Raw genomic sequence first — 57,671 nt, forward strand, 5'->3', positions numbered from 1 at the left:
GATGTTCCGAACGGCAATCGAGAAGCATGGGGATTACGTGTTGTCTATCCCAATGATCTGGTGAACTGCACTGCGGGCACCAACCATTACGGAGAAGGATTCGATCCGCTCCTGAGTTTTCTGCCGCGCCCTCAGACCCACCAGACCGACGCTTCCTGCGCCTATCGTCCGCGCCCTTCACCAACTGGCCCCTTCAGCGCGATTCGCCAAGCATCCTACGAACTCTATTACAAACGCATTACCGACACCTCAGGAAACCTCCAGTCTCAATTGTTTTCGTTCCGGCCATTGAATGTCACGACAAACTCCGGGGATAACTTTGCGATCCTGGCATTCGCCGATCACGAAACTCTCACCACGCCCTTTGCAATTGTTCCCTCGGTCACGTATCCAGTGGGATCGTATGACTTTGAGCGCTACGGAGCTGTGCTCAATACAAGCCCACAACGGAAAATTCAGTTCTCTAACGTCTCAACCGTCGGCGGATACTACAACGGGCACTTATACCACCAGACGAACTCACTGAACTGGACACCTTTCCACGGAAAGGTCGAGGCCGGCGTGACTGCCGACAATTACTTTGCCCACACGCCGCAAGGAAGCTTTGTCGAAAAGCTATGGCAATTCAAGGGCGCTTTGTCGTGGAGCCCCGATCTCTCTCTAAGCACCTTCGTGCAATACGACAATGTCTCGTTCGACCTGAGCAGCAACACCCGGCTGCGCTGGACGTTCCGCCCCGGAGACGATTTTTACGTCATCTGGGATCGAACCTGGGTACGCAACACCTTGCAGCCCGGAACCAGCTTCGATCCCGATGCGGAATCGGTCACAGCTAAGATTCGCTGGACATTCCGGCCATAGTATCCACAATGGAAGCCAAGCCCAGGGCTTCGTCGACGAGGTCAGGAATGACCGCCGCGAAATCCGGGCCGCACCCATAAAAACCCTACTTCCCTTCTTCGCCAAACCCCTTTTGCAGAAAATCGACGATGCGTTGCCGCCCGTCAAAGCCGTGCCATGGCTCCGAAACCGGGTAACCGAATATACCGCGCGCCAACGGCCCATGATCTTCGCGCGGGTATGTGACCAGTTCAACCGGGACTCCGGCCTGCCTAAGCGCTCGGTACATCTCCTCCGCCTGCCCTACCGGATCGGTGACATCCGCTTCACCTTGTAACAGCAGGAATGGCGTCTTGGCCTTGCTTGCGCCGGAGAGCGGGCTTTGCCGCCATGCATCCTCGACATGCTCCCACGGCTTGCCGAAGTACCAGCGGTCATACCACGAGCCGTGTTCCGTGCCGTATTCACTGAACTGATTAATGACCGGAGCGCCGCTGATGATTGCCTTGAACCGGTCCGTCTTGCCCTCCGCGAAACCGGCCATTTCTCCACCATAGCTGTAGCCCATCAACGCCAGCTTGTCCGGGTCGATCGGGTATTGCTTGAGAACCGCATCGACGCCAGCCATCACATCGCGAAAATCTCCGCCGCCAAGATCATTCTTGTTTGCCGCGGCAAATTTCACGCCGTAAGCGCTCGATCCGCGCGGATTGGGGCGCAGAATTGCCCATCCGTGGCCGACGAGGAACCCCGTCCACTCGCCATAGCGGTCCTCCCAGGCACCCAGCGGCCCGCCATGCACATCGACAATCAGCGGAACCTTCTTATTAGCAACCTCCGGCGGCAGATAAAGCAGTCCCTCAATTGTCAGGCCATCGCTCTGCCACTGCACGAGTTGGGATTTCACGCTGCTAAAGTGCCGCGTCGTCAGCTCCGGAGTCGCAAGCGTCTTGCATTCTCCACCGAGCGACGCCGCATAGCAAAGCGAATCCGGATGGTCGCTTCCCGACGCAAGCCAGACCCAGCCCGTTTGCTTCCGGTTGGTGCTCAGGCCAATGACGACCGGAGTCTCTTGAGCGATAGATTCCGGCACGCTCTTGCCATCGAGAGCGAGGCGCACTGCGGTCATCCTCGTTCCCTCCGTCGCAGCCGCCAAAACATTGCCGTCCGGCAGATACACCGGCTCTCCGAAGCCAAGTCCGCCCTTGAAATCCGCCATCAGACGCCGAGCCTCCGGCTGCTCGGATGAATCCGCGCCAGGCAGTGCAATGGCGAACAACTCTTCTACCCCTGGAGGCGCATCTTCCGAAGTCTGCGCGGCAAACACAATCTCGCTGCCGTCCGGCTTCCACCCGATGCCGTCGCGAACGGTCGCCGGAACGCCCTTCAATGACATAGGTTTGTCCAGCGCATCCGTGCTCACCAGCCACGCCGTTGCTGCCGGACCCAGGTCGCTGGCGTCATTCGGCAACTCCGTGATCACCACGATTCGATTGCTCTGCGGTGACCAGGAGACAGCGTGAACATCCGGCGCGAGGGTGACCGGCTTCAACGCGCCGTCAAGATTCCCATCGGACTTTAGGGCAGCCAGATAAAGCCTCTCACCGTGGCGCTCGTGATTGACCCACACCGCATCAGCTTTCGCGTCCTTGGCCTTCTTCTCGCCGGGTGTCTCCGGATCGCTCGCCCATACCGCCAGCCAATGGCTATCCGGCGAAACGGCGAAGCCGCTCACATTGATCGCGATAGCTTCGGGCTTCGCATCGTCCTTCTTGGCTCCATCCTTATCCGAATCGGGAGCGCCGCTCTTCGCCGGAGGAACGAATCCCGGCTCTTTGGAGTCATCCACGACTGGCAATACCTTAAGCTCGTACGGCATCGCCTCTCCGCCTGAAAGAGGAAGTCGAAAGAGCTGCGTCGTCTCTCCTCGTTTCGCCAAAAACAGGATTGCACTGCCATCCGGAGCCCACGCCGCATTGTGCTCTCCCCGCTTGTCTGTCGAAGGCGAGTAAGTCAGTTGGCGTGACACGCCGCCCGCCACGGAAGCCAGCAAAAGATGACTCTTTGCCCCATCCGCAGTTGCGTCCGTCATCGTAAACAGGACATCTCGGCCATCGGGAGAAAGCTGTGGCGACGCAATCGCCTTCACATGACGAAGATCCTCGGAGTTGGGAAAGCGAAGTTCTTGTCCTGAAGCAGCCGTACCAACCATGGGCAACGAAAAGGACGTGAGCAGGCACAAACGCCAAAGAATGAAAGTTGTCTGTTTCATCTCGCCAGAATACAGGCGCGAATTCGCCAAAGGCCGTTTCGCGTAAGCGAAACGGCCTTAATCATCTGACTTTTATGGGAGTCATGCGAGTTGGCTTATGCCTGTGGTGAGTTCGCTGCCGGAGCCTTCGCCACTGGAGTCTGGGTTAGCGCGGCAGTGGGCTTGGGCTTCGCCGGCTCCGCCTTCTTGGATGGTGCGATGATGGCGTGCAGGATAGTCCCTTCCATGCGCGGCATAAATTCAACGATACCGGCCTCTCCAATGTCCTGAATGAGGCGATTGATGATGTTGTAGCCGAGTTCGCGGTGCGCCATCTGACGGCCACGGAAGCGAAGGCTGGCCTTGACCTTGTCGCCGTCGTTGAGGAAGCGGACTGCCTGATTTTTTTTTGTCTGGTAGTCATGCTCGTCAACGGTCACAGAGAATTTGACCTCTTTGACAACGATGACCTTTTGCTTCTTGCGCGCGGCGCTTTCGCTCTTGTCCTTTTCGTAAAGGAAGCGCCCGTAATCCTGGATTCGACAAACAGGAGGGATCGCATTGGGTGAGACTTCCACAAGATCAAGCCCACGCTCGCGGGCGATCTTCAGTGCCTCGAAGGGAGGCAAAATGCCCATCTGCTCCCCATTTTCATCAATAACGCGGATCTCCCGCGCGCGGATTCTTTCGTTGATGCGAATAAACTGCTTTGCTGAACGCTTGTCGAGTGCGATGGTTCCCCTCCGTGATTCAATACCCGTGCTGCAGCATCCTCCTTGGACGCAAGCTCGCGCTCCGAGTATATCATTGGTTGGATGCGGCCTGCATCGCCGAAGGATGTGGCTGTCCCACACTTCTTAGCTTTTGCGCCGATTCGGTACAAATCCCCATTTAGGGGCAACCGGCATCCCCTAGGAGAAAATCACCATGCACATCGCCCTCTACGGAGCCACCGGCCAATCCGGCAGCCGCATTCTTACGGAACTCTTGGCGCGTGGCCATCAGGTGACCACAGTCGTCCGTAACCCCGCCAAACTTTCAGCGCGACGGGGCCTCACTGTCGTGCAAGGCGACGTCTCCACTGTCGACACCATCGCGGAGAAGATCAAAGGGGCGGATGCCGTGGTGAGCGCCTACGCTCCGCCCGCCGACGAGACCGATCAACTCATCCCGGTCACTGGCCGTTTCATTGAGGCAGTCAAGCAGGCCGGCGTGCCGCGCCTCATCATCGTCGGTGGCGCAGGCAGCCTGGAAGTCGCGCCAGGTGTAACCGTAATCGAGAGCGGCCACCTGCCTGCCCAATGGCTGCCTATCGCCATTTCGCATCAAAAAACGCTCGATCTGATCAGGAAGTCCGAGATCAACTGGACCTACTTCAGCCCCGCCGGATTCTTCGTTCCCGGCGAACGGACAGGCAAATTCCGTCTGGGCACCGACCAACTCATCGCCAACGAGCAGGGCGACAGCAGAATCTCCCTGGAAGACTATGCGATTGCGCTGGTCGACGAACTCGAGTCTCCAAAGCGCGAGCGCCAGCGCTTCACCATCGGCTACTGAAGAGATAGCTCGGAACGCGGCGGCAGGGAACGATTCGCAATCTGCCGCCCTGACCCTATTTCTGACCCTACATATTCTTTAGCAACATAGTCAGGCGCTTCATCCCCTCTTCCCGCGCCTTCTTATTCTCCGGGCTCGCATCGGGAGCCTCCCCGGCACGCATGAAGCCGTGGCCAGCACCTTCATAGCTCACCGGCTCGTACTTTTTCCCTGCCGCTTTCATCGCCTCTGTCGTCGCTGGCACTGTCGCTCCGATACGCCCGTCGTTGCCCGCGTAAAAGGCATACACCGGAGCCTGGATCGACTTGATCGCCTCAGCATCGGGGCCGGGACCGTAAAACACGAAAGCCGCGTTCAGATCATGGCGATGCGTCGCATAAGCAAACGACTTGCCGCCACCCCAGCAAAAACCGACCACGGCCAGCTTGCCGTTTGAAGCGGGCAGCTTCTTCGCAAAGTCCGCCGTCGCGTCCAGATCCGCCGTAACAGTCTCCGGATTCAGCCCCGAAACTGCCTTCACGGCAGCATCCTGATCGGGAAATGCGCTGCTGCCGCCGCCATTCGGCCCAAAACCAGAAAGCAAATCCGGCGCAATCACAATATATCCAGCAGCGGCGAGATCGTCCGCCATGCTGCGCGCCCAGTCGCTGAGCCCAAAGATCTCGTGGATCAGGACCACAACCGGCGCCTTTCCCTTGACTTCCGGGTAAACAACAAAGGCCTGCACCGAGCGGTCGCCGTGCTTGACCGTCACCCACTCGCGATGGCGCGGCGACTTGTCTAGCTTCTGCTTGGCCCAATCCTGGGCAATGAGCCCGGTCGTCGCCGTGGCCAGAAATCCAAACGCTGCGAGAAGCAGAAGCGCACGTCGAAGGGAGGAGAAAGACCGCTGTGTTCTCATGGCGACGATTCTATTGCACGGCTCCCGCCCGAGCAACCCGGACGACGTCCAGCCTGTGTCATAAATCGGTACGCTGCAGTATGGCCTCGTCGATCCCCGTCAGCTTGATCCGCACCAGCCGGTTCGCCGGCTCGACCCCGCTCATCTCGACCGGAAGGTAGTTGTCCGTGAGCAAGGAAGTCCGCCCTCGGGCCGCGACTTCGGCTGCGGTATGCAGCGTAATTGCGGGCAAGGTGCATCCGATTAACCCTGCTCGGAAGCGGCGACCTTTCTCAGCGGCAAGATCGCGCAAGGTCGCCATGCGTTCGCTCACCGCTTGCGAAGCAACCGGACTCTCGCGATGCAGTTCCCAGCCTCGAGTTCCCGGTCGCGGTGAAAACGGAAACAGATGGAGATAGGTAAACGGCAGCCTCGCGATCATGTCGGAGGTTTCGCGAAATTCCGCATCCGTCTCGCCGGGAAAGCCAACCATGACATCGGCACCGACGGCCAACTCCTGCCCTGCGGCATCGACCAGCGCTGCCACCTTCTGCTCGTAATGCCACGGACGATAACGGCGATGCATTCGTCGCAATACAGCGTCCGAGCCGGATTGGAGCGGCAAGTGGGCGTGACGCGCCAGTCTGCCGGCGCCAAATTCCCGCATCAACCCGATCAGCTCCGGAGTCCAGTCCATCGGCTCAATCGAACTCAGGCGCAAACGCGGCAATCCAGTTTCCGTCAGAATCTCCCGCACTAACCCCGCCAGCGAGTAACCCTCCGACAGATCGCGACCCCAGCGCCCGAGATTGATGCCCGAGATTACAAGTTCCTTGCCATCGGCGGCGACAAAGCCCCGCACCTGATCCAGCACTTTCGCGCGCGAAAGGCTGCGCGATGCCCCGCGCGTGGTCGGAATAATGCAGAACGTGCAGCGGTTGCCGCAGCCCTCCTGGATCTTGAGGTTAGGCCGCGTCTGCAAGCCCGGAACCACCTGAGCTCCCTCAATATAAGAGTGCGCAAATCGATCATCCGCCCAGACCTGCGCCGAGGAGGGACTCAATAGCAGATCCGAAGGAGAAATCAACGCCGCATTCGCCTGCGCATCTTCTTCACGAAGCAACCCATGCACAATCTCCGGCACCATGCCCTTGTGGCTATTGCCGACCACGGCGCTGACTCCGTCCAGCGCGGCGATCTCATCGGGCGCGCGCTGTGCGTAGCAGCCAGTGACAACGATCTTCGCTTCCGGATTGAGCCGCCGCGTCTTGCGCACAAAGGCGCGTGCATCGCGATCTGCCTCGGCGGTCACGCTGCATGTATTGAGGATCACAACGTCCGCTTCCGGCAGGGTGAGTTCAAACAGCCCCTCAGCGCGCAGACGCGAGCTTACCGCCTCGCCATCCGCGCGAGCCGCCCGGCATCCGAAGTTTTCGACGTGAAACCCGGCCATCTATATCAGAATAGCAACGCATCGAATCGCGAATCCTATACTGGATAAGAGTTTCTGTTGAACCAGCCCTTGCATCTCTAAGAAGTTGGAGTTTCGCCCCGGCCGCAACCGAGGCCACAGGACTAAAACTGGACTAGCTATGACCACCGCCAGCGTTTCTCAGTACTCCCAGCGGGAACTGACGGCGCGCATTCTTCCCTATGTTTTCTTCACCTTTGCCTGCTACCTCGCCATTGGCGTACAACTGGCGATTCTGCCGTCCTATGTTCATCTGAATCTCGGGTACAACACCGTCCTCGCCGGACTAATCATCAGCATTGAATATGCCGCGACCGTTGTGACTCGCCCGCAGGCTGGCCGCATGGTCGACCGCCTCGGAGCCAAGCGCACCGTGCTTTACGGGCTCGCAATCGGCGGAGTAAGCGGCGTCTGCACACTTCTGGCGGCTTTCTTTCCGCATATCCCATGGCTGGGATTGACGTTTCTTGTTCTTGGACGCCTGCTGCTCGGCGCATGCGAAAGCATGGTTTCGACTGGCGCGACGATCTGGGGCATCCTCACGGTCGGCTCGGAACATACTGCAATTGTCATCAGTTGGAACGGCATCTGCACCTACGGCGCGCTCGCCGTCGGTGCTCCGCTCGGCGTCTTTCTGGAACGCATCACCGGATTCTGGTCCATCGGCGCAATGGTAATTCTGCTCGGCTTTGCTCCTATCGCCATGGCCGCACGACTGCCTCGCGTACCGGTCTCACATGGAGAAAAGCTGCCTTTTCACCACGTCTTCGGCAAAGTCGCCCCGTTCGGATTGGGTCTGGCGCTTGGAAGTGTCGGTTTCGGAGTTCTGGCAACCTTCATCACGCTCGATTTCGCGCACCGGCAGTGGAATGGCGCAGCCTTTGCCCTCACGCTGTTCGGCGCGCTCTTTGTCTGCGCCCGGCTGATATTTGCCCATTCGATCAATCGAGTCGGCGGATTCCGTGTAGCGACGGTCTGCTTCAGCGCAGAATTCTTTGGGCTATTGCTGCTCTGGCTTACGCACTCCGAAGCGCTTGCCTTTGTCGGAGCCGCGCTCACCGGCTTCGGATTTTCGCTGGTTTTTCCTGCGCTCGGCGTAGAAGCCGTCCGCCACATCCCGCCGCAGGACAAGGGAACTGCCCTCGGCGCCTACGGCGTTTTCATGGACTTCGCACTGATGGTCATCGGCCCTGCCGCCGGAGCGATCATCGGCGGCTTCGGCTACCCGCCGATCTACCTTTTCGCGGCCTGCTCCGTCCTCCTCGCGCTCGGACTGACGCAATGGCTGTCCAGCCGCGAACGAAAGACAAAGATGATCTAAGTGCAACGGCGTTGAATTAGCTATTAAGATAATTCGATGTGCTTCCAACTATACGCAGCAACCACAAAGCCAATCCCGCGAAGGAAGTGGCAACAAGGCTCTCGGGACTTGCCGGTAGCATCCCTTACTGAGCGCGACGTTGCGGTTAAGGCACATTTCACCAATCCCGAAGTTCAATTTATTGGTTCCACTTCTGGTTGCGGCTGTGATTTCCCTCACGTCGTGTTTCAAGGCGGCGATTGGTATTTCTTTGAGGATTCGGAAATTGATGAAGAGCAGGCTGCCAGCGATCTTCTGAATCGCGAGGGCTTGGTTGGTGTCCTTCAATCAACCAGAGACTCGATGATTGAGTTATATGGAATGTGGGATGGAGACTTTGCTGACGCTCCGAGAATCTTCGAAGATATTTCGCTTGAGACTATTCTGAAATCCGATTTTCGTTTCAAAGAACGAGGATTCTATAGAGTGCATCTCCATTTCTAGCGAGTTGTACCGGATATATCGAATGCAGAAAAGGCCACCCCTCGCGAGGTGGCCTTTGTGCTATTGCTGACTCCAGCTTACCGCCGGAATTTGTCCCAGTTGACCAGATCGCCCAGAGTGGTGGTGGAACCGCTCTGCGATGAGGAGGAAGATCCGTGATCGCGGTCACGGTCGCGGGAAGGCGACTTGTAGCTTTCGACTTCCGCCCGGCTGGCTTCTTCGCCTACGGCGCGGATGCTAAGACCGACCTTCTTTTCTTCCACGTTCATCTTGATGATCTTGAAGTCGTGCTCCTGGCCCTGTTCCAGCGTGAGCGGGTGACCAGATGCATCGACCGCTTCCGAAACATGGCAGAGTCCTTCGACTCCCTCGGCAACTTCGACAAAGGCGCCGAACTGCGCGGTGCGCAGAACCTTGCCGTGAACCACATCGCCGACTCGGTGCTGGGTGAAGAAAGTCTCCCAGACATCGGGCTGCAACTGCTTCACGCCGAGCGAAAGGCGGCGGTTTTCCGGCTCGACACCGAGAACGACAGCCTTGACCTTTTCACCCTTCTTCAGCACTTCCGAAGGATGCTTGACGCGCTTGGTCCAGCTCAGGTTCGAAACGTGCACCAGACCGTCGATGCCGTCTTCGATCTCGATGAAGGCGCCGAAGTCGGTGAGGTTGCGAACGCGGCCTTCGACAATGGCTCCGGTCGGGTAGCGCTCGGAGAGATTCTCCCAGGGATTTTCCTGCAACTGCTTCATCCCGAGAGAGATACGGCGATCAGACGGGTTGACGCTGATGACCACGGTCTCGACTTCGTCGCCTGGCTTGACCAGTTTCGACGGATGCTTCATCCGCTTCGACCATGTCATTTCGGAGACGTGTACGAGGCCTTCGATTCCCTGCTCGAGTTCAACAAACGCGCCGTAATCGGTCACCGAGAGGATGCGGCCCTTAACATGGGCACCTACCGGGTAACGCTCGACGGCGTCGAGCCACGGATCAGGCGTGAGCTGTTTGAAGCCCAGCGAAACGCGCTGCTTATCCTTGTCGAACTTGAGCACCTTGACCTGAATCTCGTCGCTGACGTTGACCAGATCGCGGGGGTGCGTGAGACGGCCCCAGCTCATGTCGGTAATGTGCAGCAGGCCATCGATGCCGCCCAGGTCCACGAACGCACCGTAATCGGTGAGATTCTTGACCGTGCCGGTGAGGACCGCGCCCTCTTCCAGATGTTCAAGAGTCATGGAACGCTTGGCGTTCTGCTCTTCTTCGAGGATCTCTTTGCGGCTGACGACGACATTGCCGCGCTTCTTGTTCAGCTTGATGACGCGAACTTCAATCTGCTGGCCAAGATAGCCGTCGAGATTGCGAACGGGGCGCACTTCGAGCTGAGAACCTGGCAAAAAGGCCTTGAGGCCGATATCGACCGTAAGACCGCCCTTGACGCGGCTGACAACTGTTCCAATCATCGGAGTCTTGTCGTTTGCCGCTTTTTCGATCACGTCCCAGACGCGGAGGCGCTGCGCCTTGTCGTAGCTGACCAGGTAGCCGCCCTCGGGCTCTTCGCGCTCGATGACCACTTCAATCTGGTCGCCGGCTTTGAACTTTGGCTGGCCATTATGATCGTTGACCTGCTCGATGGGGAGCAGTCCTTCGGACTTGAGACCTACGTCGATTACCGCGTGCTTGTCTGTCAGCTTAATGACCGTGCCGGTGACTACGGAATCGCCGTACGCCTCGACAGCCGCGGCTTCGGCCGCCTGCTCGCGCTCAAAGGCTTCGAGCTGGGCAGAGAAATCCTCGCCGCCATCAAAGTCGTGATCGTGCTGGGACGCGACATTGGCGACAACCGGCTTCACAGCCTGGCGCTCGGGCGCTTTGGGAGTTGCGACTGGCGCAGCCGACACGGGGCTGCTTACGGGCGCGGAACTTGCCACTTCCGGCTCGCTGGCAGGCGCAGCTTCGGCTGCCGATTGCGCAACAGGCGCGGCAATCGGAGTTTCGGCTTCCACCGCAACCGAGGAACCCTCGGCCGTTTCGGACGCAACCGTGGCCAGAGCAGACTCAACCGCAGAAGCATCGACGGTTTCAAGCTCTTCAGAGACAACGGGGTTAGACGTGGATTCGAGCGACGGCTCTTGCAGCTCCGTCACGGACTCAAGTTCGGGGGTTTCCAGTTCGGTGTTCAGGGGTGTGCTCTCGGTTTCAAGATTGAGGACGTCTGCCATGACTGCCAGCTCCGGGATTCCAGTTCCCGTGGACAGGGGGTCTAGATTTCCTGTCTCGGTGATCAGCCCCTGCCGGTGCTCATTCATTCGGCAGAAGGTCGCGGTCGTAGCCACGTCTTCCGGCAAGTTCTGCCTCTCAAGGAGTTCCTGCGGAGTGCCGGAGAATCCGACCGAACTAAATGGCCAGAATCTACGTCTATCTACTTGGAAGAGCTTGAGAAGATCCGGTCAGCCAGTGGCAGGCCGCACCCGTATGCTGGAATCCGCGCATAAGGGTACTCCTGAAGTGTAGCAATGCGCTGTTCAGAAGGTCAATGCAAGGATGTGGCAGGGACCACTTTGCAACCACTTATTCAAGAAAGGTGCTCCATCCTTGGTGCATCTTGGCGCAAAACCCTCCTAAAGTCTGAGATTTGTAGGGGTATACTGCCTGCGGCGGGGTGTTCGGCCAGAGTTCCGGCCGCTCCACACACGCCAATCTATACTCGCCAATATGGATCTGCTTTGGACTCCCTGGCGCTATCGCTACGTAACCAACGCTGAAAAGGCTATCCGACCCGGAGTTCCACGCGGCCTGGAGGATTGGCCGGGGGACCTGGGCTGCGTTTTCTGCAACATGCTGGCGGCCGTCGACCACGCGATTGCGAACGGCAAGCCCGTTGACGAGGCTGAAATGGCCGCTGGCCTCATCCATCGCGAAGCAGATTGCTTCATCTGCCTGAATGCCTTTCCCTACACCTCGGGCCACGTCATGGTGATTCCTCATAGGCATGAGGCCAGTCTTGCCGCGTTGCCCGTGGCGACCGCACATGAATTGATGGACCTGGCGCAGAAGACAGAGCGCGTTCTGGCCACTCTTTATTCACCGCACGGGATCAACTTCGGGCTAAATCTAGGGCAGGCTGCGGGCGCAGGAGTCGCGGGCCATCTGCATCTTCATGCGCTGCCGCGATGGATCGGCGACACCAATTTCATGACCACCGTCGCCGAGACCCGCGTGATGCCCGAGGATCTGGACATCACATGGAAACGCATGAGGACGGCATTTGCTGAATTAGCGAGTTAGCTCGCGCTTCGCGCGTTGGCCAGTTGGCAGATTAGCGGATTCTTGAGCTGCGAATTTAGCTCCGATTCAGAGGCAAACTCTTATCTTCCTCGCCGCTCGCTGCCAGCGAAAGCGCGGCCTGTTCTTCGGCATCCAATCCAGCGGCATCGAGAAGCTTCGATGGTAGTTGCTTGCTGGTGCGGATGCCTGCCTTTTTCAGCATCTCGGTTTGCCGGACGAGGTTACCGGAGCCTGTGCTGAGCTTGTTCATCGCGTTCTGATAGCTTTGGTCTGCGCTGCGCAGGCTATCGCCTACTTTGGTGAGATCGGCCACAAAATTGACGAACTTCTCGTACAGCTTCGTGCCGCGCTCGACAATGTCCGCAACGCTGCGAGCCTGCTGCTCCTGTTGCCAGAGGTTATCGACGATGCGAATGACGAAGAGGAGCGTCGTCGGGCCAACCAGCAGGACGTTGCGCTCGTAAGCTTCGCGCCATAAGTCGCCAGCCTCCTGCATGGCGAGGAGAAACGCCGGCTCGACAGGGATGAACATCACAACAAAATCAGGAGAGTCAAGACCGGAAAGCTTGTGATAACTGCGCTTGGCAAGCCCGTCCAGATGCGCCCGGACGCTGACCAGATGCTGCTTCAGGGCAATCTTGCGCGCGTCTTCCGTCACAGCGTTGGCGTAGTCCGTGTAGGCGTTGAGCGAAACCTTGGAATCGACCACCAGATGGCGTCCGCCGGGAAGGTTGATGATGACGTCCGTTCGTGAGGCCTTGCCACGTGCACCATCTTCATCCACAACCGCTCCGAAGCTCTCCTGGAACCGGTATTGTTCGCCTTCGCGCAATCCGGCTTTTTCGAGCAGATCGCGCAGGATGAACTCTCCCCAGTCGCCTTGCGTCTTCGACGATCCGCGCAACGCGGTGGTCAGATTATGAGCCTCGGCGCTGAGCTGCTGGTTCAGCTTCTCCAGCGATTCGAGTTTGCCGCGCAATTCGACACGACCGGCTAGGGACTCCTTCTGTGCGTCCTCGACCTTGCCGCGAAAATCATTGATCTGAACGCGCAGCGGATTCAAGAGCTGGTCGAGATTAGCCTTGTTCTGCTCTGTAAATTTCGTCGATTTTTCATCGAGAATCTTTCCCGCCAGAGCTTCAAACTGGTGCGTCAGCTCGGTCCGTGCTTCGGTGAGCAGCTTCAGCTTCTCCTGAAAACTGGAGCGTTCGCCTCTAAGCTCCGCCTCCAGACGGCTGATTGTCGAACCTTGCTCCTGCTCAATCTTTGCCCGCACCGCGAGAGCCTTTTGCAGCTCCTCCTTCTCGGCGGCGATCAGCCCGATGCTCTTCTCACGCTCTGCCGCCAGAGACTGGAAGCCCGCTCGCGCGGCAACATCGGCCTGCGCCGACACCAGTTCGAGACGCACCGACCCCACTTCTTTGGTAAGTTCCGCATTGCGGTCTTGCAATTGTTTCTTTTCGGCCGCGGCAGATGTGGATCGGAGCCAGTAACCTACCAGTATTCCGGCAAAAGCAGCGACAATTGCGGCAATTAAGGACTGCATCGATATTCCAAGCCTCTTCGCCTAATGTACGCCTTTTGCCTGTGCAATTCCTTCAGAATCTTGACTGCGTTCTATTCCCTGTTCCCTAATCCCTATTCCTGCTCCCCCACTCCTTTACATGGATTCGTGTGCCCCGATAGACTTAGAGATTCGGGGCCGTGTGGCTTTCGTTTCTGCTGGAGAGATGCTCGGGCATGTCGTCAAGTATGGTAGGCTGCGAGTCGAACCTGTAGAAACTTCCGGAGACGGTTTTGCGCGTGTTTTCCGTGTTTTGACAATAATTTTGAGGAGATTTGACACATGGCAGTGGAAGAGAAGGTAAAGCAGATTATCGTCGAGCAGCTTCAGGTCGACGAGGCCGAGGTGACCCCCAACGCCAGCTTCCAGGAAGACCTCGGCGCTGATTCGCTCGACGTTGTCGAGCTGGTAATGCAGTTTGAAGAGGCCTTTGACCTCGAAATTCCCGACGAAGACGCCGAGAAGATCAAGACCGTCAAGGACGCCATCGATTACATCGAAAAGAACGCGAAGGCAGGCAAGTAAACAGTGAGACGCCGCGTCGTCATTACGGGCCTCGGACTGATCTGTGGGGTTGGCAACACCACCCAGGAGGTCTGGGGCCAGTTGCTGGCTGGAGCCAGTGGTGTTGGGCCGATCACGGCCTTTGACACCACAGGTTTCTCCACCACATTCGCCGCCGAAGTGAAGAACTTCGATCCGCTCCAATTCATTGACAAGAAAGAGTCGCGCAAGATGGCCCGCTTCATCCATCTCGCCATCGCCGCGACCCAGGAAGCAATGGAGCAATCGGGTCTGGTTATCACGCCGGAGAATGAAGAGCGCGTCGGGGTCTTTATCGGCTCGGGCATCGGCGGATTCGAGATCATCGAGCGCGAATACAGCAATCTCATTGCCGGTGGACCGCGCAAAATTTCGCCCTTCTTCATTCCGGCGACGATCATCAACATGGCTGCGGGACAGGTGAGCATCCGCTACGGGGCAAAAGGGCCAATCTCGGCGACGGCAACAGCCTGCGCGACCTCGGCCAACTCCATCGGCGATTCGTTCAAGATGATCCAGCACGGCGAGGCGGACGCGATGATCGCTGGCGGCTCCGAAGCTGCAGTAACACAACTTTCCATTGGCGGATTTGCAGCCATGCGCGCGCTTTCCACACGCAACGACGAGCCTCAGTTAGCCAGCCGTCCCTTTGACAAGGATCGCGATGGCTTCGTGCTCGGCGAGGGCGCGGGCATCCTGATTCTCGAGGAACTGGAATTCGCCAAGGCTCGCGGCGCGAAGATTCTGGGCGAAATTATCGGCTACGGCATGAGTTCGGATGCGTATCACATGACCGGCATTGCACCCGAGGGAGCAGGCGCTCAGCGCAGTATGCGCGCAGCTCTGCGCGACGCTGGAATTGCTATCGAAGATGTGGATTACGTCAACGCCCATGCCACTTCGACGCCTGCGGGCGACGGCAATGAATCACGCGCGATCGAGCTGGTCTTTGGAGAAAAGGCGACGAATAAGGTGCTCAAAGTAAGCAGCACCAAATCGATGACCGGCCATCTTCTGGGCGCGGCCGGCGGATTGGAAGCCGGTATCACGGCGCTTGCGCTGATCGACCAGAAGATTCCACCTACCATCAATCTGGACACTCCCGGCGAGGATTGCATCCTGGATTACGTCGCCAACAAGGCAGTCGACGCTAAAATTGACGTGGCCCTATCGAACTCTTTCGGCTTCGGAGGCATCAACGCCTCGCTGATCATGCGCCGATGGACGGAAGATTAATTTTCAAATAGCAAATAAAAGAGGCGCGGACTGCAACAGTCCGCGCCTCTTTTATTTATGTGTGGCTCCCTGCCTAAGAGAAGGCCACTGCGATTCCCACGCTAAAAATTACTGTGACAATCCACCATGCGAAGACAGCGATATAGCCGCTGCTGCGCTTGATTCCCGCAACGATGGAGATGCCGATGGCCGCCAGGACAAGCGTCCAGATCATCGTGATATCGATCGAAGTCGCCAGCGCCATCAGAGCCTTGTTGGTATCCGGTGGCAGGTAATAGCCGATATTTGTCCCCGCAAAGTTTTTGACATTAAAACTCTCCGGGTCCAGACCAGCGAACAGCGCAATCGTCCCGAGGATTACCTTGAACAAACCCGGCAGACCTGCGAACCAGGTGACCGAAAACGCCTGCCAGAAGGTCGCCTTGCCGCCAAAACCGAAGTTGACCGTGGCAAGCAACACGCCCGCGATCACCGCCGTGCCGATCAATGCGAAGATCGGCAGCGCGGCGAAGCTGATCTGCGTGGCGATTACCGTGATCTTCATCCTGCTCGCGCGTTGATCCGGGGGCAGCTTGTCCATTTCCTCGGCTTGCTTCGGGCTCTGCTTAATGCTGTTCTCAGCGACCTGTTCCCATCCGACTCTGGCCTGGATCGCGCCGAACAGGCCGTAGCCGAAGACAATCGTGAGTACAAATGGCAGCCACCAGCTTGTGCTTCGCTTGATATCGGTGAAGGTTTTGGAAGGTGAAGTGAAGGTATAAATTACGCGCTGCACCTGGCTCAGTTGCGGAGCTTCCTGGCCAGCAGCCACCGCAGGAATTTGTACGTTGCTCATGGAATTTCGCCTCTCAAAAGACCGTTTCAACGGCGTACGGCAGACTCTCCGGTCTTTGCCCGCAATTGTACAGTCCCTTTGAGAAAGGATGAGGAGAAATCACGAAGACAGCCCTCACACTTGTGGCCTGGCCGGGAGCTACTTTTCGCTGCTCGGCGGCACAAGACCCTTCAACCGCATATAGAGAGCCAGGGTAGCGTACTGCTCGTTGTCGTGCGAAACATTTCCCCAGGCAAAGCCGATGCGTGCCCGCGTGACCGGCCCAAGCGTGAGCATCTGCAGCATGTTGGTCTCTGTAAGGGCGGCATACGCCTTGTCGCACTCCGCAAAGGAAGCCTGCAGCGCGGCAACGATCGCCGCCTTGTCGGCTGTCTCAGGGGGCACCTTATACAGCGCTTCCGGTGCCGTCTCGTTGAGTGTGCCGCAGCTGCGCAACTGCGCCTCGCTGATATGGTTCACCACGCGCGCAAAGGTCCTGACCTCCGGCGTAGGACGGAAAGAATAGCTTTCCGTCGGCATCTTATCGGCAGCTTTAAGGATGTTGGCTTTCAGACCGTTATAGCTGCGCAGCACATCGGCTGCGGGAGTGAACGTTTGCTTCGGCACAGCGGGGTGATCTGCCGGAGCCGCGGTCTGGCCATGAGCGGCCAGGGCGGTGCTCAAGATTGCAAAGGCTGTAAGGGCTGCAAAGCGTGACAAGGGCGCGTCCTCCGTCGTCATCGTACCAGAGCACCGTCTATTGCGAATACCGTCCGCCGCAGATATTGGAACCGGTTTACCTGCCGTGCCCGGCGAGTATCGAGGCTGAAGCCAGGGGCGCGGCCTTTGCCGGACTTGTCGAGCCGGGAGCCGGCGCCTCATTCGACTCCGTATAGCTCTTGTAAACGGAAATATGGAAGCAGGATTGGCGAAACTCCTCTTCGACATCGATCTTGCCCTGCTGTTCCAGCGGAATCAGCCAGCAGCGCATCCAGCCAATTTCTTTGGAGGAGAGACCCTGCTTGGCGATGTCGATGGTGCCGCCAGTCAGGTGCGGTGACGCGATATCCCCGTCCGCTGCTGCTGCATTGCCGTTGATCATGCGCAGTCTGCGCTGGTACTCGACCGTGCGCACCGCGGAGGTGACCTCAATCACTGAGCCAGCGAAGCGCGCGGAATGGGCGCGGGCCAGATCGGTGAGGAATTTCGCCGTCCACGGGCGGCAGTAGCGCCGGTTTTCGGGCAAATCTGTATTTACATGCAGCGCAGCCGAAACCGGCACCGGAACCAGCGACCCATGGGCGATGCGGTCTTCGAGATCGGCATCATCCAGGATGCGCTCCAGGCCATCGGCTTCGGCCATCTCGTTCTGATGCACCAGGGATTCATGTGAGCCGCGCAGCGGCGGCGGAATGTTCAGTCGCGCCCGCAGGAGAACGGGCTCCGAAGACATGTGACGGCCGTGCCTTCCGGCACTTGAGCGCCGCGATGCTTCGCGCAGACGACTCGCTGGTGCACCCGGCCGATGCAGATGCTGCGCCGGTCGCAATCCAGCGCGGCTCGCGTGTTCTGCGGCCTGTCGTCGTGCGCGAGACTGGACGCCGGCTTTGCCGGTTCTCCGCGAAGTTGCAATGGATCTTGTTTGAGCGCGATGATGCGGATGCGCGGGGACGACTGCCATTGACGGAGCAATGACAGAGAGACTGAAGGCCAAGGCGACCAGAAGCGAAATGAGGTACGAACGTCGCATAGACGGGGGTATTGGCGAGGTTCGCGGAGGCTACCGAGCTTTACCAGTGTACCGTTCCGATCCGCGTATTCGGAGTGGCAAGAGTGGTGCGGGCAGGTCCGATAACTGGCGGTCAAGATGACCTACGCTGAAAAAAGTCGAGAAGAAAATCGCAGTTGTAAAGCGCGACAGGCATCCACAATGGGATGCCTGTCGCGCTTTACAACTCCATCTTCTTTCGGTGAGGCTACTGCAGCAGGGTTCCCTGCTCGTCTTCCTTGATGTCTTCCGGCGGAATGACGACCGCTGCCGCGACCTTATCGTCCGGTTCAAGATTCAGCAGCTTCACGCCCTGCGTCGAACGGCCTGCCTCGCGAATGGTCTTGGTATCGATGCGGATCATCTTGCCGAACTGGCTGATCACCATCAATTCCGATGTCTCATCCACCGGCAGAATGGCCTGGCTCTTGCCGACCTTCGGGGTTGCCTTCAGATTGTTGACGCCCTGCGCACCGCGCGCTGTCAGGCGATATTCGTCGATGTCCGTTCGCTTGCCGAAGCCGTTCTCCGTGACGGTAAGAATCAAGTTCCTGCCTACGCCGAGGCGTTCGTCGAGAGCCTTGAGAGCCTTCCACGCCACTTCTGAGGATTTCTCAGCAGCCTTCTCCGCTGCCTTCAGAACCTCATCGTCGGGATTGCCGTTTCGGCGATCTTCACGCGCCTTCTGCAAGGCTTCTCGTGCTTCCGAGAGTTCGTTGCGCAAAGCTTCCAGCTTGCTGGTCAGGTTCAACTTCGCCGCACACTCATCGCGGTTCCGATCCCGCGTTTCATCGGTGACGGTGATGGCAACGCCAATCACCTCGTCGCCCTTCTTGAGTGAAATGCCCTTATTGCCGGCGGCGTTTCGTCCCATGGGCCGCAATCCGATCCCGCTGCGTTCCGGGTCGTATTCTTCGATGAAACGAATGGCCATGCCCTCGCGCGTGGCGAGGAAGATCGTCTGCTTGCCGTCGGTGATGGCCGCTTCGATCAGGTCATCGCTCTTTTCAATGGCGATGGCGATAATGCCGCGCGCCATGACGTTGCTGAAGTCCTTGAGCGGCGTCTTCTTGACGATGCCATTGCGCGTCGCGAAAAGGATGAATTTACCCTCTTCTTCCAGATTGCGCACAGGGAGGATGGTGACGACTTTTTCACCCGCTTGCAGATTGAGCAGGCTCTGCATCGACTTGCCCTTGCCCGCCGCGCTCACGTCCGGCACTTCGTAGACCTTGACCCAGTAAACGCGGCCCGTATTGGTAAAGCAGAGCAGGTAAGCATGGGTCGAGTCGATAATGAGCTGCGCGACAAAGTCTTCCTCGCGCGTCTTCATGCCGGTGCGTCCGGTGCCGCCGCGGCGCTGCTGGCGATAGATCGAGATCGGCGTCCGCTTCAGATAGCCCTGGTGGCTGACAGTGATGGCCACCTGCTCATCGGCGATCAGGTCTTCCATCTGCAGCTCGGCGGTCTCGTCGACAATGATGGTGCGGCGTGCATCGCCATACTTGTCGCGAACGTCTTCCAGCTCCTTCACGATAACGGCGCGAAGCTTTGGCTCGCTGGCCAGAATCAGCTCATATTCCGCAATGCGCAGCCGGATTTCGCCCAGTTCTTTGAGGATTTCGTCGACCGAAAGCTGCGTAAGACGATAGAGCTGCAATTCGAGAATGGCGTCGATCTGCCGATAGGTCAGGCCGCGCTCTTCGGCGGGAAGCCTCTCGCGATTCAGGTTAACGACGATCTCAACACCCTTGCCCCAGACGTAGAGATTTTCCCTCGCCTCGGCACGCGAAGCCGATCCGCGAATGATGCGGATGACCGAGTCGAGATTGTCGAGGGCGATCTTGTAGCCCTCTAAGACATGCTCGCGCTCGCGGGCCTTGCGCAAAAGATACACTGTCCGGCGACGGACAACTTCCACGCGATGATCGATGAAGCATCGGATGGCTGCAGCCAGTCCAAGCTCTCGCGGCTGGCCGTTGACCACCGCGAGGAAGATCATCGAGAAGCTTTCCTGCATCTGCGTGTGCTTGTAGAGCTGGTTGAGCACAATCTCCGGCTGCGAGCCGCGCTTCAGTTCGATCACGATGCGCATGCCATCGCGGTCGCTCTCGTCACGGACGTCGCTGATCTCGTCGACGATCTTCTCGTTGACCAGTTCGGCAATCCGCTCAATGAGTTTGGATTTGTTGACCTGGTAAGGGATCTCGTTGACGATGATCGCCAGCTTTTCCTTGGTAAGCTGCTCGGTGGCCACCTTGGCGCGCATCAGGAATCGTCCGCGGCCCGTCGTGTAGGCCTGCGCGATGCCGGTCTTCCCGAAGATGAATCCGCCGGTCGGAAAATCCGGCCCCTGAACGTGCTTCAGGACTTCCAGCAACCCGGCCTTCGGATCGTTCACCAGCGCAATCGTGGCGTTCACAATCTCGGTCAGGTTATGCGGAGGAATGTTAGTCGCCATGCCGACGGCGATTCCGTTCGAACCGTTGACAATCAGCGTAGGAATGCGCGTTGGCAGAACGGAAGGCTCGGAGGTCGATTCGTCGTAGTTGGGGACAAAGTCGACCGTCTCCATCTCGATATCGGCCAGCATTTCGCCGGCGATACGCTGCAGGCGGCATTCCGTATAACGCATCGCCGCCGGCGGGTCGCCATCGACTGAGCCAAAGTTTCCCTGGCCGTCGATCAGCGGATAACGCATCGAGAAGGGCTGCGCCAGCCGCACCATCGTGTCGTAAATCGCCGAGTCGCCGTGGGGATGGTAAACACCCATGGTCTGGCCGACAACCTTGGCGCACTTGGTGTACTTCTTATTGTGCTCCAGGCCCATCTCGCTCATCGCATACAGCACGCGGCGATGCACAGGCTTGAGGCCGTCGCGAATGTCAGGCAATGCGCGCCCGATGATGACCGACATCGAGTAGTCGAGATAACTGCGGCGCATCTCGTCTTCGATGTTGATGGAAACCACATTGGAACCGCTGTTCGGCGGGCCGCCAGCTTCAAGAGGGAGTTGCGGATTCTGATCGTCTGCCATAGTTGTGGATGCGAGCGAAGGGGCGGGATGGAAGCGATTTAGGACTAGCCTGAGCTTCGCGAGCTACTATCGTTATTTTAGTTGTTTGGACCCTGAAATAGCAAGGCTTGAACCGGCGAATAAGTCTTTATTTTACTTATACTTACTACTTCTATCCGATTGCCCTACCGAAGCGTATCGAAGATTCCCAGCGAGCGATGAATTTTGAGCGGATTTTGGGGACGTAATCGAGCCTCCGGACAGCTTCCGTACAACTGCTCAGGCACCGTAACCATCTGAAAATGGGGTAGACAAGGAGACTCACGATGGCCACAACAGCTACGGCTAAGAAGGACAACGCAAAGAAATCGTCCGCGCGAAAATACTCCCCAGCCGCCTCAAAGAGCGTGGAAACCGAAATGAAAGCAATGAAGGAAGGAAAGCTCAAAAGCGGACGCAGCGGCAAGAAGGTAACCGACCCGAAACAGGCCATTGCCATCGGGCTCTCCAAGGCTCGGAAAGAAGGCGCAAAAGTTCCGCCGGAAAAATCCTAACCGCCTACAGCAACCCCGGCAAAGTGAGAACGCAGAAAACCGCCTGGAGCACAACAATTGCACCGCACGCCGCGATCGCGACCCTGCCTCGGACCGTCTCATACGAATCGGCGAAGACCCCGGCGATGAAGGTAAGCAAGAATGGCAACGCCCAAAGCAGCGGATTCCCCGGCACGCCCGCCGTAATAACAAAAATCAAAAGCAGCGTCACCAGAAACGGCGTCGTATTTCCGAAATAAAGCGTCTTGCGCAAGGCAAAGTAAAGCAGCAGTGCGGCGCCGGTCGCCACAGTAATCCCGGCATTTGAGATGTTCCAGAAGAAATGCCACGCCGGGCCGAAGGAAAATCCGATCTGCGCCGCGTCCGAGCGAAAGAGATAGCTGAAAGCGTCCGGCGAAAAACCGTAACACGCAAACAGCAAGATGAATGCCGCAATGGTCGACTCAAGCAGCACGGGCATCACCTGGCTCCGGCGTCCTTCCGCGATCCATAACATGAAGAACAGTCCCAATAACACCAGCACCGGCAGCGCCGCGATATGCGAAGCCGCAACCACCGCGAAGCAGACCGTGAGCAACACAATCCTGGGACGCCATTTTCGCCGTGGGCCTTGCATCGCATGCGCCACGCCGATGCACGTGTAGAGGCCGCCAAAGAAGCCCAGCGCCGTAAGAATCTCAGGATTAGGAGCAACCGACGCCCGCAGAACCTCCGGCGAGAAAACATACAGCGCCAACGCCGTATACCCGCCCAGATTGCCAAAGAGCCGCCGCGTCACCCACCACAGCGCCCCGCCCAATCCCACCCCGGAAGCGATAAACGGCAGCCGCAGGAGCAGCAGGACATGCGTCATCTGGTGGCGCAGTTCCCAGGTCGAAGTGGGCGCGTCGAGTGTCTGGACAACCTTGTCTTCCGGCTTGCGAAAGTTGTCCGCCAGCCGCTCATACGCCAGATTGAGCGTCAGCGGCAGCCCTGCCACGCGATACGCCAGTACGCCGTCGTGAATATTCCCGCAGGACGTAAAATATCCAGCCAGAGGCGAAGGCCGTTCCCACATTTCGCGGCCGCAGCGTGCGTACTGGTAGTCGCGCTCGGTAAGGTCCTGGTGAGCGGTGAGCCAGAACGCCTGCGCCAGAAACAGTAGCAACAACCCCGCCGCGATGCGCTGGGGCAGATTGAATCGGAAACGGCGAAGAGTCGCGAAACGAAGGGTCATCCTGACGATACGGGTCCTGACCCAGTTTACCGGAGCCAGGTCAGAACCCGTCTTGCACTGAGAACGACTTCAATTGCGTGTATTCGTAATCGCCGCCGCGCTGGAATCGCCCTGCCCGAGCTTGCGATGAAAGAGATCGAGCGCCAGCGTCATGCACTGCCGCGCCAGTTCCGGATCGTACCGCGCGCCTTCGTCCCGCAAGAATGCGTGCGCTCCGTTTACCTCATGCCAGGTAAATACCGCTCCTACCTCATTGAGCCGATTCAACACGGCCATCCTGCCTTCCAGCGGGATATGCGGGTCCTGCCGTCCCCAGATCATCAGCAACTCGCCTTTGATATCTGAAGCCCGCTGCAGAGAATCGTCGTTCATGCCCTTGCCCAGGCTGTGCTTGTGGATATCCGTCGCATAGAAGCAGACCGTCGCCCGCACATCCGGATTCAGTGCTGTCCGATACGCCAGATGCCCGCCGATGCAAATCCCCATTGCTCCAAGCTGCCCGGTGCAATCCGGACGTGAAGCAAGATGGTCCAGCGCCGCACGCGCATCGGCATCGTAGCTGGCCAGTTCCTTGGTCGTCTTGAGCGTATTCCCGCGGTCGGTACCGGGCTTGTCATACGCGAGCACGGTGCCCGGCGCTTCGAACTCGTGATAAATCTCCGGCATTGCGACGATATACCCGTGTCCGGCCAGCATCGCCGCAATGCGCGCTACCGGCCCTGTGATCTGAAAAATCTCTGAATAAAAGACAACTCCCGGGTACTTTCCCGGCGCTGCAGGATGAACAATGTGGGTCCGCATCGGCCCCCAAGCAGTAGTCAACTCAACCTGTTCTTCAACGACGATCATGCCGCTCCACCTCCGGTTCTATGCCGCGCAATTACTTTATCAGTTGTGCGATTGACGGAATTGTCCACAGCCCCACACAAGACACCGCTCTGCGGCCAACACTTGATAGACTTCCATCAGCATGGCGCCGAAACCTAAAGACGATCCCGAACGCCTCGTAAGCGCCGCGCGCGCCGGCGAAGAAGACAGCTTTGAACTGAAGCTCCGCCCGCGCCGACTGGGCGAGTTCATCGGCCAGGCCAAAGCCAAGGAACAGCTCGCCATCGCCCTCGAAGCCGCCAAATCCCGCGGCGAGGCGCTCGACCACGTGCTCCTCTTCGGACCACCCGGCCTGGGCAAGACCACGCTTGCGACCATCATCGCCAACGAAATGGACGTAGGCTTCCAGCAAACCTCCGGCCCGACCTTACAAATCCAGGGAGATCTGACCGCAATCCTGACCAATCTGCGCGAAAAGCAGGTGCTTTTTCTCGACGAAATCCACCGTTTGCAGGCCGTGCTCGAAGAAAAACTCTACACCGCCCTCGAAGACTACAAGCTGGACATCATTATCGGCCAGGGCCCGGCCGCGCGCACCCATGTGATGGAAATCCGTCCCTTCACCTTCGTCGCCGCGACGACGCGGCCCGGCCTGCTATCCTCACCGCTGCGCTCGCGCTTCGGCATTCTCCTGCGTCTGGAGTTTTACACAGAAGAGGAACTGCGGATCATCGTCGAGCGTTCCGCCGAAGTCATGCAGGTGCCGATAGACACCGACGGGGCGGCGGAGATTGCGCTCCGTTCCCGCGGCACACCCCGCATCGCCAACCGTCTCCTGCGCCGCGTGCGCGACTATGCCCAGGTGCGCGGGACCGGCGAAATCGACCGCGCAACCGCCCACGCCGCGCTCACCATGCTCGAAGTAGACGCGCACGGCTTCGACGAAATCGACCGCCGCCTGCTGATGACGATCATTCAGAAATACGACGGCGGCCCGGTCGGCCTGGGTACGTTGGCCGCGATCCTCTCCGAAGATGAAGACGCACTTGAAGAAGTCTACGAGCCATTCCTGATTCAGATCGGCTTTCTCGATCGCACTCCGCGCGGTCGCATTGCAACCCGTCTCGCCTACGAACACTTCGGCCTTGCTATGCCCCAAAAGCAAGCACCATTGTTCTAAGCAACGCACTTACAAACTTCAACTTATAAATCCATCTACGGAGGAGCCGCCATGGCACGAACAGAATCAACCATGTTATCGCTTGGCACCCTGGCCCCGGATTTCGCACTTACCGACGTCGTAAGCGAACAAACCATCCGGCGCGATGATTTTCGCGGAAAGAAAGCCCTGTTGGTCATGTTCATCTGCACTCATTGCCCGTTCGTCAAACACGTTGAACGCGAGCTGGCCAAAATCGGGCAGGATTACGCCGATAAGTCCATCGGAATTGTCGCCATCGGCAGCAACGACGCCTTGACTTATCCCGACGACGCACCGGCTGGGCTCAAGCAGCAGGCCATCACGATGGATTTTCGATTTCCCTATCTCTACGATGAAACGCAGGAAGTCGCGAAGGCCTTTGACGCAGCCTGCACCCCGGACATCTTCCTCTTCAACGCGGACTTCCGCCTCGTCTATCGCGGCCAACTTGACGGCAGCCGCCCCGGCAACGGGATTCCAGTCACCGGCGAAGATCTGCGCGCAGCAATTGACGCGGTGCTAACCGGCAAACCAGTGTCGGAAGATCAGCTCGCCAGCGTCGGTTGTAACATCAAGTGGAAAGCGTAGGGCGGAGCCAGTTTGTAACTGGCTCCCTTTCAACTTACAGTGGAAGCGTTTTGAGATATTCCCGGAACTTCGGTCCGAGATCCGCTCGATTCAACGCGAATTCGACAGTCGCCTGTAACATCCCGAACTTATCCCCGGCATCAAAGCGCTTGCCCTCAAAGGTGTAGCCATACACCTTCTCTGTCTTGAGCAGCCCAAGGATTCCGTCCGTAAGCTGCAGCTCGCCGCCGGCTCCAAAGCGAGTCTGCTCCAGCAGCCCAAAGACGGCTGGAGTCAGCACATATCGGCCAATAATCGCTTGCTTCGACGGGGCATCCGCAAACTTCGGCTTTTCGACCATCCCGGTGCAGTTGTAGATCCGTTCGTTAGCCGGGTCCTGTGAACCCGCAAGCACTCCATAAGCGCTGATCCCCGGCCCTTCGATGGTCATCGTCGCCAGCACCGATCCCTGACGCTCGTTGTAAACATCGATCATCTGCTTGATGCAAGGAACCTTTGAATCAATGACATCATCCGCCAGAATCACCGCAAACGGCTCGTCGCCGACTAACTGCTTGGCGCTAAGCACGGCATGACCTAAACCCAGCGGCTCCTTCTGCCGAACATAAGAGATACGAGCCAGCGAGGATATCTTCCGCGATATCTCCAGCAACTCTTTCTTGCCCTTCTTTTCGAGGGCCGCATCCAACTCATAGCTGATGTCGAAGTGATCTTCCATCGCGCCCTTGCCCCGTCCGGTAATGAAGATAATGTGCTCGATACCGGATGCGATTGCCTCTTCAACGCCATACTGAATAATTGGCTTGTCGACAAGGGGCAGCATCTCTTTCGGAACAACCTTGGTGGCGGGCAGAAAACGTGTGCCAAGACCACCTGCGGGAAAGACAGCCGTGCGAACTTGATTGCTCATGCGATAGGTTCCTTCCTGAAGAACATAGCTGGACTTTCGGGCAGCCTCTCGAATTATCTCAAAGATAAGTTACCAAAGGAATGTTGGTTGTTAATTACTAAAGATTTGCATCAACTTGCGCTTCCTAGAGCGCCGGAGAATCATTCCCCAGCATTGCCTGCCGCACGATCTTGATGGGAGGGTAGCCCTGACTGAGAAATGCATCGTGGAACTTCTGCAGCGAAAAAGCTGCACCATCTCTCTTCTGCAGATCCTCTCGCAGCTTCATAATTTCCAGCTTACCCAGCGTGTAGTAAAGATAAGTTGGATCGGAGGTACCGCGCTTCGTCTCTACCACCGCCGTCTCATGGGATTGGTATCCTTCCCGTTCGAAAAAGGCGATTGCATCGTCAACACTCATCTCGGCCGTGTGCATCCGGATGCCGACGATAAAGCGGGAGTCCCGCAGCAACGCATCCTGCAACTGCCCCAGGCGCAGGAACTTCGCTTCACGCTCCGTCTTCGCGCCTGAGCCGGGCTGGCCGTAGCCTTCATCCAGCATCATCTGCTCGCAGTAGTGCGCCCAGCCCTCGGCATTCGAATTAGCGCCCAGTATCTTGCGCACACGGCTCGGGGCGCGCGGCACCCAAAGGAATTGCACATAGTGGCCAGGATAAGCCTCATGCACCGCCGTGCTGATCACAGTACCGATGTTAAAGGCGTGCATATATCCCTCGACCTCCGCGGGAGTCATCGAGGACTCCGGCAGAGTTACATTGAAATACGCCTCCGTAGCATGTTTCTCGAACGGCCCGGGCGTATCCATCGAAGCGAATGTCGTGGCCCGCATAAAGGGCGGCGTCTCCTCAAGAATCGGCCGCACATCCGAAGGAATCGGCCGCACATCCGAAGGAATCGTTACAATATTCTTCGCGCGAATGAAAGAAATCAGGCCATTGAAGGTATCTCGAAAACTCTGTAACAACTGATCCGGCGCAGGATGGTTCTGTCCTAACTCCTCCAGCACCGCGCGTGGATCTTTTGCCGGCTCAAGCTCTCTCGCGACGCGATTGAATTCCGCTTTGTTTTTACTGAGATCGGCTTGCCCTATCTCCAGCAGCTTATCCAGTGGCGTATCGACCATCTCGTCATATGCAAGCTTCTTGCGGAAGGTATCCGCACCAATGCGAAACTCTCCCTTGGAGCGCGGCAGCAGTTCTGTCTTCAACCAGGACTGATAGTCATTGAGCGCGGCAATTACAGCCGCATTCGTCGCTGTGAATTCCGCATTCAAAGCCGGATCTTTCACGTCCGCAAACGCAAGCGGCACATCATGCTGAAAGAAACTGATAATGCCGGGAAGCTGCTCGATCGCAATATCGGTGTAAACATGCGGCGGATTCTTGAGGTTCTCCCGCGCGATAACAAACGTCCGCGGCATCAGCTTTTCCCGCGCAATCAGGGATCGCAGCCGCTCTTCGGACGGCGCGAACTTGCGCTCCATCAGCGAAAAAGCTGCATTGGAAATAGCCCCCGAATAACTATCCGGATTCTTCTCCCACGGACGAATCACTTCCAGCGTTAAAAGAGTCGAGCGTATGTTGGAGAGCACCAGTTCGCGATCGCCGCGAGTCGTCTGATCCAGCGAAGCCTCAGGAATGGTCGCGATCCGCCCTTCGAAATCGTGTAGTGCCTCTATCTCAGAATCAATGCTCCTACGCGAGAAATCTTCGAGCTTCGAATCGTATTGATGGTAGCCAGTCAGAGTCCCAAGCGTCGGCTGGTTCGGGAAATACAGTTGATCGAAGTACTCATCCGAAGCAGCGGTAAATGCCGCCTTCGAGTCCTGCGCAAATCCCTGGTTAACAGCTACCGACACGATAAGAGCTCCGAAGATACAGAATGCTGCGGCTTTTTTCATTTGGCTCACTTTGTGCGCGAACACGCGCTAGGCAGGCACAGCTTCCAGTTGAATGGCGTCAAGCAACGCGCGGGCGTCGGCCATGATCTTCATCGGATCGGCTGGCGTCATGGCAGTCAAAGGATACTTCAAGATACCCTGCGGCGTGAACTGCGCGCCCTTGCGCGCGTTCCTGGCCACCAGACGCATGAGCCGTTCGGGATCGACCGCAGCCTTGTCCGTAAACTTCAAATGCAGCAGATCGCGCTTGCGATCCAGTTGCGCCACGCCGACCCGTTCGCAGGCAATGCGCAATCGCGAAGCCTCCAGCAGATGAATCGTATGATCCGGCAGCGGACCGTACCGGTCCTCCAGCTCGGCGCGAACATCTGCTAACACTTCATCCGTCGCAGCTCCAGCTATCTTCTTGTACAGCCGCAACCGTTGATTCTCTTCCGGCACATACGTCTCTTCGATGCGCAGAGCAATTCCAAGGTTGAGCTGTGTGGCCGCGCGATCTTCATCCTTTTCGCCCTTCAACTCGCGCACCGCCTGCTCCAGCATTGTCGTATATAACTCGAATCCGACCGCCTCGATATGCCCACTCTGCTCGCCGCCAAGCATATTACCCGCGCCACGCAGCTCCAGATCAAGCGCGGCAATCTTGAAGCCCGCTCCAAGATCGCTGAACTCCTTGAGAGCCGCCAGTCGTCGTCGCGCAATGTCCGTCAACTCTTGTTCCGGTGGAATCAGCAGATACGCATAAGCGCGGCGATTGGACCGTCCCACGCGACCTCGCAACTGATACAGCTCACTCAACCCATGCCGATCCGCGCGATTGATCAGAATCGTATTCGCCAGTGAAATATCCAGGCCATTCTCAATAATTGAAGTAGCAACGAGCACATCATACTGGCCATGCACAAAGGCCAGCATCACCTTCTCCAACTCGCCTTCGCTCATCTGCCCATGACCAACCGTTACGCGCGCCGCAGGCACAAGCTCATGTATCTTCGCGGCGATTTCGTAAATGCTCTCGACGCGATTATGCACGAAATACACCTGGCCGCCACGCTCCAGCTCCAACTCAATCGCCGAGCGAACCAGCTTCTCATCGAACTTCGCAACGACGGTCTGAATCGCCATGCGATCCTTCGGCGGCGTCTCGATCACGCTCATATCGCGCAGCCCGATAAGCGACATGTGGAGCGTGCGCGGAATAGGCGTGGCGCTCATCGCCAGCACATCGATCGCCCTGCGCATCTGCTTCAGCCGCTCCTTGTGCCGCACGCCGAAGCGCTGCTCTTCATCGACAATCAGCAGTCCAAGATCCTGAAACTTGATGTCCTGCGAAAGCAGCCGGTGCGTGCCTACAAGTATGTCGACCTTGCCCGTCTCCGAGCGCTCCAGAATCACCTTCTGCTCCTTCGGCGTGCGGAAGCGCGAGATCATTTCGACATTGATCGGAAACTGCGAGAAGCGCTTCTTGAAGGTCTCGTAATGCTGAAAGGCGAGAATGGTCGTCGGCGTGAGCACAGCCACCTGCTTGCCGTCCTGCACTGCCTTGAAGGCCGCGCGCATTGCGACTTCTGTCTTGCCGTAACCCACATCGCCGCAGAGCAACCGGTCCATCGGCCGCGCCGATTCCATATCGCGCTTGATATCGGCAATGGCATTCAACTGGTCGTCGGTCTCAGTGAAATCAAATGCCTCTTCGAACTCCAGTTGAAACTCGTTATCCACATTGAATGCATGACCCTTCGCTGCCTCGCGCTCGGCATAGAGCTTGAGCAACTCGTCGGCCATATCGGCCATGGCTTTCTTGACGCGCGCGCGAGTCTTCGTCCATTGCTGCGAACCGAGTTTGTTCAGAACCGGCGTCGGTCCGGCATCGGTCGAACGATACTTCTGGATAAGATCGAGCCGCGTGAGCGGAACATACAACCGCGCTTGCTCCGCAAACTCCAGTACCATGAACTCGACCGTCAGCCCATCCTGCTCAATCTCCTTGAGCCCCACATAACGGCCAATGCCATGCTCGACATGCACCACATAATCGCCGATTGTAAGATCGCGAAAATCGGAGACAAACGCCGCAGTCTTAGACTTGCGTGGTTCCATCCGCGCCGTAACATCGGCCTCATCCGATAGGTCATTTGCGCCAAAGAGAATGAAGTTCTGCTCCGGGCAACTTACTCCCGCGGCTATCTGCGCGCGCACGATCACCGGAACGCGCATATCTCCGGCTAAGTGGCTGGTCTCGTCGTAGAGATTTTCGCTGCCCGCGTGTTGCGTGCGGCTGCCCAGTCGATACGGCAGTTGATACTCGCGCAGCACCGTCGCAAGCCGCTCAACCTCAGGTTGATTCGGCGCGGCGAGCAGAATGCGTTGTTCCTGCGCCACCAGATTGCGAATCTGCTCAATGAACGCAGGAATCGAACCGTGAAAACGCAGCGTCGGCCGCGTGGCGAATTCAATCTCGCCCAGCGTTGTATCTTCGTCGAGCACATCCACCGCGCCAAGCTGATCCAGATCGAGTCCCGGATGGGACCCGAGCATCGCCTGCAGGATCTCCGGCCGCAAATAGATATCTTCCGGCAGAATCAGCGAGCCAATGCCCGAGCGGTCATGGCGCTGCTCGACCTTGTTCCACCAACGCTCAATCTGGTTGCGCACCATCGCAGGCTCTTCGACGAAAAGAGCACAGCGCGGCAGCAGTTTGAGCAGATGCGTGTCGGCCCCCGCGACCGCGGCAAAAAACTCCCACCCCGGAAAAATCGTCACTCCCTGCGCTGTCGCAATCTCCGCTAAAGTATCCTCCGCCGAATCCACATCCTCGCCGGCATCCGCATCCTCCACCCGTTGCTTGCTCAGCCGCGCATGCACCGCGCCGAGCAGCTTTTCGCTTGCCGGAATCTCGGCTAGAGGCAGCAGCAGCGCCTCATCGAGCGGGGTTGAAGAGCGCTGCGTCTCCGGATCGAATTTGCGCATCGATTCGATTTCGTCGCCGAAGAAATCCACGCGAATCGGGCGATCCGCCTCGGGCGAATACACATCCAGAATGCCGCCGCGCCGAGCAAACTGGCCCGGCATTTCGACCAGGTCCACCTGCGAATAACCGACGCCCGTCAGATGATCGATCAACATACCGATATCGACTTCTTCGCCGCGCTCCAGCCTGAGCGCGAGGCCGGTGTAGTAGCTGCGCGGAAAGAGCCTCATCGCGACCGCTTCGACGGGCGCGACAACGATCGACGCCGCGCCGGTCACGAACTTCCAGAGAACGGCAGCGCGCTGCTCCTGAATATCCGGATGCGGCGAGAGATTTTCGAAGGGCAAGACATCGTGCGCAGGCAGGCGCAAAACCCGCTTCGGATCAAAGGCTCCCGTAAGCTCACATCCTGCGCGGAGCGAAAGCTCCAACGCTTCGGCTGCCTTGTTATCGGGAACCACGACGATCACCGGCTCTTTGGCCGCCCGCGCAAACAGCGGAATGTACAAGGCTCGCGCCGTCGAAGTCAGTCCGGAGACACGCCTGCGCCCCGTAGCGAGGCTAAGGTGCCTGCGTACGCGATCGAATGCGGGGGAGTGCTCCAGCTCCGCGAAAATTTCGCGGACAAACGGGAGGATCATCTTGAGTCAAGTCTACCAGCCTGACACAGAAGCGTGGTGAACGCCCGGTCAAAGCTGGCAATTCGGCGCTTGCAATTCAGCACTCGCGATTCGACGAGCCCGAGCCAGTATCTTTAAAGTGAAAGGTTGGCCGCCTGATCGAGTTCCATGCTCGACGGTGGCTCGGAGGCGGTTGATGAAAGCATTGGTGAAGAGCCAGGCGGCAAAAGGGCTTTGGCTCGAAGATATTCCCGAGCCGGCGATTGGTATCAACGACGTGCTGATCCGTGTGCGATACGCAGGCATCTGCGGCACAGATGTGCATATTTTCCAGTGGGACGACTGGGCGCAGAAAACCATCAAAGTCCCGATGGCCATCGGCCACGAATTCGTCGGCGAAGTCGTGCAGGTCGGTTCCAATGTCAATGACTTCTTTCCTGGCGACATCGTCAGCGGCGAGGGCCACGTCGTCTGCGGACGCTGCCGTAATTGCATGGCTGGCCGCCGCCATCTCTGCGCCAACACTCAGGGGGTGGGCGTCAACCGCGCCGGGGCATTCGCCGAATACATCGCGCTGCCCATGGCCAACATCTGGCGTCATCACCCCGGCATTAACCAGGAAGTCGCCGCAATCTTCGATCCCTTCGGCAATGCGGTCCACACCGCACTGTCTTTTCCGGTACTCGGCGAAGATGTCCTGATCACCGGCGCGGGCCCCATCGGCATCATGTCCATCCCTGTCGCCCGTCATGCCGGCGCACGCCACATCGTCATCACGGACATGAATCCCTACCGCCTCGACCTCGCCCGCAAGATGGGCGCCACGCTCGCCATCAATCCGGCGGAGACTTCCCTCGCCGACGTGCAGAAGCAGCTGGGCATGCAGGAGGGCTTCGACGTGGGCCTCGAAATGTCCGGCAATCCCGCCGCGCTCAAAGACATGATCGCGAACATGTGCCACGGCGGAAAGATCGCCATCCTCGGCATCCCAGCGAAGGAAATGCCGATGGACTGGCGTCAGGTCATCTTCAACATGATCACCATCAAGGGCATCTACGGCCGCGAAATGTATGACACCTGGTACAAGATGTCCGTAATGATCGAGTCTGGACTCGACATTTCCCCCGTCATTACGCACCGCTTCGCCTTCGAGGACTTTCAGCAGGGCTTCGACGCCATGATCTCCGGCCAGACCGGAAAAGTTGTGCTTGATCTGACCAACATTCGTTAGGAGACGCCATGTACGGTAAGTTTGAACAGCACTTGCGCAAGAAGATCGAAGACATCGAATCCGCTGGCCTTTACAAGCGTGAGCGCGTCATCACCGGCCCGCAGCAGGCTGAAGTTACCGTCGCATCCGGCACACCAGTTCTCAATCTCTGCGCCAATAACTACCTCGGCCTCGCCAATCACCCGGCAATCGTCGCCGCCGCAAGCGAAGCACTCGACAACTGGGGCTACGGTTTGGCCAGTGTTCGATTTATCTGCGGAACCCAGTCTATCCACAAGCAGTTGGAAGAGCGTCTGAGCAGTTTCCTCGGCATGGATGACACCATCCTCTACGGCTCCTGCTTCGACGCCAACGGCGGCCTCTTCGAGACGCTGCTCGACGGCGAAGACGCCATCATTTCCGACGAGCTCAACCACGCCAGCATCATCGACGGCATCCGCCTCTGCAAGGCCAACAAGTATCGCTATCGCAACGGCGATATGGACGACCTCGAAGCCAAGCTGAAAGAGTCCGCCAACGCCCGTCATCGGCTCATCGCCACCGACGGTGTCTTTTCGATGGACGGCTACATCGCGAAGCTCCGGCAGATCTGCGATCTTGCCGAAAAATATGACGCGCTGGTGATGGTCGACGACTCGCACGCCGTCGGCTTCGTCGGCGAAAACGGTCGTGGCACGCCCGAGTTTTGCGGTGTCGAAGGCCGCATCGACATCCTCACCGGCACGCTCGGCAAGGCCCTCGGCGGCGCCAGCGGCGGCTACACCAGCGGACGCAAAGAAATCATCCAGCTACTCCGCCAGCGCTCGCGCCCCTATCTATTTTCGAACTCTGTCGCCCCGCCAATCGTCGCCGCGTCTCTGAAAGTGTTGGACCTCATCAGCGAATCCGCCGACCTTCGCGAACATCTGCGCGCCAATACCGAGTACTTCCGCGAAGCAATGACCCACGAAGGATTCACCATCCTGCCCGGCGAGCACCCAATCGTCCCCGTCATGTTCGGCGAAGCAACCATCGCCGCCCGCATGGCCGAAATAGTGCTCACAAAAGGGGTCTACGTCGTAGCCTTCTCGTATCCCGTCGTCCCCATGGGCAAAGCGCGTATACGCACCCAGATCTCCGCAGCGCACTCACGCCACGAGCTCGAATTCGCAGTCAAATGCTTTGCCGAGGCAAAGCGGGAACTGGCCTCGGTCTAGCCCCGCTTTGCTTTGCCACTACTTGCCCAGCGCCTTCGTATACGCGTAGAAGAAGTCCAGCGACTTCGCGTACGAGTCCACCGGCAGCCGCTCATCCTGCCCATGCGCCCTCACATCGTTGTGTTCCAGTGCAATGGCTGAGAACCCATAGCATGGAATGCCAACGGCATTGAAGTAGACGCTGTCCGATGCGCCGGTTTCCATCTCCGGAACTACCGGCGTGCCGGGCCAAATCTGATCCACCAGCTTGCGCATCGGCACAAAAACCTCATCGAGCGGTGGTGGTGGCTCCGGTGAGTGCCCTGAAAGAAGGCCGCTCGCAATCGACCCCTTCATCACCGTCTCAACCTTCAGCCCTGGGTCCGCAAAAAGATCGATTAGCTGCTTCTTAATCTCATCCGGCGTGTGTCCCGGCAGGATGCGGCAGTTGATGTTGGCCTCGGCGGTCTGCGGCAGCGCGTTGTTGGCATGACCGCCAGCCAGCCGCGTGGCCACGCATGTCGTATGCAAGACAGAGTTCCAACCCGCATCGGCCGACAGACGGTCGATTGCAGCCTGGTCCGGCGGCGTGGTCAGGATGGCGCGCAAATCCGACGCTGTCTGACTCGACGCAAGTTTCGTCATCTCCGTTGCATAGGCGCGAGTCACTCCGTTCAATTCAAACGGAAATTTGAATGCGGCGAGCTTGCTGAGAGCCGCAGTCAACTCATAGATTGCGTTGTCCGGTCGCGGCAACGAGCTATGCCCGCCGCGGTTCACCGCAGTCACACTGAAATCGGCATATCGCTTCTCCGTGGCCTCCACATCGGCCTCAATTGGCTTGCCGTGGTCGAGGTCGATCCCTCCCGCATCGGGATTGATTACAAATGCCGCGTCCACCAGCTCGCGATGGTTCTGCACCAGCCAGTTTGCGCCATTGAAATCGCCACCTTCCTCATCCGCCGTCAGCGCTAAAATCAGATCCCGCTGCGGCTTGTACCCTTCCCGATGCAACCGCAGGAAAGTCTCCACCAGCGCCGCATCGGAATCTTTCATATCCTGCGTCCCACGCCCGTAGTAATACCCGTCTTTCTCGATGAACTTGAAGGGCTCGGTATGCCAGTCTTTGGGCAGCGCCTCAACTACGTCTATGTGACAGAGAAACAGCACCGGCTTTCCCGTCCCGCTGCCCGCCCCCGAACCTTTGATCCTGACCACCAGGTTCATCTTGCGAGGACTCGGCCCCAGCAGATGCACATCCTCCGCCGAAAAACCCGCATCCAGAAAGCGCTTCTGCATCGCGGTCGCCGCCGTCGTGACGTTGCCTAGCGGCGTATCCGTCGTGTTGATCTCAATTAATTGCTTGAATATCTCAATGGCCGCGTCGCGGTCGGCCGGCGGCGTGGGAGTGATTACCTGAGCCTGCCCCAGCATCGATACAGCGGAAAGCACTGCCCAAACCATGGCAGGCATTGCAATGGTGCGAAACATGAAATTCGGCATGGTGCCATTCTAGTGCCATTGCACATCGAGTGCATCGCCACAGACCAGCCGCCATGTGCAACACGCCCGCATCTCGGGTAAAGGCATTTACTTCAAACGATAATACGAATAGCCTTCCCTCGCGGGAGTTGCATTTGAAGGGTCCAAGGCCCTATCGTGTCTTCGAGTTCCCGGAGGAGCTTTCCATGCGCTTTAGCTTTACGACGCCATATCTTATGCTCGGCTGCTCTGCTCTTGCCGCAACCCTGATGTTGATCCCAGCCACTGCAAGCGCCCAACACCCGCGCCCCAAAATCACCGGCATCTCGCACATCGCCGTCTATACATCGAATCCAGACGCAACTAATCACTACTACACCGAGCAGATCGGCGCCTTTCGCGAACCTGACCCGGAAAACCGGCAGGGCGTACGCTACGGGATCAACGCCACCCAGTTCATAGAAGTCCTGCCGCTGCCTCCCAACTCAGGCGTGAATCGCCTGGACCACATCGGCTTCAACACCGATAACGCCGCGGGCCTGCGCCTGTATCTGGCCGACAAGGGCTGGAAGGTTCCGGCTCAGATCACACATCACGAAGGTGGCAGCAAATCCTTCCGCGTCAATGACCCCGAGGGCAACGTCGTCGAGTTCGTGGAGCCTCCGGCTCGCCCCACACAGTTCACAGAACCCAAACTCATCGGACATCACATCATCCACGTCGGCATGCTCATCCATTCGCGTGCAAACGAAGACAAGTTCTACCGCGAATTGCTCGGTTTTCGCCCCTACTGGTTCGGCGGCATGCAGGAAGGCAAAGTCGACTGGGTTTCGCAGCAGACCCCCGACGGCCACGACTGGCTCGAGTACATGCTCAGCAGCGGGCATCTTGATATGTCCGGCACCGGCATTCCGGCCGGCATGAGCCAACAATCCCTCGGCGTTCTCGACCACGTCTCCATCGGCGTTGTGTCCGTGCCTGACAGCTACAAGAAGCTTGCCGCCGAAAATCGCCTTCCAGCCCATGCTGATAAGGAGCCGAAGGTCGGCAGAGACGGCAAATACCAGCTCAATCTCTACGATCCCGATGGCATTCGCACGGAGCTGATGGAGTTCCACGCCGTCGAAAAACCCTGCTGCTCGCCCTTCACGGCAGAAGATCCAAAGCCGTAGAGCATCGTTTACGTCTCGGAATGGTTTCATTTACCCGCAACAAGGCTCCGTTATAAGATGACCTTCGTCGGTTCGACGCCAACCACCTCTTGGTTGAGCGTCGAAGCCGACCGGAGGTAGGACCCTTGCGAGTCGGCCTGTTTACGCGCGAATATCCCCCCCAGGTTTACGGTGGGGCTGGAGTCCACGTCGATTATCTGAGCCGCGAGCTGGCAAAAGAGATTGAGGTCGAGGTCCACTGCTGGGGTCCGCAAAACTCCGACGCAGCAAACCTTCACGTGCGCGGCGCGGAGCCGTGGAGCGAAATCTCCGAAGGCACCGTCGGCAAATTCAAAGGCGCTCTCGAAGCCTTCAGCCTCAACCTCACCCAGGTCAAAGCGCTCCAGGGCATCGACATCGTCCACACGCATACCTGGTATGTCTCGATGGCTGGCTATCTCGCCAAAAAGCTCTACGGCGTCCCATTCGTGCTGACCACCCACTCTCTCGAACCGCTCCGCGCCTGGAAGGCCGAGCAACTCGGCAGCGGATACGCCATGAGTTCGTGGATGGAACAAACCGCCATTCTTGATGCCGACGCCATCGTCGCCGTCTCGCAGGGCACCAAGGTCGATATCCTGCGCGCTTACCCGCAGGTCGACCCCGCCCGCATCCACGTCATCTACAACGGCATCGACCTCGCCGAATATCAGAAGACCGCCAACACCCAGGCGCTGATCGACTACAGCGTCGACCCGACGGTTCCGTACATCCTCTTCGTCGGCCGCATCACTCGCCAGAAAGGCGTCACCCATCTCGTCGACGCCATTCGCTACCTGCCCGAGGACACGCAGATCGTCCTCTGCGCCGGCGCACCGGACACACCCGAAATCGCCGCCGAACTCCGCGACAAAGTAGAAGCCGCACGCCAGCACCATCCCCGCATCGTCTGGATCGAAAAGATGGTCACCAAGCAGGAAGCGATCCAGCTCTATAGCAACTGCCGTGTCTTCTGCTGCCCCTCGGTCTACGAGCCCTTCGGCATCATCAATCTCGAAGCCATGGCCTGCCGCGCACCCGTAGTCGCCAGCTCCACCGGAGGCATCAAAGAAGTTGTCGTAGAGGGCGAAACCGGGCATCTCATTCCATTCGACCAGGACCCCGTCACCAGCTTCCCAATCGATCCCGAAAAGTTCGCGCGCGATCTCGCCGCCGGCATCCTCGACCTGCTCGCAGACCCCGAAAAGTGCCAGCGATTCGGCGACGCCGGAAGAAAGCGCGTTGAAAACATCTTCAGTTGGACAGCCATCGCGCACCAGACCATCGCTCTCTACGAACAACTGATTGCGCAAATGAAATCCGCCAGCTGACTCCAATACCAGGCCAGCCAACCCGGCCCTGCCAACCCAGATGGGACAAAGAACGACCATGACACTGACAAGAGACGAAGGCCGCAAGCGTGTAATCATCGAAGGCATCTCCCCGGAGATCGACGGCGGCCGCTTCCCCGCCAAGCGCACCCAGGGCGATCAGGTCCGCGTCGAGGCCGATATCTTCACCGACGGACATGACTCCATCGCCGCCTCCCTGCTCGTTCATCGCGAAGGCTCCAGCGACTGGACCGAAATCCCCATGCAGCCACTCGTCAATGACCGCTGGACCACCGCATTCCGCGTCAAAGAGCTCGGCCGTTACGGCTTCAAAGTCCAGGGATGGGTCGATCACTTTGAAACTTGGCGTCGCGACCTGCTCAAGCGCATCAAGGCCGAAACCGACGCTCCCGTCGACTACCTCATTGGCGCCGACCTGGTCGCAGCCACTGCCGGTCGCGCCCTCGGCGCCGACTCGCTCTGGCTCGGCCAGCGAGCCGCGGAACTGCGCTCCGAAAAGGAATCCAAGGAACTGCGCATCATCGCCATCGACGCTCTATTGCACGAGATGGTCCTGCGCTACCCCGACAAGCGATTCGCGACCGAATCCGATCGCGAGCTTAGCATCGTCGTCGATCCCGACCACGCCCGCTTCAGCGCCTGGTACGAATTCTTTCCCCGCTCGACTTCACCCGAACCCGACAAACACGGCACATTTGCCGACTGCGAAAAGCGCCTACCATACGTCGCCGATATGGGTTTCAACGTCGTCTACCTCCCGCCCATCCACCCCATCGGACGCATGTTCCGCAAAGGCCCCAACAACAATCCCCAGTCGCAGCCCGGCGATGAAGGCAGCCCGTGGGCCATCGGCTCCCTCGAAGGCGGCCACAAATCCATCCTTCCCGCTCTCGGAACCATCGAAGGCTTCCGCAGCTTCGTCCAGAAAGCGAAAGATCTCAACCTCTTCGTCGCCATGGATATCGCCTTCCAGTCTGCTCCGGACCACCCATACGTCAAAGAGCACGAAAATTGGTTCAAAAAGCGCCCCGACGGCACCATCCAGTACGCCGAAAACCCTCCCAAGAAATACCAGGACATTTACCCCTTCGACTTTGAAAGCGAAGACTGGGAAGGCATGTGGGAAGAGCTGAAATCCGTCTTCCTGTACTGGGTCGATCAGGGCGTCACCGTCTTCCGCGTGGACAACCCGCACACCAAGGCCTTCCCTTTCTGGGAGTGGTGCATCACAGCGATCAAGTGCGACCACCCCGAAGTTCTTTTCCTCGCCGAAGCCTTCACTCGCCCCAAGATTATGTACCGTCTGGCCAAGCTCGGCTTCAGCCAGTCCTATACGTACTTCCCCTGGCGCAACGCCAAGTACGAAATCACCACATATCTCAGCGAACTGTCCCAGACGCCGGTGCGCGAGTTTTTCCGCCCCAACCAGTGGCCCAACACCCCGGACATCCTCACCGAATACCTCCAGATCGGCGGGCGGCCGGCATTCATGATTCGTCTGCTGCTCGCAGCAACCCTCGGCTCCAACTACGGCGTCTACGGCCCGGCCTTTGAACTGCTAGAACACGTCCCCATCCGCCACGGCAGTGAAGAATACCTCAACTCCGAAAAATACGAAATCCGCCACTGGGATCTGGACCGGAGCGACAGTCTTCGCGCCCTGATGACTACCGTCAACGACATCCGTAACAACAATCTCGCGCTGCAATCCGACTGGTCGCTCCAATTCCATCTCACGGACAACGACCAGATCATCTGCTACAGCAAGGAATCCGAAGACCGCTCCAACCTGATCCTTGTCGTCGTCAACCTCGACCCGCACCACACGCAGTCCGCCTTTCTAAGGCTACCCCTCGACCAGTTGGCCATCCCGCAAGACCGCGCATTCGAAGCCGAAGACCTGCTGACCGGCGCGCGCTACCTCTGGTACGGGCCGCGCAACTACGTCGAACTGAGCCCGGAACGCATACCGGGCCACATCCTCAAAATCCACCGCCAGCTAAAGGTCGAATCCGACTTTGAGTATTTTCTGTAATCCGAAAGAGTGGAACTCATGATCTTCGGCTCTCACGTGATCGTGTACAGCAAGGATGCCGAGGCAGATCGCGCCTTTTTCCGTGATGTCCTCGGCTTTCCGTCCGTCGACGCGGGCCATGGATGGCTGATCTTCGCCCTGCCTCCATCCGAATTGGCAGTCCATCCTTCCGAAGAGAGCGGTAAGCAGGAGCTTTATCTGATGTGCGAAGATCTCAAAGCCGAAATCGCCACACTCCGCGAAAAGGGCGTCTACTGTTCCGAAGTCCACGAAGAACGCTGGGGCTCAGTCACCAAAATTCCGCTTCCTGGTGGAGGCGTAGTCGGCCTCTACCAGCCAAAGCAGCCAACAGCGCTATCCCCTACGCCTGCATAGACCGCATACTTCAGGAAACAAGCTCAAACGCCGCCAACCGTTCAACTGTAACCACCGTGATGTCGTCTGCCTGACCGAAGTTCACGGCTGCCTCAACAACTTCGGATGCTGGCGCAGAAGACATTGCCTTGGCCCGTTCGAAGCCGAACAGTTCGCCGCTCCCGTCCATGGCTTCCACCACGCCGTCGGAATAGAAGACGAGCCGGCTGCCGGGCGCGAGCTCGAATCGGGTGGTTTCAAATTGAGCGCCACTTACAATGCCGAGCGGAAACGCGCCTGGCATCTGGATTTCTTCTCCGTCCAGATACGGTGCGAGGTGTCCGGCATTGGCAATCGTGACCAGCCCGTCGCCAGCGATATAGGCGGCAAGGGCCGTGCAAAAGCCGCCGCGTGTGCGCCCCATCAGCCGGTCGTTCAGCTTGTGCAACATCAGAACCGGGTCGTAGGACTCTTCGGCGACCACCCGAATCGAGCCTACTAGCATCGAAACCAGCATAGCCGCAGGCAGGCCCTTGCCTGCAACATCACCGACCACGACGAGCAGGCCGCCGTTGCTGGCCGGTAGCACCTGAAAGAAATCGCCTCCAACTTGCTGAGCGGGCCGGTAGACCGATTCCACGCGAAACCCCGGAAATACCTCGTCCGCACCCGGAAGAATCACCTCCTGAATCTCCCGGGCCGCAGCCATCTCTCCCTCCAGAACCGCCTTTTCCCTTTGGGACTGCAGGTATCGGCGCCCCTCCACGACGAAGACGTACACGAATCCTGTATAGCCAATGCAGACCGCCCAGGTAATTCCCGCGCCATCAAAGGACATTCTCGCGTGAAGGCGAGTCATTGCATCGGCCAAGGTTTCGGCCCGGGCCGGTACATCGGGAATCCAATGGCTAATGCCAGTCAAGACAGCTGTGTGCAAGACGAACCACGGCACAAGCACCTTCCAGGACTGGGATCGGAGCATAAAACCGCCAACGGCGTAACCGACGGCGAATAGGCCGGACAGCACCACGCCCAGGGCGAACCGCAGTGACGCTTGATTGCCCAGCTCCGTAATGTCGCCGACAAACCCGAAGCTGGCGAACACACAGAAACAAGCCAGCAGAAAAACAATGACCGATTTTCGGGAAGTATCTCGCCACAAACTGTAGACAACCATTGGGTTTTGCTTGTCCTTCCGGGCCTTGCAGCCAGACCTAGTTGCAAGCCCTGCGCGGCGCGATTCTCTTCCCCGCCCGTGAAGCAGAAATGCCATGCCGCGATTTCATGGAAGTCGTGCTTCGTTTGGATTGTATCTTCCTCTTTCCCCGGCGCGGGGGACGAAAATGGCGCTGCGCGCCAGATGCCCCCGCCAAGCCACGCATCGCGCTAAAATTGAGGTTAGCCATGCCTACCGCCGCCGGTCTTTCGCCCGAAATCCTCGCCAAATACGAGCCCGTTATCGGCCTCGAAGTCCATGTACAACTGCTCACCGCGACCAAGGCTTTCTGCGGCTGCGCGAACCACTTCGGCTCCGCCCCGAACACCAACGTCTGCCCGGTCTGCCTCGGTCTGCCGGGAGCGCTGCCGGTGCTCAATCGCAAGGCAGTCGAATTCGCCGTGCTCACCGGGCTGGCCATCAATTGCCAGATTCGCGAACAGTCCATCTTCGCGCGTAAAAACTACTTCTATCCCGACTCACCCAAGGGCTACCAGATTTCGCAGTACGACAAGCCCATCGCCGAGCATGGCTGGATCGATATCCCGACTGCGGACGGAAACACGAAACGAATCGGCGTCACGCGCGCGCACATGGAAGAGGACGCGGGCAAGAGTATCCACGACGGCTTCGCCGACTCCGCGATGCGCACCTACGTCGACCTGAACCGCTGTGGAACACCGCTCATCGAAATCGTCTCTGAGCCCGATCTTCGTACCCCCGACGAGGCCTACGAGTACCTCAGCCGGCTCAAGGAAATCCTCCTCTTCGCGGGCGTCTCCGACTGCAATATGGAAGAAGGCTCACTGCGCTGTGACGCCAATGTCAGCGTCATGCCCCGCGGCTCCAAGACCTTCGGAACCAAGGTCGAAGTCAAGAACGTCAACAGCTTCCGCTACATCCGTTCTGCGCTTGAATACGAAATTGAGCGCCAGATCGAAATCATCGAATCAGGCGGAAGAATCATTCAGGAAACACGCCTCTGGAATCAGGCCGAAGGCCGCACCTACTCCATGCGCTCCAAGGAGCAGGCCCACGACTACCGCTATTTCCCTGAGCCGGACCTTCCGCCACTGATCGTCTCATCCGAATGGCAGGCCGAAATCGCCGCGACCATGCCGGAGCTGCCCGAAGCCCGGCGCAAGCGCATGATTGCTGAGTACGACCTCTCCGAGCAGGACGCGCAGACACTGACGGCAACTCGCGAATTTGCCGACCGCTTTGAAGCCGTCGCGCGCACAGCCAAGAGTCCGCGCCGCGTGGCCAACCTGCTGTTGAGCGAACTCGGCGGACGCCTCAAAGCCGCCGGAATCGAACTCGAAGCCTCGCCGATCTCCCTGCCCGGCCTGGTGATGGCCGCCGATCTGGTCGAGGACGGCAAGATCAGCTCTAAGCAGCTCAAGCAGCTTTTCGACATCTGTTTTGAAATCGGCGAGGATTTCCCCGCCGTTTACGAGCGCGAAAAACCTCAGCAGATCACCGATGCCAGCGCGATTGAAGCGCTGATCGATCAGGTCATTGCCGCCAATCCGGCGCAGGTGGCGCAGTATCGCGGAGGCAAGAAGACGGTCGCCGGGTTCTTCGTTGGTCAGGTGATGCGAGCCTCAAAGGGGCAGGCAAATCCGGCGCTCTTGAATGATCTGGTGGCGAAGAAACTCGACGCTTAACCAGGGATTTGGCAGTGGAACAGGTTTTCGAATTGCGCGCAAGATGCGGATAGTGCATCGCCTGCCAGCCGGGAGAAGATCGTCATCAGGATGGTCAATATGATGATCAATGCAAACACACTCGACGAGGAAACGGTATGGCGGCAGCTCGTTGCCCGCGACCGGAATGCTGAATTCTTCTATGGCGTCTCCACGACCGGCGTCTTCTGCCGTCCGGGTTGCGGCAGCCGTCCTCCGCTGCGGGAGAATACCCGGTTTTTCGGAACTCCGGCCGACGCGCGGGCGGCTGGGTTTCGGGCTTGCAAGCGATGTAAGCCGGAAGAAACGGTGCGCCCGTCGGCAGTGGCACAAATGTGCGCTTATCTGGAACGCCAGATCGACAAGCCTGTGCGACTGGCCACGTTGGGCAAGCTCATTGGGATGAGCCCGTTCACTGCGCAACGGGTCTTCAAGCAGGCGATGGGCGCGACTCCTAGCCAGTACCAGAGGGCGATTCGCGCCAACGCCCTGCGCAACCAGTTGCGGGATGGAGAGACCAACGTGACGACAGCAATTTACGATGCGGGTTATGGTTCGTCCAGCCGGGCCTACGAAAAGACCCCGTTAGGAATGACCCCGGGGCGATTTCTGGCTGGCGGGCGGGGCGAAAAGATTGGATTTGCCACTGCCGAGAGTTCAGACGCGGGCCCACTTGGCTGGATCATCGTGGGTAGTACAGAGCGCGGAGTCTGCTGGCTTGCTCTCGCAGATTCTCCCGAAGCGGCCGAAGCCAGCTTGCGCGAAGAGTTCCCTGCCGCCGAGATCGCATCAGATCCGACTTTGCAGAAGGCCGTCGCCACTGTGCTGGAGCGCATCGCCGGCGGGGGTGGAAAGCAGGCCCAGAATCTTCCGCTCGACCTGCGCGGTACGGCCTTTCAATTGCGCGTCTGGCAGGCGCTCCAAGAGATTCCGGCTGGCGAGACGAAGACTTACAGCCAGCTTGCCGCGGAGATGGGGATGCCGAACTCGACGCGAGCTGTGGCTCGCGCCTGCGCCACCAACCGCGTCTCCGTCCTGGTTCCGTGTCACCGCGTAGTCGGCGTTTCCGGCTCGCTCACCGGCTATCGCTGGGGAGTGGAGCGCAAACGCCAGTTGCTGAAAGCAGAAGGCGCCCGACGCTGATTTCGCGCCGGACGCCTCGTGTTTGTCACTGGCCTTGCGATTACAGCCTGTTGCCGCCAGCCGCCTGGATCGCCTGACCGTTCACCCATCCCGCGTCGTCTGAGGCAAGGAATGCGGCGATGGTTGCGATGTCGCCGGGCTGTCCGATGCGTCCCAGCGGAGTGCGAGTGATTACTTCCTTATGGAAGTCGCTGCCAAGAAATCCAGCGGCGTGGACGCCTTCTGTCTCAACCATTCCGGGATTCAGGGAATTGACGCGAATCTTCTTCGGGCCAAGCTCCTGCGCGAGCGCGTAGGTAACCGAGTCGACCGCGCCCTTAGTGGCACTGTAGACCGCGGCCGCTCCCACTCCCTCAGCTGCCACAGAACCGATGTTGATGATGCTGCCGCCCTTGGGCGAGAACTGCGCGACCGCAGCCTGAGTGGTCAGCAGAAGTCCGAGCACATTCAGGTCGAACTGCTTGTGGAAATGTTCCGGGGTGATTGCTCCCAGCGGAGCAAATTCATAGACTCCCGCGTTGTTGACGAGAATATCGATCGGTCCAAACTGCTTGACTACGGTCTTAATCAGCCCGCCGATGCTGTCCGGATCGGCAACGTTGGCCTGAACGGCGATGGCCTTTCCGCCTGCCGCTTCGATCTCGGCGACCACCTTCTTCGCGCCGTCGGGGCTGCTCGAATAGTTCACTGCAACGGCCGCGCCATTGGCAGCCAGTTCCTTTGCGATGGATGCACCGATTCCCTTGGAAGCTCCCGTTACCAGCGCTACCTTACCATTCAGCTTGCTCATAATGCCTGTCTCCTGACTCGAAAGTCTCTGGGTTCGAAATCGACCAATCATCAGTTCGACATTTCGATAACCGTCTAATTGATGTGGGAGCCGATTGGAAGATTCAGGGAAAAATCGAAATTATTTTTGGATAGTGGAGCTTGTCTGAGCTAAAGCCGTTGCAGATCGGCGAGAAATGCCTGCCAGGTGTCGCGACGAAGGCTCAACCGGGCAAATTTGCCATCGCGCTCAATATGGATGAGGCCAGCCGTCTCCAGTTCCTTGATGTGATGGGAGAGCGTGGCGGCGGAGATGGGCAGGCACTCGCGAAAGTCTGAGCAGGCGACGCAGCCTTCGCATTTGCTCAGTCGTTCGAGGATTTCCATGCGGCGGGGGTCGCCGAGGGCTTTCAGGATCGCGAGCCGCTGGCTAGGGGAAAGGCTGGTTGAAGTTTCGCCAGTGGGTGCCTTCCCGGGTTCTAGCTGATAGGTCGCGTCCACTTCTTAAGTTTCGCATGAATCGTTCGCCACCCGAGGAATTCGGAACATGACGGGCGCCAGTTATACTTCCTCAATGCTCCCCCTAGGCTCTCATCCAGCGTGGCATCCGGCACTGGAAACGCTGGCTTACGCCGCGGGATACGCGGTCTTTCGCCAGCTTCGCGACAGACAAGGAGATACAATCGCCGATCCCCAGCGTTGGACGGTGATTGCGGCAGCGGCAATAGGCGCGCTCGTGGGTAGCCGTGTCCTGGGCCTTGCCGAACAGGGGCCTATCCTGCTGGCTGCATTGCATTCCGGCCATCTGCTTTCGCTTCTCTTCTCTCCGGGCGGAAAGACGATTGTGGGCGGCCTGCTCGGAGCCTGGTTATGCGTCGAAATCGTGAAAAGGGTCAATCGAATTCAGAGCCGCACAGGTGACCTCTTCGCCCTGCCGCTCTGCGTGGGCATCGGAATTGGCCGCGTCGGATGTCTGGTCGCGGGTCTTGCGGACGACACCTATGGAACCCCAACGAATCTTCCCTGGGCGGTTGACTTTGGTGACGGAATCGGCCGGCACCCGGTGCAGATTTATGAGATTCTCTTCCTGATCTTAGTCGGGCTCGTCGTTAGTTCAAATGTGAGGTTGCGCGAAGGGGAGCGCTTTCGCATCTTTCTGGCGTGTTATCTGGCATGGCGAGTTTTGATTGACTTTCTCAAACCGCAGCCGCTCATATTTGGCTTGAACCTCATTCAATGGAGTTGCGTTGCAGGGTTGGGCTTTCTATTCCTGGATTGGATGCGCATGAATCGAGAGGCTCATGAAGCTCTTCGGGTATGAGATCAAAGGCTTCCCTCAGGCGCTTGCGGTTCTCGCGGCGGTGCTGCTGGTATCCTCTGGGCTATGCGGAGTTCAGTGGGTAGTCGTCTCAGCCAGTAACGGGCTGATGGGCGCTGTCGGCGGCCTGATCGCACTTCTGGGCGCGATTGAACTCGCGATGATGCTCTTCTCCGCCATCGGTATCATTGCCGTACTCCTTGCGTGGCCAATTTATGTATACGGTAAGAAACTCTCTGATCGCTCTGCGCAGCCGACGGAGCATATCGAAAACACAGGCGACAAGAATGAGGAATGAAATGGCCTCAGCTAGAGAGTTGGCTAAATGAGCAAGCCACTTGTTGACCGAATTCCCTTCGCTCGAATTGTCACGATCCTTGCGGTTTCAGTGTGCGTTGGATTTGGTCTTTGCGGAATTGGAATGGCCACTTCTGATGGCGGTAATAAGTCGGGATTGGTGGGCAAGCTTTTTGGTTTGATGTTCGTTCTCGGAATCAGTGCATTCTGGCTTTCAATTCTCGGACTTATCCTAACCTGCTTTTCGTGGGTGGTCCTGACGATCCTAAAAAATTTCACGTACAAAAGCGGAACCTAAGATGACCGTTGACGAACGAGTGGCTGACAATGAATTGACGCTTGAGCGCCCTTGAAGTCGTTGGCATGTGACCCGTTTGAGCTTTGCTTACAAGAGGAACGGAATGACTGAAAAACTTCGCCCTTATCTCTTTTATGACGTTGCTATCTCTATCTGCTCCACCTGCTACCGTCGTGTAGACGCGAAGATCGTCTTTGAAGACAACAAGGTCTGGATGCTTAAGCGCTGTCCGCAGCATGGACACGAGCGTGTGCTGGTAGCAGACGACGTGGATTACTACCGGCGTTCGCGCGAAGTATTTGTGAAGACGCCTGAGCAACCGATGGTCTACAACACGCCAGTGAAGTACGGTTGCCCTTATGATTGCGGCCTCTGCCCCGACCACGAGCAGCATAGTTGCCTGACGCTGGTGGAGATTTGCGATGCCTGCAATCTGACTTGTCCAATCTGCTATGCGGGAAGCGGACAGCACCGGACTGAGTTCCGAACGCTGGATCAGATTGCCGCAATGCTCGATTGTGTGGTGCGCAACGAGAAGGAACCGGATGTGGTGCAGATTTCCGGGGGCGAACCAACATTGCATCCTGACTTCTTTCGCGTTCTGGAAATGTGCAAGGAACGACCGATCAAACACCTGATGGTGAATACCAATGGCATCCGGATTGCACAGGAGGAAGAGTTTGTCAGACGGCTGGCAGGCTTCATGCCGCACTTTGAGCTGTATCTGCAATTTGACTCGCTGCAGCGCGAGCCGCTTATGCAGCTTCGCGGGGCTGACTTGCGGAGTATCCGTGAAAGGGCTCTGGAACGTCTCAACCGGCTTTCAGTTTCTACGACGCTGGTGGTCACAGTTGAGCGAGGCGTGAATGACAATGAACTGGGCGCAATTATCGAGTTTGCATTGAAGCAGCCTTGCGTCCGTGGCGTAACGTTTCAACCGGTGCAGCAGGCAGGACGGTTACAAAACTTCGACTCAGGCCAACACCGTCTTACCCTTACTGAAGTACGACGTCGCATTCTCGAACAAACCAGTGTGTTCCGCCCTGAGGATCTTATTCCCGTACCTTGTCATCCAGATGCGCTGGCCATGGCCTATGCGTTGAAGCTGGGTGTCAAGACGATTCCTCTGACCGGGATGGTTCCACCCGAGATCCTAATTGATGGCGCGCGTAACACCATCATTTACGAGCAGGAGGCTGGGCTCCGTGACCATATCTTTAAGCTGTTTGCGACAAATCACTCACCGAGTTCGCAGGCTTCGACGCTCAAGGAACTGTTGTGCTGCTTGCCCAAAGTGCTCATCCCGAAGGATCTCGGATACAAGAACCTATTCCGTGTGCTGATCGTGCAGTTCATCGACGCTGAGGCGTTTGATGTGCGAAGTGTGAAGAAGAGCTGCATCCACATTGCTCATCCTGACGGAAAGCGCCTGATTCCCTTTGATACCTTCAATATGTTCTATCGTGGCGAACTCGAAACGACGCGACTAGAGCCACTTCGACGCGCAGAGATGAAACCAGTTGGCGTTTAAGCTTTTGCTTCTCTGCTAACTTGCTTTATCGCCGACCGCCAGCAGCGTCTGAAACTGCGGAGTCTCTGGTTCTTTGTGCACGACCGAGGTCTGCGCGTGATGAAAGCCAGCCTTTTCCAGCATCGATTCAAGCTCTGACTCGCTGAAGCCGAGCCATTCGTCGGCGTAGAGTTCGCGGGCTTCTTCGAAACGATGTTTTGCCAGGTCGAGGATCACGATGCGACCGCCGGGCTTGAGGATTCGCCACGCTTCCTGCACCGCCCGGTCCGGGTGCAGCGCGTGATGCAGGGATTGCGAGAAGAAGACGAGATCTACGCTTGCATCGTCGATGGGAACCTCTTCCATATCGCCGAGCCGGTATTCGACGTTTTTCACGCCGCTGCGCAGGGCCTGTTCGCGGCCGACTTCAATCATCTTTGCCGAGGTATCGACGGCAATCACTTTGGTTGCCCGCTGGGCGAGCAGGAGCGCAAATGCGCCCTCGCCCGCGCCGAGATCGGCGATGACCATGGGGGGCATCAGGCGCAGGAGTGCTTCGGCCACACCTTTCCAGGACTTGCCGGGAACGTAGTCTTTGCCGAGGCGTCCGGCAACGCTGTCGAAGAAGCTGCGCATCTTGTCCTGGCGCTTCTTGACGACACGCCGCATCGTCGCCTGATCTGCGGCAGCCTCGGGAAGCTCGGCGCACGCCTGTTTCAACAGTCCCTCAAGAACTTGGCCGGAGCCATCCGCGGTAAGCCGGTAAAGGCTGCTCTTGCCGGTGCGGCGATCCTCGACCAGCCCTGCCTGCTTCAACTGCGAAAGATGCGTCGAAATGGTGCTCTGGCCCATGACCAGGATCTCCTGCAATTCGGCGACAGACAGTTCTTCATCGCGCAGAAGCAGGAGGATGCGCAGCCGGTTTGGATCGGCGACAACTTTGAGGATTTTGACAATTGACGGCATAGGCTGAATCTGATACTTATCAAGGTATCATGATGTGACGATATAAGGAGATTCTGGATGGCAACCTCGATATTTGAAACCGCGACCACGGACTACAAAGTCGCCGATCTGTCTCTGGCCGACTGGGGCCGGAAGGAAATCAACATCGCCGAGCATGAGATGCCGGGGCTGGTGTCGATTCGCAACAAGTATGCCGCGCAGAAGCCTCTGGCCGGCGTGCGCATTACCGGCTCGCTGCACATGACGATTCAGACGGCGGTGCTGATTGAGACCCTGGTGCATCTTGGAGCCGATGTTCGCTGGGCGAGCTGCAACATCTTCTCGACACAGGATCACGCTGCCGCGGCTATTGCTGCTTCCGGTGTTCCGGTCTTTGCGTGGAAGGGTGAATCGCTGGAAGAATACTGGTGGTGCACTTATCAGGCGCTCAACCATAAGGGAGGCAAAGGTCCGCAACTGGTGGTGGACGATGGCGGCGACGTGACGCTGCTGATTCATAAGGGCGTCGAGTTGGAAGATGGCGACGACTGGGTTAACGGACCAGCTTCTAGCCACGAAGAGCAGGTGATCAAGGATCTGCTGAAGAAGGTGTATGCAGAAGATCCGCAGCATTGGCACAAGGTTGCCAGCGAGTGGCGCGGCGTTTCCGAAGAGACGACAACCGGCGTGCACCGGCTCTACAAGATGCTGGAACAGGGCAAGCTGCTGGTGCCTGCGATCAATGTCAACGACTCGGTAACCAAGTCGAAGTTCGACAATCTGTACGGCTGCCGCGAGTCGCTGGCCGACGGCATCAAGCGCGCCACGGATGTGATGGTTGCGGGCAAGGTTGCGGTGATCTGCGGATATGGCGATGTGGGCAAGGGCTCGTCGCACTCGCTGCGCGGCATGGGCGCTCGCGTTATCGTCACCGAGGTCGACCCGATCAATGCGCTACAGGCTGCTATGGAGGGATTCGAGGTCACGACGATTGAAGAGACGTTGGGACGCGGCGATATCTATGTCACCTGCACCGGAAATCTGGACATCATTACTCTTGAGCACATGAAGCTGATGAAGGATCAGGCTATCGTTTGCAACATCGGCCACTTCGACAACGAGATCCAGATGGATCTGCTGAATCAAGAACCTGGCGTAACGAAGCTCAACATCAAGCCGCAGGTGGATCAATACACCTTCCCCGATGGTCACAGCATCTTTGTGCTCGCCGAAGGACGGCTAGTGAATCTGGGCTGCGCGACGGGTCATCCGAGCTTCGTGATGAGCAACAGCTTTGCCAACCAGACGCTGGCGCAGCTTGATCTCTGGGCGAACAAGGACACGTACAAGGTCGGTGTTTACGTGCTGCCGAAGAAGCTGGATGAAGAGGTTGCGCGGCTGCATCTGGAGAAGATCGGCGTGAAGCTGACGACGCTCACTGCGAAGCAGGCTGATTATCTGGGCGTGCCGGTCGAAGGGCCGTTCAAGCCGGATCATTACCGCTACTAGATTTCCCTTCGGTGTCCAGGGAAGCTGGCTTCCCTGGACACCGAATTTATTGGCGCTTGCGCCTGACGAACCGCTTGTACGCCCTCCATGTGAAGTTATGCAGCAGGCGGGTTTGTTCTGACTTCAGCGCCTCGTAAGACCGCTTCACATAGCCGTCGAACTCAGGCGGCCAGCCGATAGTCGACCGGCGCTCGCTGAAGTCCCCTTCCGCCCACTTTGCCAATACTGCTTTGTAGCCCACAACGTGCGTCACGAACTCAAGCAGACAGTGCGGCATCTGCTCCTCAATGATCAGATAGGCTTTTTCAATGATGATCTTCTCGCGCACGTCATTGAGCGGCATGAAGATCGTCGTCATCCACAAAACCCACTCCTTCAACTCCTCATCCTGGACGGGGTGAGTCTGAGTCTTGCCTTGTTTCTTCAGCAGCGATTTGCAGGCGATGTGTCCGGCTTGCGAGGCCACATACAGAGGGCCATAAAATTCATTCAGCCGCTTGTTCACCAGGCGCAGCTTATCCCGGCGACGCGCCAACATTCTGGCGCTCATAAATGTCGCCATATAGCCTGCAAACGCGAGAACTACAGTGAGGATTGTCGCGTTTTGCCAGGACCCCGAAACTGAGAACAAAGTTGGATCCATTGCCTGCACCGTCGATGAGTATACGACCCGGGTCGAGGTGCAGGCAGTGATCGCCGTCGCATCAATGGCCGTCGGGAGCCGGGACCATCACAGCGTTCGAGTCTACCTTGGGGATGCCGAAGTGGCCGCTGAGATGAATCAGGTCCAGCGGGCGCAGGTCACCTGCAACCTGGATCACGTTCACGTCGCGCGAGCCACGTGCCAGTACAGCAATGCCGTCGATATCAGCGCCCGTGAAATGCAGCCAGAGATCGGTGGCTGTGCCGTGGTGCTCAGCGGAACCGGGTGGAGGCTCGTGCGCATCGACCAAATGCTTCCAGCCAGCGGCGTGGTACGCCGCGACGAGCGAGGCCATCGCGTCCGGGGCGTAGGTTGCCGGGTGCGGATACCGATAAAGGTCGTAGGAGATGCTGGTGAGCGCGGCGGCAGCACGATCCGGCGGCATTCCACCCGACTGAAGAAGGGCGCGCGCGGCCTGCAGCATCGACCGGTCAAAGACCAGGCCTGTGTGAGATGCGGGCTCGTCCGCGAGATTTCCGACAAACTGCCGGATGTCGGGAGATGTTGCTGCGGGAGACTGGCCGGAAAGCTGGACACCAAGAAACGCGGTCATCAGGACTAGAGCGCCGGGGAAAACGCGCAAAGTCGATCTCATAGAAAACTCCTGCCCGGTTAGACACCGATTTCCGGCAGGAGTTCCTTTCCGGTCTCCGCGACAGAGCAAAATTCTACTTGCCACGTCACTTCCCTTGTCTGAAGGCCGAAAAACCTAGTCGACCGGAATGGCTTTTCCGTTCCGAACGGCCTGATCCAAAACCGACCTGAGCCTGCGCGATGCGGCCTCGGACTCCCTACCCTGCTGCTCGCCGATTCTGCCCATCTCCTCGCCGAGTCGCCCCATGCGCTCGCCGATTTCGCCTTGCTTTTCGCCGAGTTCACCCTGGCGTTCGCCGATGCGGCCTTGAATTTCGCCTATGCAGCCCTGAATGTCCCCGATCCGCTCCTGGAGTTCGGCGAGTTTCTCTTCGGAGAACTCCTTGCTCATGTCTTCGGTGAGCTTCTTGAACTTATCGCTTTGCAATTCAGCGAGCTGAGAATGCAACTTTGACATTTCGGCTTCAAATTCAGGGCCGGGGACTTTGATCTTGGCAAGTTCGGGAGCAAGCTCGGCCATCTCTCTGTTGAGCTTTTCCTGCTCTTCTGGTGGGAATGCCTTGGCCGCAGCTTCTGCGATCTTATCGACTTGGATTTTGGCAAGCTTGCCCTGCAAATTGGCCATTTGAGATTCGATTTCGGCGTTTTGCCTACTGGCGCGATCGATCTCAGGCTGCATCCTGGCCATTTCTTCATTGAGTCTGGCCTGGAGTCGGTCGAGCTCTGCTTTTCGACCTTCCAGACCGGGACTGGTCCTCAGCATGTTTTGCGCCTGGGCGAGGATGGCCGGATCGGTAATCACGTATGACTTGCCGTCGCGTTCAAACCAGAGAAAGTTGCTGTGATATTTGCGCTTCGCCTCCTCCAGCGCCCTTCCTGCATGACCGGACATCGTGACCTGGCCGTTTCCTCGAATGATGGCAAAGGAATTGTCGTCATCATCAGAAAAGGCAAACGAGGAGTCGTCGGGCCGCTGCGGCGGCATGGGCGGTTCGGGAGCCATGTCCGTATTGACCTGAACGTTGACATGGGGCGCGGGTTCGGGAGCAGGCATCGGTGCGACGTCCGACGTCGGCGGAACGGGTGCAACCGAGACCCCTGTGGGTGAGGCTGGTGCTGTAGGTGGCGCGGGAGGAGCGGCTTGGTCCGAAGCTTGATTGGAATCGACAGAGGTGACCTGACCGGCTACCTCTCCGGAAGTCTGTCCCGTGATCTGACCTGCAGCCGTGCCGCTTACCTGGCCGCTGACTGGGGTCGCACTCTGGATTGATGCGGCTGTTTGGGCCTGCGCGGCCTCCACTGCGGGCACAATGCGGACACCTGCGATGGCGACGACAAGTGCGGCGGGTACGATGACTGCGGCGAGAACAGCATGGCGGCGTTCGCCCCAAAAAGCGAGACGGAAATTACGGGCGTTGAGGATCCGTTCGATGCGGCTAGACACATTACTGCTGCGAGCCATGGCGACTCCAGCGATGGGTACTGTGCGGGGTATGGCGGCGAATTCGAGAAGCACCTTGGCGTAGGACGCGGCGTTCGGAGCCTGTTCCAGACCGGCGCGGTCGCTCAATGCTTCGCCGAGTTCCGAGAGCTTGCGCTGCAACCACCAACCTAGCGGACTGAACCAGAAGATGGCGACGTGGATCGCCGCCAACAACTGGAGATAGAAGTCTCGCTGGCGGACATGCGACTGCTCGTGGGCGAGGACAATGCGCAGCTTGCCTGCGTCCCATTCCCGGTAGTCTGCAGGAAGAATGACGGTCGAGCCGATCGTCACCGGCGTTGTCAGCGACGGGTTGGAGCGGATGTTTCGCGCCTGAAGCTGGAGTGCTCCGGGATCGGCGAGCGAGCCGAATACGCGGTCGGTGACTGGCTGGGAACTTCGCCAGATTCGGTGAGCAATTGCCAGTCCGGCGACGATGCGAAGAAATAGAAGGCCGGCTACCGCCAGATAGAGGGACGCCAGAATCGGTAACAGGATCGGCAGGATCAGTACGATCAGTTTGCTCTGTGCCCACTGGAACAGTCTGCCAGCCGAAGAGGTTTCCTGCTTGCGGAACGCCGTGGAGCGCTGCGGAGCGGGAGAAACCAGTAAGGACGCGGGGCCTGTTTCCGTTACGACCATCGGAACGGAAGAGTATTGCTCAACCGAGTGTAAAGAGATCGACTTCGCTTCGTCCGCATGGCTCGCGCGGCTGATGCGATGGCTGGGCGACGGTTTTGGAATCCTGACGACCGGGTCTGGATTGATGGAATCCGAATTGACAAATTGCAGGGAGTTTGAATCCACAACCTGTGGGGCTGCCTGAGTTACAGACTGCGGGCTTGCGGATCGCAAAGGGCGAATCGGAATGCGCAGCGCCTGAACTCCAATCCGGTCCAGCGCCAGCCACGACGTGTGCATCAGGAGCGGCATCGTTCCGGCGGCCAGCAAAACCATCACCCAGGCAATTTTTTGAGCGAGGACCGCATTCAGGCGCAGGGCACGGATACCGGCCCATACGGCTACTGCCATCAGAAACGAACGAAAGGCGGCTTCAAGTATCCAAAATCCAGCATGGGTGAGCATTACTTCTCTCCTTTGCCGTTAGCCTTTTGCGAATTGACGCCGGTCTGGCTCGCATCCTGCGCAGCAGCAATACGCTCTGCCAGACGCTTCAGTTCCCTGTGGTCGAGGACGGAGGAGTCCACCATGCCTACAAGCAATTGCTCGACCGAGCCATCGCAGAACCACTCCAGGATTCGCTTCACCGCCCGCCCTGCCACCATTGGCGCGGGCTCTGCGGGCGAGTACAGAAAGGTCCGGCTATCGAGAATGTGCGTAAGATAGCCCTTTTCTTCCAGCCGTCGCAGAACGGTGCGCACAGTCGAGTCCTTGAGCGTGCGGTCCTGCCTGTCCAGCTCTTCCCTCACCTGGTCCGCCGACAGCGTGCCATGCTGCCACATGAGCTGGAGTACGCTTCGCTCCAGTTCGCCCAGTTCGGCAGGGTCATGCCCGGTCAATTCGTTCACCGACAGCTCATGTCCTACCCGATCGTGACCGTCTGTAACGTTACTCATCATAATGCTACAGACGGTAACACATCAGGACGGTGAGCACGCAAGAGAAATTTTTAGGTTTTTTTGAATTTCTGCCGGGTACGACGAATTTCAGCGGAAACGCTAGAATCAAAACAGGAAGAACTTTTTCCGGAGGAACCCGGCTTGCCACTCTACGAATATCGCTGCACCTCGTGCGGCTACAGCTTTGAAAAAATCCAAAATTTCAGCGCCGAACCCGAGCGCGAATGCCCAAAATGCCAGGGAGTCCTGATCCGCCCGGTCACTGCCCCGGCCCTGCGGTTTGAAGGCGCTGGCTGGTATGTGAACGATTACGCCGGAAAAGGCGGCACAAAGGCCGGCGAAACGGCTACGGCGTCCGCCTCGGACGGGACAAAAGAATCGAACGGGACGAGCGGGAAGGAATCCAAGACCGAATCGAAGTCGAGTGGAGCAGACAGCTCTGCGCCTTCAACCGCAGCCCCCGCACCAGCCGCTACCAGCACAACTCCGAGCTCATCTTCAGGCACCTAGAGTCGTAAGCGGGACTATTTGGTATCCAGCAGGCTTAGCTGAACATCGTCGGTGCGTGGGAAACGCGCGGGCAATATCTCGTCGACATCAACCCATTGCGTGGGATAGCTGCCGGTGTAGCAAGCGGTGCAATATCCGGTGGACTGGCCGCTGGGCTCGGTGTGTTCGCAGCACTTGAGCAGGCCGTCGAGGGAGAGATAAGCCAGAGTGTCGGCTTCAATGTACTGACGGATCTCTTCGACAGATTTGTTCGCCGCAATCAGGTCGCGCTTGCTCGGAGTATCTACGCCATAAAAACAGGGCGAAATCGTCGGTGGACAACTGATGCGCAGATGCACTTCTTTCGCGCCCGCGCCGCGCACCATCCGCACGATCTTGCGGCTCGTCGTCCCGCGAATGATCGAGTCGTCGATGAGAATGACGCGCTTGCCTTCGAGCAGATTCCGCACCGGATTGAGCTTGAGCTTGACACCGAAATCGCGTACCTTCTGCTCCGGCTCGATGAAGGTGCGCCCTACGTAATGATTGCGGATCAGGCCGAAGCGGAATGGGAGCTTGGCTTCTTCCGCGTAGCCGAGGGCCGCCGTGACTCCGGAGTCCGGGACGGGCACGATGACGTCGGCTGGAACGTGGGATTCGCGGGCGAGTTGACGGCCCATTTGGTCGCGGCTCTCCTGCACCCACCGGCCATAGATGCGGCTGTCCGGGCGAGCAAAGTAGACATGCTCGAAGATGCAACTGGTTTGCGCGACGCCGTTGGAGAACTGACGCGAAGTCACTCCATCTTCCGTCACCATGACCAACTCGCCGGGAAGAACTTCGCGTTCGTACTCGGCGCGCAGCAGGTCGAAGGCGCAGGTTTCGGAGGCGAAAACAATCGTGTCCGGACCGTCAGAGTTGCGGATGCGCCCCATCGAGAGCGGCCGGAAGCCGCGTGGGTCGCGAGCGGCAAAGATGCGGTCGCGGGTCATCATGACAATGGAAAACGCGCCCTCGACCTGGCCCAGAGAATCTGCAATCGCATCGACCAGAGACGCTGCCTTCGAGTGCGCGATGAGCTGGACGATGATTTCCGAATCGGAAGTAGTCTGAAAATAGGCTCCGGCGCGCTCCAGCTTCTCCCGCAGGTTGCCGAGGTTCACCAGGTTGCCGTTATGGGCAATGGCGATAAGGCCTTTGGTGGAATCGACGCGAATAGGCTGGGCATTGAGCAGCGCCGAGTCGCCGGTGGTCGAATAACGCGTGTGACCGATGCTCAGGTCACCTGGGAGCTTGCGCAGCACGTCTTCGGTAAAAATCTCCGAAACCAGGCCCATGCCTTTGATGTTCGAAAGATGATGCCCGTTGGCCGTGGCGATGCCTGCGGATTCCTGTCCGCGATGCTGCAAAGCATAGAGGCCGAGATAGACCTGGCGGGCAGCTTCCGGATGGCCGTAGATGGCCATGACGCCGCATTCTTCGCGGAGCTTTGGGTCG

At 58.3% G+C, this 57,671-nt stretch carries 49 protein-coding genes (1 of these 49 running past the window's edge); 24 read left to right on the top strand and 25 right to left on the bottom strand.

Going from position 1 to position 57,671, the window contains the following annotated elements; translation table 11 throughout:
• On the top strand, window positions 1–861 hold the 3' portion of the coding sequence (locus OHL23_RS01110; RefSeq protein WP_263349920.1) for a carbohydrate binding family 9 domain-containing protein. The gene continues 1,374 nt to the left of window position 1, outside the view; the window shows 861 of its 2,235 coding nt (coding positions 1,375–2,235); the start codon falls outside the window, past its left edge; it ends in the stop codon at window positions 859–861.
• A gap of 85 nt (window positions 862–946) precedes the next feature.
• Here OHL23_RS01110 and OHL23_RS01115 read toward each other — a convergent pair whose 3' ends face one another.
• Both OHL23_RS01115 and infC read right to left on the bottom strand, forming a co-directional pair.
• Window positions 947–3,112 carry a S9 family peptidase gene (locus OHL23_RS01115; RefSeq protein ID WP_263349921.1) on the bottom strand — a complete coding sequence of 722 codons (2,166 nt, stop codon included), beginning with the start codon at window positions 3,110–3,112 and terminating at the stop codon, window positions 947–949.
• A 95-nt stretch (window positions 3,113–3,207) separates the two neighbouring features.
• Entirely contained in the window at window positions 3,208–3,846 is a 639-nt protein-coding gene (gene infC, locus OHL23_RS01120) for a translation initiation factor IF-3 (RefSeq protein ID WP_317891667.1), read from the bottom strand.
• Between the two features lie 172 nt (window positions 3,847–4,018).
• Between infC and OHL23_RS01125 the strand changes: the two genes are divergently transcribed.
• On the top strand, window positions 4,019–4,648 hold the full coding sequence (locus OHL23_RS01125) for an NAD(P)-dependent oxidoreductase (RefSeq protein ID WP_263349922.1): 630 nt from the start codon (window positions 4,019–4,021) through the stop codon (window positions 4,646–4,648).
• A gap of 67 nt (window positions 4,649–4,715) precedes the next feature.
• On the opposite strand, the gene OHL23_RS01130 is transcribed toward OHL23_RS01125, so the two are convergent.
• Both OHL23_RS01130 and mtaB read right to left on the bottom strand, forming a co-directional pair.
• Entirely contained in the window at window positions 4,716–5,549 is an 834-nt protein-coding gene (locus OHL23_RS01130; protein WP_263349923.1) for a dienelactone hydrolase family protein, read from the bottom strand.
• 58 nt (window positions 5,550–5,607) lie between these two features.
• Window positions 5,608–6,981, bottom strand: a complete 1,374-nt coding sequence (mtaB, locus tag OHL23_RS01135) for a tRNA (N(6)-L-threonylcarbamoyladenosine(37)-C(2))-methylthiotransferase MtaB (RefSeq protein WP_263349924.1) — start codon at window positions 6,979–6,981, stop codon at window positions 5,608–5,610.
• A 139-nt stretch (window positions 6,982–7,120) separates the two neighbouring features.
• On the opposite strand from mtaB, the gene OHL23_RS01140 reads away from it, so the two are divergent.
• Entirely contained in the window at window positions 7,121–8,320 is a 1,200-nt protein-coding gene (locus OHL23_RS01140; RefSeq protein WP_263349925.1) for an MFS transporter, read from the top strand.
• A 108-nt stretch (window positions 8,321–8,428) separates the two neighbouring features.
• Window positions 8,429–8,803 (top strand): hypothetical protein, encoded by a 375-nt coding sequence (locus tag OHL23_RS01145; protein ID WP_263349927.1) that lies wholly within the window; start codon window positions 8,429–8,431, stop codon window positions 8,801–8,803.
• 77 nt (window positions 8,804–8,880) lie between these two features.
• On the opposite strand, the gene OHL23_RS01150 is transcribed toward OHL23_RS01145, so the two are convergent.
• Complete coding sequence (locus OHL23_RS01150) at window positions 8,881–11,148, bottom strand: 30S ribosomal protein S1 (RefSeq protein ID WP_396127252.1); 2,268 nt, start codon at window positions 11,146–11,148, stop codon at window positions 8,881–8,883.
• Between the two features lie 367 nt (window positions 11,149–11,515).
• Here OHL23_RS01150 and OHL23_RS01155 point away from each other — a divergent pair, with 367 nt between their 5' ends.
• Window positions 11,516–12,088, top strand: a complete 573-nt coding sequence (locus OHL23_RS01155; RefSeq protein WP_263349930.1) for an HIT family protein — start codon at window positions 11,516–11,518, stop codon at window positions 12,086–12,088.
• A gap of 55 nt (window positions 12,089–12,143) precedes the next feature.
• Here OHL23_RS01155 and rmuC read toward each other — a convergent pair whose 3' ends face one another.
• Window positions 12,144–13,634, bottom strand: a complete 1,491-nt coding sequence (gene rmuC / locus OHL23_RS01160; RefSeq protein WP_263349931.1) for a DNA recombination protein RmuC — start codon at window positions 13,632–13,634, stop codon at window positions 12,144–12,146.
• 300 nt (window positions 13,635–13,934) lie between these two features.
• On the opposite strand from rmuC, the gene acpP reads away from it, so the two are divergent.
• Window positions 13,935–14,177, top strand: coding sequence for an acyl carrier protein (gene acpP / locus OHL23_RS01165; RefSeq protein WP_263336289.1), 243 nt, complete (start codon window positions 13,935–13,937; stop codon window positions 14,175–14,177).
• A 3-nt stretch (window positions 14,178–14,180) separates the two neighbouring features.
• Complete coding sequence (gene fabF / locus OHL23_RS01170) at window positions 14,181–15,431, top strand: beta-ketoacyl-ACP synthase II (RefSeq protein WP_263349933.1); 1,251 nt, start codon at window positions 14,181–14,183, stop codon at window positions 15,429–15,431.
• A gap of 73 nt (window positions 15,432–15,504) precedes the next feature.
• On the opposite strand, the gene OHL23_RS01175 is transcribed toward fabF, so the two are convergent.
• From OHL23_RS01175 to OHL23_RS01185, 3 genes are all read right to left on the bottom strand, one after another.
• Window positions 15,505–16,266 (bottom strand): YIP1 family protein, encoded by a 762-nt coding sequence (locus OHL23_RS01175; protein ID WP_263349935.1) that lies wholly within the window; start codon window positions 16,264–16,266, stop codon window positions 15,505–15,507.
• Window positions 16,267–16,404: 138 nt separating this feature from the next.
• Window positions 16,405–16,965, bottom strand: a complete 561-nt coding sequence (locus OHL23_RS01180) for a DinB family protein (RefSeq protein WP_263349937.1) — start codon at window positions 16,963–16,965, stop codon at window positions 16,405–16,407.
• Between the two features lie 76 nt (window positions 16,966–17,041).
• Window positions 17,042–17,698 carry a DUF5715 family protein gene (locus OHL23_RS01185; protein ID WP_263349938.1) on the bottom strand — a complete coding sequence of 219 codons (657 nt, stop codon included), beginning with the start codon at window positions 17,696–17,698 and terminating at the stop codon, window positions 17,042–17,044.
• A 35-nt stretch (window positions 17,699–17,733) separates the two neighbouring features.
• Between OHL23_RS01185 and OHL23_RS01190 the strand changes: the two genes are divergently transcribed.
• The gene (locus tag OHL23_RS01190) at window positions 17,734–17,940 is read left to right on the top strand and encodes a hypothetical protein (protein WP_263349940.1); all 207 of its coding nucleotides are present in this window, start codon (window positions 17,734–17,736) and stop codon (window positions 17,938–17,940) included.
• 281 nt (window positions 17,941–18,221) lie between these two features.
• Here the strand turns inward: OHL23_RS01190 and gyrA are convergent, their stop codons facing one another.
• Entirely contained in the window at window positions 18,222–21,050 is a 2,829-nt protein-coding gene (gene gyrA / locus OHL23_RS01195; protein WP_263349943.1) for a DNA gyrase subunit A, read from the bottom strand.
• A gap of 305 nt (window positions 21,051–21,355) precedes the next feature.
• On the opposite strand from gyrA, the gene OHL23_RS01200 reads away from it, so the two are divergent.
• A complete protein-coding gene (locus tag OHL23_RS01200) occupies window positions 21,356–21,583 on the top strand; it encodes a DUF6496 domain-containing protein (RefSeq protein WP_263349944.1) in 228 nt (75 codons plus the stop codon).
• 4 nt (window positions 21,584–21,587) lie between these two features.
• Here OHL23_RS01200 and OHL23_RS01205 read toward each other — a convergent pair whose 3' ends face one another.
• Window positions 21,588–22,799 (bottom strand): glycosyltransferase family protein, encoded by a 1,212-nt coding sequence (locus OHL23_RS01205; protein ID WP_263349946.1) that lies wholly within the window; start codon window positions 22,797–22,799, stop codon window positions 21,588–21,590.
• 69 nt (window positions 22,800–22,868) lie between these two features.
• Entirely contained in the window at window positions 22,869–23,648 is a 780-nt protein-coding gene (locus tag OHL23_RS01210) for a dienelactone hydrolase family protein (RefSeq protein ID WP_263349947.1), read from the bottom strand.
• 121 nt (window positions 23,649–23,769) lie between these two features.
• On the opposite strand from OHL23_RS01210, the gene ruvB reads away from it, so the two are divergent.
• Together ruvB and OHL23_RS01220 are read left to right on the top strand one after the other, a co-directional pair.
• Window positions 23,770–24,807, top strand: coding sequence for a Holliday junction branch migration DNA helicase RuvB (gene ruvB / locus OHL23_RS01215; protein WP_263349948.1), 1,038 nt, complete (start codon window positions 23,770–23,772; stop codon window positions 24,805–24,807).
• Between the two features lie 51 nt (window positions 24,808–24,858).
• Window positions 24,859–25,416, top strand: a complete 558-nt coding sequence (locus OHL23_RS01220; protein WP_263349949.1) for a thioredoxin family protein — start codon at window positions 24,859–24,861, stop codon at window positions 25,414–25,416.
• A gap of 34 nt (window positions 25,417–25,450) precedes the next feature.
• Here the strand turns inward: OHL23_RS01220 and galU are convergent, their stop codons facing one another.
• The 3 genes from galU to mfd all read right to left on the bottom strand — a co-directional run bounded on the left by galU (window position 25,451) and on the right by mfd (window position 31,838).
• Window positions 25,451–26,326 carry a UTP--glucose-1-phosphate uridylyltransferase GalU gene (gene galU / locus OHL23_RS01225; RefSeq protein ID WP_263349950.1) on the bottom strand — a complete coding sequence of 292 codons (876 nt, stop codon included), beginning with the start codon at window positions 26,324–26,326 and terminating at the stop codon, window positions 25,451–25,453.
• A gap of 124 nt (window positions 26,327–26,450) precedes the next feature.
• The gene (locus OHL23_RS01230) at window positions 26,451–28,184 is read right to left on the bottom strand and encodes a DUF885 domain-containing protein (protein ID WP_263349951.1); all 1,734 of its coding nucleotides are present in this window, start codon (window positions 28,182–28,184) and stop codon (window positions 26,451–26,453) included.
• Window positions 28,185–28,253: 69 nt separating this feature from the next.
• Complete coding sequence (gene mfd, locus OHL23_RS01235; protein WP_263349952.1) at window positions 28,254–31,838, bottom strand: transcription-repair coupling factor; 3,585 nt, start codon at window positions 31,836–31,838, stop codon at window positions 28,254–28,256.
• A 175-nt stretch (window positions 31,839–32,013) separates the two neighbouring features.
• On the opposite strand from mfd, the gene tdh reads away from it, so the two are divergent.
• Window positions 32,014–33,048, top strand: a complete 1,035-nt coding sequence (gene tdh, locus OHL23_RS01240) for an L-threonine 3-dehydrogenase (RefSeq protein WP_263349953.1) — start codon at window positions 32,014–32,016, stop codon at window positions 33,046–33,048.
• Window positions 33,049–33,056: 8 nt separating this feature from the next.
• Window positions 33,057–34,244: a glycine C-acetyltransferase gene (locus OHL23_RS01245; RefSeq protein ID WP_263349954.1), complete on the top strand. Its 1,188-nt coding sequence runs from the start codon at window positions 33,057–33,059 to the stop codon at window positions 34,242–34,244.
• An 18-nt stretch (window positions 34,245–34,262) separates the two neighbouring features.
• On the opposite strand, the gene OHL23_RS01250 is transcribed toward OHL23_RS01245, so the two are convergent.
• Window positions 34,263–35,726, bottom strand: a complete 1,464-nt coding sequence (locus tag OHL23_RS01250; protein ID WP_263349955.1) for a M20/M25/M40 family metallo-hydrolase — start codon at window positions 35,724–35,726, stop codon at window positions 34,263–34,265.
• 134 nt (window positions 35,727–35,860) lie between these two features.
• On the opposite strand from OHL23_RS01250, the gene OHL23_RS01255 reads away from it, so the two are divergent.
• The 4 genes from OHL23_RS01255 to OHL23_RS01270 all read left to right on the top strand — a co-directional run bounded on the left by OHL23_RS01255 (window position 35,861) and on the right by OHL23_RS01270 (window position 40,657).
• Window positions 35,861–36,877, top strand: coding sequence for a VOC family protein (locus OHL23_RS01255; RefSeq protein ID WP_263349956.1), 1,017 nt, complete (start codon window positions 35,861–35,863; stop codon window positions 36,875–36,877).
• Window positions 36,878–37,002: 125 nt separating this feature from the next.
• Complete coding sequence (locus tag OHL23_RS01260; RefSeq protein WP_263349957.1) at window positions 37,003–38,226, top strand: glycosyltransferase family 4 protein; 1,224 nt, start codon at window positions 37,003–37,005, stop codon at window positions 38,224–38,226.
• Window positions 38,227–38,284: 58 nt separating this feature from the next.
• Window positions 38,285–40,282, top strand: a complete 1,998-nt coding sequence (locus OHL23_RS01265) for an alpha-1,4-glucan--maltose-1-phosphate maltosyltransferase (protein WP_263349958.1) — start codon at window positions 38,285–38,287, stop codon at window positions 40,280–40,282.
• Between the two features lie 18 nt (window positions 40,283–40,300).
• Entirely contained in the window at window positions 40,301–40,657 is a 357-nt protein-coding gene (locus OHL23_RS01270) for a VOC family protein (protein WP_263349959.1), read from the top strand.
• Window positions 40,658–40,667: 10 nt separating this feature from the next.
• Here the strand turns inward: OHL23_RS01270 and OHL23_RS01275 are convergent, their stop codons facing one another.
• Window positions 40,668–41,813: a PP2C family protein-serine/threonine phosphatase gene (locus tag OHL23_RS01275; protein WP_263349960.1), complete on the bottom strand. Its 1,146-nt coding sequence runs from the start codon at window positions 41,811–41,813 to the stop codon at window positions 40,668–40,670.
• A 227-nt stretch (window positions 41,814–42,040) separates the two neighbouring features.
• On the opposite strand from OHL23_RS01275, the gene gatB reads away from it, so the two are divergent.
• Together gatB and OHL23_RS01285 are read left to right on the top strand one after the other, a co-directional pair.
• Entirely contained in the window at window positions 42,041–43,519 is a 1,479-nt protein-coding gene (gene gatB / locus OHL23_RS01280) for an Asp-tRNA(Asn)/Glu-tRNA(Gln) amidotransferase subunit GatB (RefSeq protein WP_263349961.1), read from the top strand.
• Window positions 43,520–43,618: 99 nt separating this feature from the next.
• Entirely contained in the window at window positions 43,619–44,680 is a 1,062-nt protein-coding gene (locus OHL23_RS01285) for a bifunctional transcriptional activator/DNA repair enzyme AdaA (RefSeq protein WP_263349962.1), read from the top strand.
• Window positions 44,681–44,720: 40 nt separating this feature from the next.
• On the opposite strand, the gene OHL23_RS01290 is transcribed toward OHL23_RS01285, so the two are convergent.
• Both OHL23_RS01290 and OHL23_RS01295 read right to left on the bottom strand, forming a co-directional pair.
• The gene (locus OHL23_RS01290) at window positions 44,721–45,470 is read right to left on the bottom strand and encodes an SDR family NAD(P)-dependent oxidoreductase (RefSeq protein WP_263349963.1); all 750 of its coding nucleotides are present in this window, start codon (window positions 45,468–45,470) and stop codon (window positions 44,721–44,723) included.
• Between the two features lie 149 nt (window positions 45,471–45,619).
• On the bottom strand, window positions 45,620–45,949 hold the full coding sequence (locus tag OHL23_RS01295) for an ArsR/SmtB family transcription factor (RefSeq protein WP_263349964.1): 330 nt from the start codon (window positions 45,947–45,949) through the stop codon (window positions 45,620–45,622).
• A 46-nt stretch (window positions 45,950–45,995) separates the two neighbouring features.
• Between OHL23_RS01295 and OHL23_RS01300 the strand changes: the two genes are divergently transcribed.
• The 3 genes from OHL23_RS01300 to OHL23_RS01310 all read left to right on the top strand — a co-directional run bounded on the left by OHL23_RS01300 (window position 45,996) and on the right by OHL23_RS01310 (window position 48,892).
• Entirely contained in the window at window positions 45,996–46,769 is a 774-nt protein-coding gene (locus OHL23_RS01300; RefSeq protein WP_263349965.1) for a prolipoprotein diacylglyceryl transferase, read from the top strand.
• Window positions 46,750–47,064 carry a hypothetical protein gene (locus OHL23_RS01305; protein ID WP_263349966.1) on the top strand — a complete coding sequence of 105 codons (315 nt, stop codon included), beginning with the start codon at window positions 46,750–46,752 and terminating at the stop codon, window positions 47,062–47,064. Before OHL23_RS01300 ends, OHL23_RS01305 begins: the two co-directional genes overlap by 20 nt.
• 400 nt (window positions 47,065–47,464) lie before the next feature.
• The gene (locus tag OHL23_RS01310) at window positions 47,465–48,892 is read left to right on the top strand and encodes a radical SAM protein (RefSeq protein WP_263349967.1); all 1,428 of its coding nucleotides are present in this window, start codon (window positions 47,465–47,467) and stop codon (window positions 48,890–48,892) included.
• A 15-nt stretch (window positions 48,893–48,907) separates the two neighbouring features.
• Here the strand turns inward: OHL23_RS01310 and OHL23_RS01315 are convergent, their stop codons facing one another.
• Window positions 48,908–49,837, bottom strand: a complete 930-nt coding sequence (locus OHL23_RS01315; RefSeq protein WP_263349968.1) for an ArsR/SmtB family transcription factor — start codon at window positions 49,835–49,837, stop codon at window positions 48,908–48,910.
• Between the two features lie 57 nt (window positions 49,838–49,894).
• Between OHL23_RS01315 and ahcY the strand changes: the two genes are divergently transcribed.
• Window positions 49,895–51,325 (top strand): adenosylhomocysteinase, encoded by a 1,431-nt coding sequence (ahcY, locus tag OHL23_RS01320; protein WP_263349969.1) that lies wholly within the window; start codon window positions 49,895–49,897, stop codon window positions 51,323–51,325.
• 46 nt (window positions 51,326–51,371) lie between these two features.
• On the opposite strand, the gene OHL23_RS01325 is transcribed toward ahcY, so the two are convergent.
• From OHL23_RS01325 to OHL23_RS01340, 4 genes are all read right to left on the bottom strand, one after another.
• Window positions 51,372–51,875, bottom strand: coding sequence for a hypothetical protein (locus tag OHL23_RS01325; RefSeq protein ID WP_263349970.1), 504 nt, complete (start codon window positions 51,873–51,875; stop codon window positions 51,372–51,374).
• Between the two features lie 154 nt (window positions 51,876–52,029).
• Window positions 52,030–52,623: a hypothetical protein gene (locus OHL23_RS01330; RefSeq protein WP_263349971.1), complete on the bottom strand. Its 594-nt coding sequence runs from the start codon at window positions 52,621–52,623 to the stop codon at window positions 52,030–52,032.
• Between the two features lie 114 nt (window positions 52,624–52,737).
• Window positions 52,738–55,191: a M56 family metallopeptidase gene (locus OHL23_RS01335; protein WP_263349972.1), complete on the bottom strand. Its 2,454-nt coding sequence runs from the start codon at window positions 55,189–55,191 to the stop codon at window positions 52,738–52,740.
• Complete coding sequence (locus OHL23_RS01340) at window positions 55,191–55,634, bottom strand: BlaI/MecI/CopY family transcriptional regulator (RefSeq protein WP_263349973.1); 444 nt, start codon at window positions 55,632–55,634, stop codon at window positions 55,191–55,193. The genes OHL23_RS01335 and OHL23_RS01340 overlap by 1 nt, the downstream gene beginning before the upstream one ends.
• A gap of 192 nt (window positions 55,635–55,826) precedes the next feature.
• Between OHL23_RS01340 and OHL23_RS01345 the strand changes: the two genes are divergently transcribed.
• Window positions 55,827–56,195 (top strand): FmdB family zinc ribbon protein, encoded by a 369-nt coding sequence (locus OHL23_RS01345; protein ID WP_263349974.1) that lies wholly within the window; start codon window positions 55,827–55,829, stop codon window positions 56,193–56,195.
• Window positions 56,196–56,209: 14 nt separating this feature from the next.
• On the opposite strand, the gene purF is transcribed toward OHL23_RS01345, so the two are convergent.
• Window positions 56,210–57,640 (bottom strand): amidophosphoribosyltransferase, encoded by a 1,431-nt coding sequence (gene purF / locus OHL23_RS01350; protein ID WP_449701809.1) that lies wholly within the window; start codon window positions 57,638–57,640, stop codon window positions 56,210–56,212.
• Between the last annotated feature and the right edge of the window lie 31 nt (window positions 57,641–57,671).

This window comes from Acidicapsa acidisoli (genome assembly GCF_025685625.1).
Lineage (GTDB): Bacteria > Acidobacteriota > Terriglobia > Terriglobales > Acidobacteriaceae > Acidicapsa > Acidicapsa acidisoli.

Excerpts from the sequence above, each read along its gene's own strand:
- OHL23_RS01275 (WP_263349960.1), bottom strand. The coding sequence starts at position 41,813 with ATGGTTGTCTACAGTTTGTGGCGAGATACTTCCCGAAAATCGGTCATT.
- ahcY (WP_263349969.1), top strand. The coding sequence starts at position 49,895 with ATGGCAACCTCGATATTTGAAACCGCGACCACGGACTACAAAGTCGCC.
- OHL23_RS01290 (WP_263349963.1), bottom strand. The coding sequence starts at position 45,470 with ATGAGCAAGCTGAATGGTAAGGTAGCGCTGGTAACGGGAGCTTCCAAG.
- OHL23_RS01300 (WP_263349965.1), top strand. The coding sequence starts at position 45,996 with ATGACGGGCGCCAGTTATACTTCCTCAATGCTCCCCCTAGGCTCTCAT.
- OHL23_RS01270 (WP_263349959.1), top strand. The coding sequence starts at position 40,301 with ATGATCTTCGGCTCTCACGTGATCGTGTACAGCAAGGATGCCGAGGCA.
- OHL23_RS01115 (WP_263349921.1), bottom strand. The coding sequence starts at position 3,112 with ATGAAACAGACAACTTTCATTCTTTGGCGTTTGTGCCTGCTCACGTCC.
- OHL23_RS01335 (WP_263349972.1), bottom strand. The coding sequence starts at position 55,191 with ATGCTCACCCATGCTGGATTTTGGATACTTGAAGCCGCCTTTCGTTCG.
- mfd (WP_263349952.1), bottom strand. The coding sequence starts at position 31,838 with ATGATCCTCCCGTTTGTCCGCGAAATTTTCGCGGAGCTGGAGCACTCC.
- rmuC (WP_263349931.1), bottom strand. The coding sequence starts at position 13,634 with ATGCAGTCCTTAATTGCCGCAATTGTCGCTGCTTTTGCCGGAATACTG.
- OHL23_RS01140 (WP_263349925.1), top strand. The coding sequence starts at position 7,121 with ATGACCACCGCCAGCGTTTCTCAGTACTCCCAGCGGGAACTGACGGCG.
- OHL23_RS01245 (WP_263349954.1), top strand. The coding sequence starts at position 33,057 with ATGTACGGTAAGTTTGAACAGCACTTGCGCAAGAAGATCGAAGACATC.
- purF (WP_449701809.1), bottom strand. The coding sequence starts at position 57,640 with ATGGCCATCTACGGCCATCCGGAAGCTGCCCGCCAGGTCTATCTCGGC.
- ruvB (WP_263349948.1), top strand. The coding sequence starts at position 23,770 with ATGGCGCCGAAACCTAAAGACGATCCCGAACGCCTCGTAAGCGCCGCG.
- OHL23_RS01325 (WP_263349970.1), bottom strand. The coding sequence starts at position 51,875 with ATGAGCGCCAGAATGTTGGCGCGTCGCCGGGATAAGCTGCGCCTGGTG.
- OHL23_RS01285 (WP_263349962.1), top strand. The coding sequence starts at position 43,619 with ATGATGATCAATGCAAACACACTCGACGAGGAAACGGTATGGCGGCAG.
- OHL23_RS01305 (WP_263349966.1), top strand. The coding sequence starts at position 46,750 with ATGAAGCTCTTCGGGTATGAGATCAAAGGCTTCCCTCAGGCGCTTGCG.
- OHL23_RS01265 (WP_263349958.1), top strand. The coding sequence starts at position 38,285 with ATGACACTGACAAGAGACGAAGGCCGCAAGCGTGTAATCATCGAAGGC.
- galU (WP_263349950.1), bottom strand. The coding sequence starts at position 26,326 with ATGAGCAATCAAGTTCGCACGGCTGTCTTTCCCGCAGGTGGTCTTGGC.
- mtaB (WP_263349924.1), bottom strand. The coding sequence starts at position 6,981 with ATGGCCGGGTTTCACGTCGAAAACTTCGGATGCCGGGCGGCTCGCGCG.
- OHL23_RS01200 (WP_263349944.1), top strand. The coding sequence starts at position 21,356 with ATGGCCACAACAGCTACGGCTAAGAAGGACAACGCAAAGAAATCGTCC.
- OHL23_RS01190 (WP_263349940.1), top strand. The coding sequence starts at position 17,734 with ATGCTTCGCGCAGACGACTCGCTGGTGCACCCGGCCGATGCAGATGCT.
- OHL23_RS01205 (WP_263349946.1), bottom strand. The coding sequence starts at position 22,799 with ATGACCCTTCGTTTCGCGACTCTTCGCCGTTTCCGATTCAATCTGCCC.
- OHL23_RS01125 (WP_263349922.1), top strand. The coding sequence starts at position 4,019 with ATGCACATCGCCCTCTACGGAGCCACCGGCCAATCCGGCAGCCGCATT.
- OHL23_RS01250 (WP_263349955.1), bottom strand. The coding sequence starts at position 35,726 with ATGCCGAATTTCATGTTTCGCACCATTGCAATGCCTGCCATGGTTTGG.
- OHL23_RS01175 (WP_263349935.1), bottom strand. The coding sequence starts at position 16,266 with ATGAGCAACGTACAAATTCCTGCGGTGGCTGCTGGCCAGGAAGCTCCG.
- OHL23_RS01310 (WP_263349967.1), top strand. The coding sequence starts at position 47,465 with ATGACTGAAAAACTTCGCCCTTATCTCTTTTATGACGTTGCTATCTCT.
- OHL23_RS01210 (WP_263349947.1), bottom strand. The coding sequence starts at position 23,648 with ATGATCGTCGTTGAAGAACAGGTTGAGTTGACTACTGCTTGGGGGCCG.
- OHL23_RS01315 (WP_263349968.1), bottom strand. The coding sequence starts at position 49,837 with ATGCCGTCAATTGTCAAAATCCTCAAAGTTGTCGCCGATCCAAACCGG.
- gatB (WP_263349961.1), top strand. The coding sequence starts at position 42,041 with ATGCCTACCGCCGCCGGTCTTTCGCCCGAAATCCTCGCCAAATACGAG.
- OHL23_RS01185 (WP_263349938.1), bottom strand. The coding sequence starts at position 17,698 with ATGTCTTCGGAGCCCGTTCTCCTGCGGGCGCGACTGAACATTCCGCCG.
- gyrA (WP_263349943.1), bottom strand. The coding sequence starts at position 21,050 with ATGGCAGACGATCAGAATCCGCAACTCCCTCTTGAAGCTGGCGGCCCG.
- OHL23_RS01220 (WP_263349949.1), top strand. The coding sequence starts at position 24,859 with ATGGCACGAACAGAATCAACCATGTTATCGCTTGGCACCCTGGCCCCG.
- acpP (WP_263336289.1), top strand. The coding sequence starts at position 13,935 with ATGGCAGTGGAAGAGAAGGTAAAGCAGATTATCGTCGAGCAGCTTCAG.
- tdh (WP_263349953.1), top strand. The coding sequence starts at position 32,014 with ATGAAAGCATTGGTGAAGAGCCAGGCGGCAAAAGGGCTTTGGCTCGAA.
- OHL23_RS01155 (WP_263349930.1), top strand. The coding sequence starts at position 11,516 with ATGGATCTGCTTTGGACTCCCTGGCGCTATCGCTACGTAACCAACGCT.
- OHL23_RS01130 (WP_263349923.1), bottom strand. The coding sequence starts at position 5,549 with ATGAGAACACAGCGGTCTTTCTCCTCCCTTCGACGTGCGCTTCTGCTT.
- OHL23_RS01330 (WP_263349971.1), bottom strand. The coding sequence starts at position 52,623 with ATGAGATCGACTTTGCGCGTTTTCCCCGGCGCTCTAGTCCTGATGACC.